This window comes from Pseudidiomarina gelatinasegens (genome assembly GCF_004025325.1).
Classification (GTDB): Bacteria; Pseudomonadota; Gammaproteobacteria; order Enterobacterales; family Alteromonadaceae; genus Pseudidiomarina; species Pseudidiomarina gelatinasegens.
In genome coordinates, this window is sequence record NZ_RSFE01000005.1 from 172,594 (window position 1) to 228,869 (window position 56,276).

Consider the following 56,276-nt stretch of genomic DNA (forward strand, 5'->3'; position numbering starts at 1 on the left):
GCCTGGCTGCCGTCTTCCATAACACCGTCCCAACTGAATTGTTGCGGACCGCTGCCAACGGCACCGAGATCCATACGCCGCACTAACATGCCGCTGGTGTTATAGATGTTTACTTTGACGCTTTCAGCTGGTGCGCTAAGCTCCATGCCAAATGGCGTGGCGTCGCCTACACCTTCATTGCCCACCAGAATGCGCTCGCCAGGCACTAAAACTGCGCGCCCAATAAGCGCTGAAGCTTGCATGCTTTTTGCCGCTTCCATTTGCCCATTGATGGTTTGCATGGTGTCGTTCAATGACTCAATGCCGCTAACGGTATTGATTTGTGCCAGCTGCGACGTCATTTCGTTGTTTTCCATTGGGTTCAATGGATCTTGATTGCGCAACTGCGTGACCAACAAAGTCATAAAGTTGTCACGCATTTCTTGGCTACCCGAAGCTATTTTTTGATTGGCGCCGGTTTGGTTGGTTTGGTTCAATACTGCGGTATCAATTGTATTCATCTGTTACCCCTTAGCCTTTGCCTATGCTGAGCGTACGCATAAGCAAGTCTTTGCTGGTGTTCATCACTTCCACGTTGGCTTGATATGAACGTGACGCTGAAATCATATTTACCATCTCAGCTACAGGGTCAACGTTAGGCATGGTGATGTAACCTTGTTCGTCAGCAAGCGGGTGCCCCGGAGAATACTCACGTCGTGCCGGTGCGTCAGACTCAACCACTTGTTGCACCTTAACGCCGCCCACACCATTGGCTTGCATTTGCTGTTCAAAAATAACTTGCTTGGCTTTATACGGCTGGCCGTCTGGCCCAGCCACGCTATTCGCATTCGCCATATTGCTGGCCGCCACATTCATACGCTGCGACTGTGCGCTTAGGGCTGAACCTGAAATGTCTAAAATTGAAAAGTTAGCCATCAGCTAGCTCCTATTATTGTTCTGGCTGCATGGCTTTACGTAAGCCAGTTATTTTGTCATCCAAAAATTGAATGTCTGCTTGATAACGCAACGAGTTATTCAAAAACTGCGTGCGCTCCATGTCCATATCGACCGTATTCCCGTCTAAGCGGTTTTGTGCGGGCGTTCGGTATTGCATATCCACTGCATTGGCTGAGCTATTGAGCTGCATATGCCCGGCATGTGTTGCTGCTAATTTCACTGCACCACCTTGATGCGCGGTGGCACGTTTTAATTCGGCTGCGAAATCAAAGTCGCGCGCCTTGTAATTAGGCGTATCGGCGTTGGCAATATTACCCGCCAGCGTTTCTTGCCGTTGCTGGCGCAATGCTAATGCCTGCTGTTGAAACTGCAGCGCACTACTTAATTTGTCGATCATGGTGCAGACCCTCCTGTTCACGTTGCAGAGTACGCGCACTTCTGTAAATACAAAGCGACGAAAAAGCGTGTTTTTTAGCCCCAATTCTGGCGATAGGATTTTGCTATGGTGGTTATAATTCAACCAATGGTTTGAGGGGGTTAGCGGGTGCTAAACATAACAGCAAGCAAATACAGCAGGCTTTTTCTAAGTGCAGCCATCGCCTTGATAGGGGGCGTTGCGTCAGGTTCTGCTGCGGCTCAATCAAATTGGCAACAGACACTGAATGCCTTTGTTGTGCAACAGCTACCGGCCACCACCACCGCTCATACAATAAAGGTTTTAACACCAGCTGCTGCATTGGCAGATCTCGATGCGTGCACACAGGTTACCGCGCAATTTAACCGGCCCCCGCAACGCGTTGCGGGCCGCATGATGGTGCGCTTGCACTGCGCCTCAACTGGCGCCGACCACTATGTTCAAATTGATGTTTCTGCAACCGGCAAATACCTGGTCGCAGCCCACGAATTATCCGCGCAACACCTGCTGACCCGCAGCGACGTTGTGACAACAACGGGTGATTTGCAAGATCTGCCGCGTCACGCGTTGTTGGCCACCCCTGAGAATATTGGCCGTGTACAAGGCTCTCAGTTACGTCGTGGTTTAAACGCCGGTGCGGTGTTGCAAGATAATTTATTGGCCAAACCCACGTTAGTTAACTACGGGGATACCTTGGTAATTGAAGTACACGGCGAAGGGTTTCAAATAAACCGCACCGGTGATGCCATGGATAGTGGAGCGATTGGTGATATAATTCGGGTAAGATTAAATAATAGACAATTGCTACGGGTGGAAATTATTGCGGCAGGTCGCGCAAAGCCGGTGCAGTAAGTGTTAAATTTATACAAATAAACTTAAAGATTTTTCTGTTGGTGCCGATAAATCAATTAGCACAGTCATAGAATGCGAGGAATTTCCCGTGAAAATTAACGGTTATCAACCACCTAGCAGCGTCACCCAGTCGGATTCAAGTCGTTCGCAAGCGACCCAGAAATCAGACGGCGCAAAAGCAGGTGCAGCAAATCAAGCAGACGTGGTGACCCATTTAAGTCAGCTGCCTCAAGATGCCAGTCAGGATATAAACAGCGCGCGGGTTGAAGAGCTTCGTGAAGCGATTCGTGATGGTAAATTGAACATGAATACTGACAACATTGCAGAGGCTTTACTGAAAAGTTTAACCGACGGTTTATAAGGGCCTATGAGTTTACTCCAACACTTGACCGAACAAACTGAACGCTTAAGCGAACTGCATACGTTGCTTGATCAAGAGCAACGGCTGCTGGGCGATGGTCAAATTGATGGTGACAAACTGCAGCAGCTCGCGGTTAAAAAACAACAATTACAAACACACATCGAAGCCAGTGAAACAAAGCGTCGTGCTGCTCAAGTTAAACTGGGTTTCGACGATACCGCAGCAGGCGCTCGCGCTGCGGCAAAACAAGCTGACTGTGAAACGGTCTGGCTAGAACTGTTAGAGCGCACCCAGCGCGTGGCGCAGCTCAATACGCTAAATGGCGAACTGATTCAGCATCGCCTGCACCACAATCAACAGATGCTTAATATTTTACGTGATGCTGCAGGCGGCACCGCCATTTACGGCGCCGATGGTACTCAGGTAAAAACTCCGCAACGGATAAACTCAAAAGCCTAAGCTGTTATTTATACAGTCCGTCAAGCACAGCCGCTAAGCGCTGCGCGCCTTGCTGTATACGCTGCTCTAATACAGGCCCCCATTGTGCTGTATAATCTTCACCAAGCTCTTGATTCTCACGATACTGCGAATAAATTCGACGCGTAATAGCGGCCGACTCATTGGCCCAACTTAAAGTTTGTGCCGGCGTTACTGCAAGTGGCGACAGCGATATCGCTCCGCGCACCAACTGTTCCGCCTGCTGCACACCACTGTCACCGCCGCGTTGCACCAGCATGTCGGTATCCCACAATCGGTGCAAATTGGTCGGCTGGTCAAAATACTTCACAGACGCTCGATTACCGCCAAGGTCGTCAGCAAAGCTAACATGCAAGGGTTGATGTAAGTCGCCGATAAAATGCGCTAAAAAGGCCAATGCCATCCAATCAGTTGAGTTGTGCTTTAACACGTCGTAATGATGCTGAATCGCGCTCAGTATGCAGCCACCTTGCACGGGGCAATCTTCAGCAGTGACTTTGGCGCGCTCATGCGGGAAATTCACGTAATGGTGCGGTTTGGCCCAGTCCCATTTGTCGTCACTTTTAATGTGGTCGGCCCAACTGCACAGCGCACCAAAACTATCGTAGTCCGGATGCTGCGCGACCATCGCATCAATTTTCTTCTGTGTGGCTGGCGCCGCGAGTTGATATGCAGCTTCACAAAAAGCTGCGTGCCCGGTTCCGCCATATGCCTTTGTCGTAGTAGGCCAAAGCGTCGTTGTTAAACCAGTTAATACCACCACCAGCCCTAGCAAAAATGATTTCATATACGTCCCTAACCAATAAGTTTTACTCAAATATCACTTCAAGTAATTGACCTTCTTTGCTGTCTGTTAACACCAAAATGCGGCCCGATGGGCCAACATAGACGGCACGCAAACGTTGATTCAGGCCCTGCAAATAATCGCCTTCTAATTCCCACTTACCCGCTGTCATTTGAAACCGTTGTAAACGTTTTCCAGCTAAGTGCGCAACCAGAAGATCGCCCTCATATAACGCCAATCCGGCAGGGGCTAACGATGGCGTCCATTGGTACAGCGGCGCTTTCACCCCTGGCAAATCAACAAACGGCGAAACTTTTGCCCCCGTGTAATCAATACCATAGGTCGCAATCGGCCATCCGTAATTGGCTCCTTTCTCAATGCGATTTAGTTCGTCACCACCGCGCGGGCCGTGCTCATGCTGCCAAATGGCGTCGCGGTCTTTATCATAAATCAATCCTTGCACATTGCGATGCCCATAACTAAAAATTTGCGGAGCTTTGGTATGCGTATACGGGTTATCTTCTGGTGTAGCGCCAGAACGCGTGATGCGCACAATCTTACCCAGGTGGGAATCTAACAGCTGTGCCTGCTCGCGATACACAAAGCCATCGCCCAGTGCGACCAACAAGGTGCCGTCACCAAGCCATGTCATGCGAGCACCATAATGGGCTGCACCGTCTTTTTTCGGTAACGCAGTAAAAATGTTTTGCGTCTCAATCACACTATATGGTTGCTGCAATGACAGCTTTCCACGAATCACACAGGTGTTATTCGCGTGTTTAGTGCCGCACGAATAACTGATAACCAACGCCCGTGAGCGCGAAAAATCAGGACTCAACAACACTTCAAACAATCCAGCTTGCGCTTCAGCGTACAAATCTGGAATGCTCAATGTCACCGCTTGCTTGGTGCCATTTTCGGCAACATGAACAAGCTTGCCACCGCGCTCTGTCACTAAATATCCACCTTCCGGCAGTTCGGCCACCGACCAAGGGAAATTAAGTTTCTCGGCAATGACGCGTGTTTCGGCGCTATACGCAACAGCACAGACGCCATACAGAGCTATACACAGTAAAAACTTTAGCGCCCGTTTCATTGCATCAACTCCTCAGCAAGCTCCCGCGGCTGAGGGTGCCACAGGCGATCAAAAATCCAGCCGGCAAACGCGCCAGTAATACTCATTAAAGCGAAGCCAAGCGGGCTGCGATTCGCAGCGATTAGTGTTGGCATTGGCGCCAAACTGTCCACAATTAAAAATGCTATCGCCAGCGCCACACCGCCGCCGACAATAAACAGCCACCGCTCTAGGCTTGGTAATTTTTTAGCAATCAGTGCTGCGACTATAAATGCTACGAATAAGGTCGGGGTGAGTATGAGCGCAAACAGCGGCCCAAAATGCAGTAAATCGTGAAGAATGGTATTCATGCGGGTTGGCATATCAATGACAACCGATAAAGCAGTTAGCTCACTTAAATTAAACTGGGTTTGAATTACGGTGCCGACCAGAGCGGCACCAATAATTGCTATCAAAAACGCGATCAATACGCGAGCCATAGGCTGCCTCCGAAATTAGAAGCGTACCTCAAGCCACTCGTCTTGAACGGTAAAGGTAACGCTTTGTATAGGTCCATTACCTTCAACATTAACCAAATTTTGCTGACTGCGCCAAATATCTTGCAAAGCGTTGTTACGAATTCGCAGCCCGGCCAACCCTTCAACAATTGGTGTTTCTTGGTAGACCCAAAAATTGGTTCCATCAATTTCATAGCCAACCTCTTTAAGAGGTAACGGCTCTTCATTCAAACTTTCCAGCTGAAAATGCTTCTGCACATATGCGCTGAACTGCGAACGCGAGCTTTCGAGTTGATGAATATCTGCCTTTTTGTCGAACAGCTGTTTTACAGCGTGCTCTGCATCATGCAGAAAAAAGCGATGCGCCACTTCAATATTACCGGTGCGCTCGTTGAACAACACCGTTGTACTGGCGGTACGAAGTTGGTGAGCGCTAGCTGCGCTCACCCCCACAATTAGCAGTAATGCAATGAACAGCTGTCGCATTTTTACTGCTCCTGCTTATCTTCTTCGTTGTCATCGTCAGATTTCAACTTGGTTTTTGCATCTTGCATCAAGTCACGTGACACATGGTCGTGCGTACGCTGCCATTTAAACGCTTCAATGCGCGACGGCATGATACGACGCGGATAGAAGTTGTTTTCAATATCAACATCCGCTGTTTCCCAATTCGGGTCAACCGCAAATTCAGAGACTTCTTTATCCGTAACAATCAATTTGCTAACCGACTTGGCATTACGACGCCAAATTTCCGCTGGGATATGCAAATCTTCTTGCGTGCCATCGGTGTACGTTACTTGCAACAAGATAGGCATCACTAAACCGCCAATGTTGTTGAAATCAAGTACGTAATAATTCTTGTCTTCGGCAATAGCACGATCAAACACGCGACGTTCCCACGGCTCAAGTTTATCAAGGAAGCTTTGGTACGCATTGCGTTGTTTATTCGTTACCGTGAAACGATCATTTTCATCATGGTAATCGCGAATCTCTGGGTTCATCTCAACCCAAGTTTTACGACCTTCGGCTTCATTACGCTGCACAAAGTAAGACGTTGGCTTGTCCGCTTCTTCTTGACGGCGACGTTCCCAGTCAATATCTGGGTCTTTGGTATCAAGGCGTAACTTATAAACACGGTCTAAGCTGATATCAACGTGATCAGTTGAATAGAACCAGCCCCGCCAGAACCAATCGAGATCAACGCCTGAAGCTTCTTCCATAGTACGGAAGAAGTCCGCTGGGGTTGGGCGTTTAAAGGCCCAACGCTGTGCGTACTCTTTGAAGGCGAAGTCAAACAACTCACGCCCTAGAATCACTTCACGCAGAATATTCAACGCTGCCGCTGGTTTGGTATAAGCATTTGGGCCTAAGTTCAGCACGCTATCTGACTGTGTCATGATAGGTACTTGGTTGGTCGATTTCATGTAATCAACAATTGAACGCGGCTCAACACCCCATGGAATACTCGGGTCCCATTCACGTCCGGCAACACCGTCTAAAAAGCTATTTAAGCCCTCATCCATCCAGGTCCACTGACGCTCATCTGAATTGACAACCATTGGGAAATAAATATGCCCAATTTCATGAATAACTACGCCTATCAAAAAGCGTTTTTCAGACAACGAATACGTGCGGCTGCCGTCATCTTGCAAAATAGTACGCGGCCCATTAAACGTAATCATTGGGTATTCCATGCCGCCCACGGGACCATTAACGGACTGTGAAGTAGGGTATGGATAGTCAAATGAGAAGCGCGAATAAACTTCCATGGTATGAATAACCGACTCGGTCGAATATTTTTCCCACAACTCGCCGCCTTCTTTCGGATAAAACGACATAGCCATAACTAATGGCTGCACGTCACCACCTTGCTGATAGCCTTGTGCGTCCCATATGAATTTACGTGACGAAGCCCACGCAAAATCACGAACATTTTCGGCTTCAAACTTCCACACTTTACGTTTGTCAGTGCCTTCTTTCTCGTTCTCTAACGCTTCTTCTGGCGTGACTACGAACACTGGCTTGTCTGATTTTTTCGATTTTTCGAGGCGCTCACGTTGCGTCGGCGTCAGCACTGAACGTTCATTGGTTAATACACCCGTGGACGAAACAATGTGATCGGCAGGAACGTCGATTTCAACGCTAAAATTACCAAATTCTTGAGTAAATTCACCGCGGCCCAAAAACTCTTTATTGGTCCAAGCTTCATAATCTGTAAACGCAGCAACTCGCGGGTACCACTGAGCGAGCAAGAAGATATCGTTGCCGCCTTCGCGGGCATCATCGGCAAAATGCTCATAACCTGAACGCGCACCAACGGCATCTTCTTCAACAATATTGAATCCGAAATCAATGGCAAGTTCAGTTTTCTGACCAGGTTTAAGTGGCGTTGGTAAATCAACACGCATGTTGGTTCCAACCACCACGAACTCAAGCCCACGGCCACGGCCATCGGCAACCTTATCAATGCTAAAACCAAGTTCGTTATCCGCCATAAACTGATCACGGCGCAGTTGGTTTAAGCTGATTCGTGCTGGCTTATCAACACCACCTAAGCTTTGATCCGGCTTGCTATTGAACGTAGCTGTTCGTTCAGCAATGGAGTCTGAACGGAAAATATTTTGGTCCAACTGAATCCATATATACTTCAGTGTATACGGTGAGTTGTTGTGATATTGAATGGTTTCTTCTGCGTCAATACGGCGCTTTTCTTCGTCTAACCTTACTTTAATATTGTAGTCAGCTTGCTGCTGCCAGTATTGCTCGCCTGGCTCGCCGGCCGCACTACGGTATACGTTGGCCGTTGGCAATACTTCGTCTAACTGACGAAACTTATCAACAAAGCTTCCTTTAGTTTGCGAAACAACGGAAGCGTCTACTGCTGAAATATTAAACGTGGCTATCATCCCTGCGGTAAGCCAAAACATCGTTTTTTTCATAATTTTTATCTCTTTATATGTGCGCACATCGCGTTACTTTAACAATTTCTAAACCACGCGACCATTACACTGAACGCGAAAAATAACCATTGGTCGCTTTCAGCCCCCTATAAGTGACTTGTAAAAGATACAATATTAATGCCAGAATCGATTTGTTAAGGCTTTGAAGCTGTGATTTGACAGGGAGAATAAATCTTTTGCGAAAAAGCGCGTATCTTCTTATTTTTTTCCTATGGCTTGGGGCATTCCATGCCTCTGTAATTCTTGCCTACTCCGAGTTGATCAGCTTGTGGTATATGCCTGCTGGCGTATCCATGGCGGCTTTTCTAGTTTTCGGTAAGCGCGCTTTTATTCCTATTTTCCTCGCGATTTGGGTCGAATCTTTTAATTTTTCAGCGTTTTTTGCACATGGTTTTGACCCAACCCTGTTAGCGACATCTGTCCTGTTTTCATTAGCTCACTCTGTACCCTATGGCATTGGCGGATTAACCACGCGCCATTGGTTAAGCCACTTTGTGCAAAAAAACATCCCAACAAAAATTGTTGGTTTGCTGGTTATTTATGCCGTATCTGCCGCTCTTGCAGCTTTTTGTGGCCTTTTGGTGTGGGAATTAGCAACAGAAAATTACACCAACATCCTTGAAGATGGTTGGTTCGCTTGGTGGCTTGGCGACTTGATTGGCATTATGGTGCTGGCGCCGTTTTTGTGTTTGTTTTTACCTAAATTAAGCACCTATAAAGTGCCTTGGATAGACGTGTTCTATGACCACGATCGAGGCATGCGCCGTTCCAAGAAACAATTTATAGGTAAATTAATCCTTGCGGTACTTACTATTATTGGCATTTTTATGCTCGATAGGGCCGTCGATCATCCGGGCGTTGCTTACTTCGTGTTTTTTGTGAGTATTCCGCAAGTATGGATCGTCTTTACCGAACGCACAGCTTACGCTTCCACAAGCCTACTCGTCATTACGGCACTGATTGCCTTTGGCGTGGGCGTTTTCGATGTAGCCGATCAAGCAATAACATACCAGTTTGCGCTTTACATCACCGCGGCTACTTCATATTTTGCAGTCGCTGTTCCGGCGCTGGTTCAGCAAAATAGTACGCTCAAAGAACTCGCCATGCTCGATACGCTGACGCAACTGCCTACCCGCTGGTTATTCAAAACATTAGTGGAGCACGTCGTTAAATCATCGCGCCCGAATCAGAGTCACTGCATTGCTCTTTACAATATCGATAATTTCTCGCGCATCAATAATGACTGCGGCTACAGTGTTGGTGACCAAGTACTTCGTGAATCATCAAAAATCATGCAAAACGAAATGCGCGATAGTGAAATTCTCTGTCGCTGCGAACACGACAACTTTGTTATATTTATGCCCAATTTAGACTTAGATAGCGCCATTCAACGCGCTGACGAGCTTCGCCATCAACTACCCGTATTACAATTTGATGATTTAATTTTGCCAATTCGTGGCAGCTTTGGCGTGGTACACGTACAATTTGGTGAGTCTTTTGAACAAACCCTGGAACGCGCGAACCGCGCCATGCAAAATGCTAAGCACCAAGGCCGCAATAAAGTTGTTGCTATAAGCTAAGAGAATTCATCATGCAAACTATCGACATTCTGGTTGCTACCACGTCTGGCAACACCGAATATATGGCTGACCAGCTCGCTAACGAACTGCAACAAGCAGGTTTTACCACGACAATGCATTACGAGCCCGACTATTCCGATTTAATGGAATCACTAACCGATAATTCTATCTGGTTGTGCTGCGTTGCAAGCCATGGTGCAGGCGAATATGCTGACTCAATGCTAGATTTTGCCGAAGAATTACACACCCATAAACCGAACTTATCGACCTTAAAATATGGTGTTATAGCAGTCGGTGATAGTTGTTACGACACCTTTTGTTCTGCAGGTCGTGATTGCGATGCAATGTTAGCTATTTTGGGTGCAAAACGCCTGATCACACACCTTGAAATTGACATGTCGCAAGATGATCCGGACGAAAAATCATCAACATGGTTACAATCTTTCATTAAATCATTGTGAATAAAGATTGAATAAGTAGCGATCTAACCTGTACATACCCACTTAATAAATCTGTGCATAACTACACCTGTGTATAAGTGCCCTAGTTATCCACCGTTTGATCACCGGAAGGATCATGCTCTGATCACATCTTTACAGATCGTTGTGATCCACGCTCAATCTAACCTGCGCTTGGTTATCCACAGAAATGTCAAAGCTAATAAGAATAGTAATAAAAGATCAAAAGAAAGATCTTAATTAAATGATTAGATCCTTAAAGAACTCAAGACTAGAATTTAACCGTTTTGATCTGAGCCAATTCAGGTTAAAATATCCGGCTACGTTTTACATTCACACAGAATTTGAATTCTAGGATACGCACTGTATGCCAAACACCAATTCTTACCACCAGCATTACGACGTGATCGTTATCGGTGGTGGACACGCAGGCACCGAAGCAGCCCTTGCCGCAGCGCGCATGGGTTGTAATACCCTATTGCTTACACACAATATCGACACACTAGGGCAAATGTCGTGTAACCCTGCAATTGGTGGGATTGGTAAAGGCCATTTGGTTAAAGAAATTGACGCCTTAGGCGGAGCAATGGCTATAGCTGCCGATAAAGCCGGCATTCAATTTCGTACACTGAATTCATCAAAAGGCCCAGCTGTTCGAGCAACACGGGCTCAAGCTGATCGCGCACTTTACAAAGCAGCGATTCGCCATACGTTAGAAAATCAGCCCAATTTAAGTTTGTTTCAACAAGCCTGTGACGACTTAATTGTTGAACATGATCGCGTTGTTGGTGTTGTCACCCAAATGGGCCTTAAATTCTCTGCTAAAACGGTCGTGTTAACCGTTGGTACATTTCTTGGTGGGCAGATACACATAGGCCTTAATAATTATCAAGGTGGTCGAGCAGGCGATCCTCCAGCTAACAATTTAGCGAAACGGCTGCGTGAATTGCCGTTACGCGTTGATCGTTTGAAAACCGGAACACCTCCGCGCATTGATGCGAAAACTGTCGACTTCAGTGTCATGCAAGAACAACCCGGTGATCAACCAACACCTATTTTTTCGTTTATGGGATCACAAGCCGATCACCCGCAACAAATTTCGTGTTTCATTACCCATACCAATGAAAAAACCCACGAAATTATTCATGGTGGTTTAGATCGTTCACCCATGTACTCTGGGGTGATTGAAGGTATTGGCCCACGTTACTGCCCGTCAATTGAAGACAAAGTAATGCGCTTCAGTGACAAAAATTCACATCAGATTTTTGTTGAACCGGAAGGGCTTAACACCAACGAACTTTATCCAAATGGTATTTCAACGAGCTTACCGTTTGACGTACAAGTAGAATTGGTTCGTTCCATAAAAGGCTTTGAAAACGCACACATTACACGGCCAGGTTATGCCATCGAGTATGACTATTTTGACCCGCGTGATTTAAAACAAACCTTGGAAACAAAATACATTCACGGGTTATTCTTTGCGGGCCAAATTAACGGTACCACTGGTTACGAAGAGGCTGGTGCGCAAGGTTTAGTTGCAGGTTTGAATGCTGCACGTCAGGTTCAAGACAAAGAAGGTTGGGCACCACGTCGTGATCAATCCTATATGGGTGTTTTGATTGATGACTTAAGCACTTTGGGCACCAAAGAACCTTACCGAATGTTCACATCGCGTGCCGAATACCGTCTTTTACTGCGTGAAGATAATGCCGACATGCGTTTAACCGAAAAAGGCCGTGAACTTGGTTTGGTTGATGATGCGCGTTGGGCTGCATTTAATATAAAAATGGAAGCTATAGCGCAAGAGCAACAGCGTCTTCGCAGCACTTGGATTCATAAAGATCACCCAGCTGTTGCGCAAGTTAACGAAATTGTTAAAACGCCAATTACTCGTGAAGTGAACGGTGAAGAGTTATTACGCCGCCCAGAAATTACTTATGCCAACCTGATGACCATCGAAAGTATAGGGCCTGGCTTAACAGATAAAATTGCGGCCGAGCAAGTTGAAATTCAAACAAAATATGCGGGCTATATTTCACGTCAACAAGACGAAATAGCTAAGCAACAACGTCATGAAAATACCAAATTGCCGCTAGACTTTAACTATGCGAGCATAAAAGGCTTGTCAAACGAGGTGGTGGCGAAGTTAAATCAACATCAACCCGAAACAGTCGGCAAAGCGTCGCGTATTTCTGGTATTACCCCAGCTGCGATTTCGATGTTGTTGGTTCATTTAAAAAAACAAGGACTACTGCGTAAAAGCGCTTAACTCATGCTGGCAAAATTACAAAAATTACTCGCACAGACCACGCTTTCGTTAAGTGACGATCAGCAACAAAAATTAGTGGTTTTAGTTGAACAACTGCATAAATGGAACAAAGCGTACAATTTAACGTCGGTGCGTGATCCACAGTTAATGTTAAGTCGCCATATCATGGATAGCCTTGTGGTATTACCGCATTTGCAGGGCCAACGTTTTATTGATGTGGGCACCGGGCCTGGTTTACCGGGCCTACCGCTAGCCATTGCTGCGCCAGATAAAGAATTTGTATTATTGGATAGTTTGGGTAAACGTATCCGTTTTATTCGTCAAATTTGCCATGAGTTGAAGCTTAAGAATGTAACAGCTGTGCAAAGTCGTGTAGAAGACTATCAACCTGACTTAAAATTTGATGGTGTGATAAGTAGAGCCTTTGCTTCGCTTAATGATATGCTGACTTGGTGTCAGCATTTACCGAATAGTCAGGGTAAGTTTTATGCGCTTAAAGGCGTTTATCCTGAAGCTGAACTGGCTGATTTATCAGCGCAGTTTAGTGCTGAAGAAATAATTCGATTACAGGTTCCCGAGGCCGATGGCGAGCGTCATTTGGTGATTATAACAACGAGAGGTTAGTCCTGTGGGCAGAATCATTGCGGTTGCAAACCAAAAAGGCGGCGTGGGTAAAACCACCACGGCGGTGAATTTAGCTGCATCCATGGCTGCCACGCGCCGAAAGGTATTATTAATCGATTTAGACCCGCAAGGTAACGCGACCATGGGCAGCGGCGTTGATAAATACGACGTTGAAAATACTGCTTATGAGCTATTGGTTGAGCAAAAACCGATTGAAGAAGTCATTATTCGCGAAACCAGCGGTAAATATCATCTTGTTGCTGCAAACGGTGATACCACCGCCGCAGATATAAAGCTGATGGAAGAATTCGCACGGGAGCAACGTCTGGCAACAGCATTGAAGCCAGTTGTTGACCAGTACGACTTTATTTTCATTGACTGCCCGCCTTCGCTGAGCATGTTAACGGTTAACGCGATGGCCGCGGCAGACTCCGTATTGGTACCCATGCAATGTGAATATTTTGCATTGGAAGGGCTTACCGCACTTATGGACACCATTGAACGGCTTGCAGAAGCAGTAAACCCGCGCTTGGCAATCGAAGGCATACTGCGAACCATGTATGATCCGCGCAATCGCTTGGCTAATGATGTTTCCGAACAATTAAAAAATCATTTTGGCGAAAAAGTATATCGTACGGTAATACCACGTAACGTGCGCTTAGCTGAAGCGCCTAGCTTTGGTTCGCCAGCCATGTATTATGATAAGTCATCTTCTGGCGCAAAAGCTTATCTAGCTCTTGCTGGTGAATTAATCCGCCGTGCTGAACAACTAAAAAAAGCCGAAGCAGCGGCTGAAGCTTAAGGAAAAAACGCTTTATGTCTGCCAAAAAACGAGGACTTGGACGCGGTTTAGACGCGTTACTAACAACGAGCAAAACAGCTCGCGATAAAGAACAGCATGACGACATACCAGCCGTTGACTACACCAAGGGTGAGCTGCAAAAGCTCCCGATTGAATGGTTGCAGCCGGGTAAATATCAACCTCGTAAAGACATGACAGCGGAAGCTTTAGAAGATTTAGCCGCGTCAATTAAAGCCCAGGGCATTATTCAACCTATTGTTGTGCGCGAAGTTGCTCACGAAAAATACGAAATTATTGCCGGTGAACGCCGTTGGCGCGCATCGCAAATGGCTCGTTTAAGCGAAGTTCCTTGTTTGATAAAGCAAGTTCCCGATGAAGCGGCCGTGGCCATAGCCTTAATCGAGAACATACAGCGCGAAGACCTAAACGCAATGGAAGAAGCAACAGCCCTGCAGCGTTTACTCACTGAGTTTCAATTAACCCATCAAGAAGTAGCTGATGCAGTTGGTAAATCACGTGCAACAGTCACTAACTTACTGCGTTTGAATAATTTACAGCAAGAAACCAAAACCTTGTTGGAGCGCGGTGATATTGAGCTTGGTCACGCCAAATTGTTGCTCGCCCTAGAAGGGGAACCTCAGGCAGACATTGCGCGTCAAATCGCAGCCAAAGGCATGACCGTTCGTGAAGCCGAAAAACTTGTTCGTTTAGCCTTAGAACCTTCCAAAGAAAAACCTGAAAAACCGCAGCCTGATGCCGATATTCAGCGGCTTGAAACCCGTTTGAGCGAACGTCTTGGCGCGGCCGTTGCAATCAACCACGGTCGCAAAGGAAAAGGTAAAGTTGTCATCAATTACAGCAGTTTAGACGAGCTGGATGGCATTCTTACCCACTTCCAGTTAGAACAGGACAGCTAACCATCCCAATTTGTTTGCAATTAAACGCCAAATCTTTATACTATCGCGGGCTTTTAACCGAGGTTTTTAGCCTGTGAATAAGACTCTAACAGCAAATGGAAAACAACTCGCAGCGAAGTTAATTCGCGCGCAAGCAGGCGCCATATTTTTATTGGCATGCGTGTTTTCCTTGGTACAACCCATTGCTGGATATACATATTTTTGGGGTGTTGTTGGCGGCGGAATGGCCGTGATGATTCCAACGGCACTTTTCGCGTGGCGCGCCTTTGCACAAGGTGGAGCCCGTGCGGCGAAAGAAATCGTCAGTAACTTTTTTGCTGGTGAAGCTCTGAAAATAAGCTTCGCTGTGGCCTTGCTCATTGGCCTGTTGGTGTTCACAACGCTCCCGCATAGCGCGGTTGTTAGCGGTTACATCACAGCCTTATTTGTGCAATGGCTAGCACCAATTTTATTTTTAAAATCAACTTAAAATTGTGGGAAACAACATGGCTGCAGAAGAGTTAACGCTCCAAGGTCATATCCAGCACCACTTAACCAACGCCAAGATGTGCTCTACCGAAAATGGTATCGCCTTCAATAAAGCGTGTAGTGAAGCAGGGTTCTGGACATGGCACATTGACACACTGGCTTGGTCGATCGGACTTGGCATCCTGTTTTTAATGATCTTCCGCTCCGCGGCGAAAAAAGCAGACACCGGTGTACCGGGTAAATTCCAATGCTTTATCGAAATGATCATCGAGCTCGTTGCAAGCAACGTGCGCGACACCTTCCATGGAAAAAGCAAACTTATTGCTCCACTGGCGCTAACCATCTTCGTTTGGGTATTCCTGATGAACTTGATGGACTTAGTACCGGTTGACTTCTTACCTGCGTTCGCAGGCTGGGCAGGCGCAACCTTCTTCGGTATGGATTCACACGATGTGTACATGAAGATAGTGCCAACCACAGACGTAAACATGACCGCTGCATTAGCACTGGGCGTGTTCTTACTGATGATTGGTTACTCAATTCGTATTAAAGGTGTGGTTGGATTCATCAAAGAATTAACCCTGCACCCATTTAGCGCGAACAACAAGCTGGTTCAGGTTCTACTGATACCGTTTAACTTGTTACTCGAAACCATCGCCTTAGTTGCGAAGCCATTTTCACTGGCGCTGCGTTTGTTCGGTAACTTGTACGCCGGTGAAATGATTTTCATCCTAATTGGTGCAATCGGCTTGATGCAGTTACCACTGCACTTTGTGTGGGCGGTATTCCACATACTGGTTATTGTGCTGCAAGCGTTCGTATTCATGATGCTGACCATTGTTTACTTAAGCATGGCCAGCTCAGAAAGCCATTAATTTTTGTTTTAGTTTGTTTTTTAATTTTTACTTTTTAACTCTTAACATTTATTGGAGAAAACAATGGAACTAGCATTAGGTCTTAAATATATCGCTGTAGCTTTATTGATCGGTTTCGGTGCAATCGGTACTGGTCTTGGCTTCGGTAACATGGGTGGTAAATTCTTGGAAGCGTGTGCACGTCAGCCAGAATTAGCACCTTCACTGCAAGTTAAAATGTTCATCCTGGCAGGTCTGATCGATGCGGTAGCAATGATCGGTGTTGGTATCGCCATGTTCTTATTGTTCGCTGCTTAATAAGTCATTCAACTTTCGAACAATAGAACTTATAGGAGGGGGGTTAATGAATTTAAACATGACCCTGATCGGAGAATTAATCGCGTTCATCGTCTTCGTACTATTTTGTATGAAGTTCGTATGGCCTCCGCTTAATAATGCGATTGAAGCTCGTCAGAAGAAAATTGCTGATGGTCTTGCAGCCGGCGAACGTGCCGAAAAAGATCTCGAGCTTGCTCAGGCAAAGATTGCTGACGAACTTAAAGATGCGAAAGCGCAAGCCGCTGAAATCATTGCCCAAGCGAAGAAACGCGCTGAGCAAACGGTTGAAGAAGGCAAACAACGTGGCGAAACCGAGCGCGAAGCAGTTATTTCTGCCGGTCACGCTGAAGTTGAAGCTGAACGTAATCGCCTACGCGAAGAATTGCGCAAGCAAGTAGCTGTATTAGCTGTTGCTGGTGCAAGCAAAATCATCGAGCGTGAAATTGATAAAGACGCTCACAGTGACATTGTTGAAAAACTCGTCGCTGAACTCTAACCAAAGGGGTTTGTGCAAATGTCAGAATTGACTACGGTTGCTCGCCCCTATGCAAAAGCAGCATTTGATTTTGCAGTAGAGAACGGCGCTATCGAAAAATGGCACGAAATGTTGGCATTCGCGACCGCGGTTGCGAATGATGCAACAATGGCTACGTTTTTGAGCAGCGCCGAAACGCTAGACAAGAAAGTTGAAGTTTTCATCAACGTTTGTGGCGAACAATTGGACGAAAAAGTTCAGAATTTTGTTCGTCTGATGGCTGAAAATGGCCGTTTGAAAGCTTTATCTGCTGTGGTAGCGCTGTTCGCTGAACTGCGCGCCGACTACGACAAAGAAATTGCTGTTGATGTTACTTCAGCAGTGAAATTGACGAAGAAACAGCAAGACAATCTAGCGAAAACGTTAGAACAACGTTTTTCACGCAAAGTTAAGCTGAATTGCACTGTCGATGCAGCGATTGTTAGCGGCTTATATATAAAAGCTGGTGACACGGTAATCGACGGCACGGTGCGCGGTAAGTTAGATCGACTTGCACACGCACTGCAATCCTAATTGGGGACTTGAGCATGCAACTGAATTCAAATGAAATCGCAGAGCTGATCAAAAAACGAATTGAACAGTTCGAAGTGGTCAGTGAAGCTCGTAATGAAGGTACTATCGTTTCTGTAATCGACGGTATCATTCGTATCCATGGCCTTGCTGATTGTATGCAAGGTGAAATGGTTGAACTTCCTGGCAATCGTTATGCAATCGCCTTGAACCTTGAGCGCGACACCGTTGGTGCCGTTGTAATGGGTCCATACGCTGATTTGCAAGAAGGCGTAAAAGTTAAGTCTACTGGCCGTATCTTAGAAGTTCCGGTTGGTCGTGCCTTGTTAGGCCGCGTGGTAAACACCTTGGGTGAGCCAATTGACGGTAAAGGTCCGATTGATGCAGACGGCTTTGAGCCAGTTGAAAAAATCGCACCAGGTGTTATTGAGCGTCAATCAGTCGACCAACCTGTTCAAACAGGTTACAAGTCAATTGATGCCATGATTCCAGTTGGTCGTGGTCAGCGTGAGCTGATCATCGGTGACCGTCAAACCGGTAAAACCGCTTTGGCAGTTGACGCCATCATCAACCAGAAAAACTCTGGTATTAAGTGTGTGTATGTAGCGATTGGTCAGAAAGCTTCGACTATCTCATCTGTAGTACGCAAACTTGAAGAGCATGGCGCACTGGAAAACACCATTGTTGTTGCAGCATCAGCTTCTGAATCTGCAGCACTACAATACTTGGCAGCCTATTCAGGTTGTACCATGGGTGAATACTTCCGTGACCGCGGTGAAGACGCGTTGATCGTATATGATGACTTGTCGAAGCAAGCAGTTGCTTATCGTCAAATCTCATTGTTGTTGCGTCGTCCACCAGGTCGTGAAGCTTACCCAGGTGACGTTTTCTACCTTCACTCCCGTTTGCTTGAGCGTGCAGCACGTGTAAATGCTGACTACGTTGAGAAATTCACGAACGGTGAAGTAAAAGGTAAAACTGGTTCATTAACAGCGTTGCCAATTATCGAAACCCAAGCGGGTGACGTATCAGCGTTCGTACCAACCAACGTGATTTCAATCACCGACGGTCAGATATTCTTAGAAACTGACTTGTTCAACGCCGGTATCCGCCCTGCTGTAAACGCAGGTGTGTCGGTATCGCGTGTAGGTGGTGCAGCACAAACCAAGATCATTAAGAAACTTGGTGGTGGTATCCGTTTGGCATTGGCACAGTATCGTGAATTAGCAGCATTCGCTCAGTTCGCTTCTGACTTAGACGAAGCAACACGCGCGCAGCTAGAACACGGACAACGTGTTACCGAACTGATGAAACAGAACCAATATATGCCTATGAGCGTGGCCGATATGGCCGTATCTATCTTCTCTGCAGAAAAGGGTTACCTGAAAGATGTAGAGCAAGAGAAAATCCTCGACTTCGAAGGTGCATTAATTGCATACATGCGTAGCGAGCACGCTGAACTGATGGCGGATATTGACAAAACTGGCAACTATAACGACGACATCGACGCTAAGCTGCATGAAGGCCTGAAAACCTTCAAGAAAACGCAGTCTTGGTAAGCGGAGCGTGGCTGCACAATGTGTGGCCACAAGTCGTTGAGTTAACAGGAGAATATCATGGCCGGCGGTAAAGAGATAAAAACCAAGATCGGGAGTATTAATAATACTCAGAAGATCACCAGTGCAATGGAGATGGTTGCTGCGTCCAAAATGAAAAAGGCGCAGGAACGTATGGCTTCAAGCCGTCCGTATGCGGACAGCATTCGCAAGGTGATCGGCCATGTTGCCCATGCCAACTTAGAATATCAGCATCCGTATCTTGAAGAGCGGGTACTGAAGCGAGTTGGCTACATTGTAATTTCAACTGACCGTGGTTTGTGCGGCGGCTTGAACACCAACGAATTTAAAGCGGTGGTTAAGCATGCTCAAGCAAATAAAGATAACGGTGTAGACGTTGATTTTGCAGCAATAGGCAGCAAGGCTACGGGTTTCTTTAAACGCTTTGGAGGCCGTTTACTGGCGCAAAAATCAGGCATTGGTGATAAACCAAGCGTGAATGATGTGCTCGGGACTGTACAGGTTATGTTGGATGCCTTTGATGAAGGTAAACTCGACCGCTTGTATGTGGTGTACAACAAATTTGTGAACACCATGCGGCAGGAGCCAACGATAGCGCAATTGCTACCGTTGCCAAAAGCTGAGTCTCGTGATGAAGTTCAATCAGGCAGCTGGGACTATCTGTATGAACCGAATCCACAGCCAATTTTAGAACTGCTGATTCGTCGCTATGTTGAAGCGACGGTATATCAGGGCGTAGTGGACAACATCGCTAGTGAACAGGCAGCGCGGATGGTGGCAATGAAAGCCGCTACCGACAACGCCGAAGACCTCATCGATCAACTGCAATTGGTGTACAACAAAGCACGCCAAGCAGCGATTACGCAGGAAATTTCGGAAATTGTATCGGGCGCCGAAGCTGTTTAAGGCGAAGCTTGCAAGAATTTTAGAGTTAGAGGAAATGTCATGAGTCAAGGTAAGGTCGTGCAAATAATTGGCGCGGTTGTGGATATAGAATTTCCACAAACCAGCGTGCCAAAGGTATACGACGCGCTGCAGGTGACCGACGGTGACCTCAAGGGTCTGACCCTGGAAGTTCAGCAGCAGTTAGGCGGTGGTATTGTGCGTGGTATCGCACTAGGTACTACCGACGGTCTGCGTCGTGGAATTATGGTAGAAAACACCGGTGAGCCAATCATGGTACCCGTGGGTAAACAAACCCTGGGTCGTATCATGAACGTATTGGGTGAGCCAATTGATGAAGCGGGCGCCATTGGTGAAGACGAGCGTATGTCTATTCACCGTGCTGCACCTTCGTACGAAGAACAGTCAAACGCTACTGAACTGTTAGAGACCGGCATCAAGGTAATCGACTTGATTTGTCCGTTCGCTAAGGGTGGTAAAGTTGGTCTGTTCGGTGGTGCGGGTGTAGGTAAAACCGTAAACATGATGGAGCTTATCCGTAACATCGCAATCGAGCACAGCGGCTACTCAGTATTCGCCGGTGTTGGTGAGCGTACACGTGAAGGTAATGACTTCTATCATGAAATGAAAGATTCAAACGTACTCGACAAAGTTGCACTGGTTTATGGCCAGATGAACGAGCCTCCTGGTAACCGTTTGCGCGTAGCGTTAACCGGTTTGACCATGGCAGAGAAGTTCCGTGACGAAGGTCGTGACGTATTGTTCTTCGTAGATAACATCTACCGTTACACCCTAGCCGGTACCGAAGTATCAGCATTGTTGGGTCGTATGCCATCTGCAGTAGGTTATCAGCCTACACTTGCAGAAGAGATGGGTGTACTGCAAGAGCGTATTACTTCAACCAAAACTGGCTCAATCACGTCAATCCAAGCGGTATACGTACCTGCGGATGACTTGACTGACCCGTCACCAGCAACCACGTTCGCTCACTTAGACGCGACCGTTGTATTGTCACGTGACATCGCGTCATTGGGTATCTACCCTGCGGTTGACCCATTGGATTCAACATCACGTCAGTTGGACCCACAGGTTATCGGCAAAGAGCATTATGATACTGCGCGTGGCGTACAGTCAGTATTGCAACGTTACAAAGAGCTGAAAGACATCATCGCAATCTTGGGTATGGACGAATTGTCTGAAGAAGACAAAATGACCGTATCACGTGCGCGTAAAATTCAGCGTTTCCTGTCACAGCCATTCTTCGTCGCCGAAGTATTCACTGGCTCACCAGGTAAATACGTATCGTTGAAAGATACTATCGCTGGCTTTAAAGGCATCTTAAGCGGTGACTACGACGACCTACCAGAACAAGCGTTCTACATGGTTGGTAGCATCGAAGAAGCAGCTGAAAAAGCTAAAAAAATGTAATAAACCGGGAGGTTTAAATGGCAGCTAAAACTGTACAGCTTGACGTGGTCAGCGCCGAAGAACGCTTGTTCTCTGGTGCGGTTGAGACCTTGCAAGTGACCGGTAGCGAAGGTGAGCTGGGTATTTTCCCAGGTCACGCCCCGTTATTAACGACGTTGAAGCCTGGTATGGTTCGCATCGTGAAAGATGGCGGCGCTGAAGAAATCATCTACGTTGCTGGTGGTGTGCTAGAAGTGCAGCCGCATAACGTCTCGGTCCTTGCAGATACAGCGGTTCGTGGTGATGAGCTGGATGAACAAAAAGCTCTGGAAGCTAAGAAACATGCTGAAGATGCAATTGCAGATCAAAGTTCTGACTTAAGCTACGCAGAAGCGGCAGCAGAACTGGCTCGAGCGATGGCTCAGCTGCAGATTATTCGCAAAATACGCAAATAATCAGCACGCCAGCATTAAGAAATCGAAAAGACCCGTAAATCTCGGTTTGCGGGTCTTTTTTTCGCCTGTTAATTTGTTGTAAACAGCTTTAAAATACTCCATTCACTTTTAACCAGAAACGGAAGGATTCATGTCTCTGAGTGTAGTAGTTCTTGCTGCAGGTAAAGGTACGCGTATGCGATCGGCGTTGCCGAAAGTGCTGCATCCTGTTGCTCACAAGCCAATGGTTCAGCACGTAATCGACACTGCGCGCGCGCTGTCGCCTGATCAGGTGCACGTTATCTATGGCCATGGTGCAGAGGCGCTACTTGAGCGCTTGGCTGACCAAGCACTTAACTTTGTTGAGCAAGCGCAGCAGTTGGGTACCGGACATGCCGTACAGCAAGTGATACCGCATTTAGCAGACCATGAAACCGTATTGATCTTGTATGGCGATGTGCCATTAACCCGCGTTGAAACCCTGCAGAGCCTGCTCAAGGCCGCTGAACAAACTGATTTAGCGTTGCTGACAGTAACCTTGCCTGATCCAACAGGCTACGGACGCATTGTGCGCGACCCAAGTGGTGCAGTAACGGGCATTGTTGAGCAAAAAGACGCGAATACAAAGCAATTGGAAATTACCGAAGTAAACACCGGCATGATGGCCGTGAATGGCGCTGCATTAAAGCGGTGGCTAGCCAAGTTGTCGAACAATAACGCGCAAGGCGAATATTATTTAACAGATATTGTCGCCATGGCAGCCCAAGAAGGTGTACAAATAGCCACGGCGCAGCCGCAAGCGATTAGCGAAGTTGAAGGCGCGAATAACCGCGTTCAACTGGCCGGCTTAGAGCGTGCGTACCAAGCGCGGCAAGCCGAAAAATTGATGCTTGATGGTGCAACCTTAATGGACCCGGCGCGCGTGGACGTGCGTGGTGAAGTGATTATCGCCAACGACGTAGTGGTTGATGTAAATGTAATATTTGAAGGCCGCGTGGAACTTGGTGAAGGCGTTGTTATCGAAAGTAACTGCGTATTGCGTAACTGCAAAATTGGCGCCGGCTCGCGGGTTAAAGCGAACTCGGTTATTGAAGAAGCTGTATTGGCTGAGAATTGCGCGGTTGGCCCGTTTGCAAGGTTACGCCCGGGTGCCGATTTAGCCGAAGGTGCACAAGTGGGTAACTTCGTTGAAATCAAGAAAACGCGCATGGGTAAAGGCTCAAAAGCCAGCCATTTAACCTATTTAGGCGACGCCCAAATTGGCGCTGGGGTTAACGTGGGTGCAGGTACAATTACCTGTAATTACGACGGCGTGAATAAATTTGTGACTGAAATTGATGACGGTGCATTTATTGGTTCAAACAGCTCTTTGGTTGCGCCAGTTCGCATTGGTAAAAATGCAACCGTGGGCGCCGGTTCAACGGTCACCAAGAACGTTGAAGACGAAGAACTCGCAGTTGCACGCGGCAAACAACGGAATATTAGTACCTGGCAACGGCCAGTGAAAAAGGATAAATAATATGTGTGGAATAGTTGGCGCAACGTCAGAGCGTCGTATTAGCGAAATTCTCATCGAAGGCCTGAAGCGCCTTGAATACCGCGGTTATGACTCAGCGGGCTTAGCTGTGCTTACTGATGCAGGCGTGATTGAAAGTGTGCGCCGCACCGGCAAAGTGCAAGCCTTAAAAGATGCAGTTGGTGAGCACCCACTATCAGGTACAACCGGTATAGCACATACACGCTGGGCAACCCACGGCGGCGTGACAGAAGCCAATGCGCACCCACATATTTCGGAAGACTGCATTGCGGTTGTTCACAACGGCATTATCGAGAACCACGAAAAACTGCGCGAGCATCTTAAAGGGCTTGGTTACACCTTCAGTTCGGACACCGACACTGAAGTGATTTGCCATTTGGTGCACCATGAACGCAAAACCCATGACGACTTATTTGAAGCCGTGCAAGCTGCTGTGCGCCAATTAGAAGGTGCCTACGGCACGGTGGTAATGGACTGCCGTGAACCAGGCCGCCTCGTTGTTGCGCGCTCAGGCAGCCCGCTGGTTATTGGCTTGGGTATTGGCGAAAACTTTGTTGCCTCTGACCAATTGGCGTTGTTACCGGTTACCCGCAAGTTCATGTACCTCGAAGAAGGCGACATGGCCGACATTAACCGTACCGACGTAAAAATCTATGACGCCAAGGGCCAACGCGTAGAGCGTGATGTGCACGAGTCAGACGGTAATTACGATGCGGGTGGCAAAGGTGAGTACCGCCACTTCATGTTGAAAGAAATTCATGAACAACCAAGCGCCGTGCGTAATGCACTTGAAGGCCGGATTGTTGATGGCCATGTGGCGGATGACGTGTTTGGTAATGGCTCGCTTGATTTACTCAAAGACATTGAACATGTGCAAATTGTTGCCTGCGGTACGTCGTATCACGCCGGTATGGTTGCACGCTATTGGCTTGAGTCTATGGCTGGTGTTTCGTGTAACGTTGAGATTGCTTCGGAATTCCGTTATCGCCAATCGCACGTGCACCCGAATAGTCTGTTGGTGACCATTTCGCAGTCAGGGGAAACCGCTGACACCCTCGCCGCCCTAAGGTTGTCAAAAGAGCTGGGTTACAAAGGCAGCTTAACCATTTGTAACGTCAGCACATCATCCATGGTACGTGAGTCAGACTTGGCTTATATGACCCGTGCGGGCACTGAAATTGGCGTGGCATCCACAAAAGCATTTACCACTCAGCTGGTTGGCTTGCTCATGTTAACATTAGCCATTGGTCAATTCCGTGGCATGTCAGCAGCGCAACAAGAGTCAGTGATTAAGTCACTGAAAACTCTGCCAGCCAAACTGGAAGAAGCTTTGCTGTTAAGTGATGCCATTGAAGCCTTAGCACCAGAATTCGCGGATAAATTCCATAGCTTATTCTTAGGTCGCGGCACTCAGTATCCGATAGCAATGGAAGGCGCGCTGAAGCTGAAAGAAATTTCGTATATTCACGCCGAAGCCTATGCTGCGGGCGAACTGAAACATGGCCCGTTGGCACTGATTGACGCCGATATGCCGGTTATCGTTGTTGCCCCGAACGATGAGCTGTTAGAAAAGCTCAAATCCAACGTTGAAGAAGTACGCGCACGTGGCGGCATTATGTACGTATTTGCTGATAAAGACGCGCACTTCAAAGGTGATGACAGCATGCGTGTCATTAACGTCACCCATTGTGACGAATTGATTGCGCCAATTGTGTACACCATTCCGTTGCAGCTTCTCTCCTACTTCGTCGCCATTATCAAAGGCACCGACGTGGATCAGCCGCGCAACTTGGCGAAATCGGTTACTGTTGAATAAAGATAAAAGGGCTCTTCGGAGCCCTTTTAGGTTGTAATTATGGCAAAACCTCGCAAAAAACCGCCGTTACGCACTGTGCAAGTGAGTTGCAGCAAATGCCGCGCTGCACTCTATAAGTATCGAAAAGGTGGTAAAGGCGCGTTGGTAAAATGCTTTGTGGAACGCATTGTGGAAGACCATACCCAAGAAGTAGGCGTGTGCCCTGAATGCGGTCAGCAGTTTGCTCGTGAAACCATGATACGCGGTGCGCCCGCCTATAAAATGATAGGCGGGAAAGTTTTAATGAAATAAGTCGGCATGGATAAAGCTGTCGCTAAAAGCCAAACAGCAATGGGAATAGTGCCACCACGATCACTGCCCACATGACATACACGGGAATAAACCCCGTTTGCCAACGCTCCAATGCAGCAAAGCCACAGCGGTTGCGCACAAAATTAACGTAATGCCAGGCATAACCACTTAAGCTAACCAATAAAATCAGGTTCTCGCCCAGCGCAGCAACGCGGTTGGGGGTAATACCCAGTTCGAAAATGCGCCCGGAAATAGCCCCCAACGCTAACAAATCAACACATAAGGCGGTGCCTACCAGTACTAGTTGCAGGTAATCAAATAAGCTCGGCACTTTGCCGGGGTCACGCGAAGACACGGCATACAGCACTAAACCTAGAACCAACACCAGCATTAAGTCGAGCCCAATGAGCACGTCGCGCTGCACATCAAAGCCTCGCCCTGTAACAAGCATGGCCACTAAAAACGCAATCAGTAACAGGGTAAATAGCGGCGTAAAAATGCGCGCCAATACGGGTGCCATATTCTCAATTGCGCCCTGCTTGGCTTCAACCAGCCAGCCCACAATCACAACGGCCCCCATAGCGCCGCAAGGTATAATCCATTGCTGAGCAAACCACGCGAGGTCGAGGCCAATGAATGAGAACATACCGACGGTAAAAGCGGTTAAAATGCCACCGCCGAGCGCAATGAGCACAAAATAAATGGCGTACTCACCGGAAAAACGAATAAAGTCCATACGGCGCGCGTCGGTGCGCCACCAAGTGCCGGTGTACATAACGCCAACTAAAAACCACAGTGCCATAGGTAAATGCATAACCGCTAAGGTGCTGGTTGCCGACTCTGCCTGCCATGGCAGTGCATTCATAATAACAAACGCCCCAGCGGAAACGCCGGTTACAGTTAGCCATCCGGCGGTGCCAAGCTGGCGTTTTACAACCCAGTAGGCAGCTAAAAATGGCAAGCAAAACAGGCTAATGGTGCGGGCAAAAAACCATTCGTGGGTTTCCGGGGTGACACCAAAGAATGTGGGGATTTGAAAAGCCAGGGCGGCGGCAAGCGCCAACCAGAAGGCCGAAATAAAGTCGCCCACCCAGCCCTTATTGTCAGTGGCGAAGACTAAATTTTGCCACAGCCGACCTGAGTGTACTTCAGCATATTGACTGGAAACTGCCTGCAGGTTGCCAATGCGTTTGATGGCTATCATAAAGGCTTCGTCGGTGTGTAAACCGGTTTGCATCAGCGCGTCAATTTGATCACGTAAATGGCTTTCCAGCTCATCGGCATCATCCGCATGAATTGCAGCGTGTCGTAATACATAAGCGCGCCACTGCTCTATATTTTGTTCAATGTCGAAAGTTGTGTCAGACTGGTTGATAGCCATCATTGCTGCTCCGTTTCAGGTCGCGCCAGATTTGATTTAAAGCGTCGTTAATGACGTGCCATTGTTGCTGTTGTTCACGCAACACTTTTAAGCCTTCTTCAGTAATCGCGTAATATTTGCGTTTGCGACCGGAATCACCAACGCGCCACCGCGATGTTAAATACTGCTGGTGCTCTAACCGGTGCAGTAGTGGGTACATCATGCCGTCAGTCCAGTTCAGGGCGCCTTTAGATAGCGCTTCAACCCGCTTCACAATTTCATACCCGTAGGTTTCACCTTCAGCTATCACGCCCAACACAAGGGGTGTTGAAGAAGCTGCCATTAAGTCTTTTGAGAGCTGCACACGCGAATTCCTATACCTAGAATCATTAGGTATATAATTTATACCTAGTGCTGTTAGGTATGCAAGCGAATTTTTTTCGGTATGCTTGTCACTAAGCTGTTTAAAAAAAAGGATATAACGTGATTAAGAATATTGCTGAGTGGGTGCTGCGCATCATGCTGGGATTAATTGTTGCGCTGATCATTTTGTCACCTGGCCTCGGTATAGGCTATTTAGGCGCATGGTTAATCGACTGGCTAATTGTTGACATCAATTTTGACAGCTGGATAACGCACACGGTAATTGTCTTTGTTGCGCTGGTCGTTTTTGTTATGTTGCTGAACACCAAAGAAGGTGGTGAGATGTTGTGGACGTCAGTTACTGGTAAACGATAAGTTACCTGCTATGTTTAATAACAACTTGTTTCACAAGAAAAAAGGATAGCAACATGAACTTTCTATGGTTTTTACTGGTAGGTCTTATTGCAGGCTGGTTAGCAGGTTCACTGGTTAAAGGTGGCGGTTTTGGCTTATTAGGCAATATTGTTATCGGTGTAATTGGCGCCTTAATTGGTGGTTTCTTGTTTAACTTACTTGGGGTTTCAAGTGGCGGCGGTCTTATTTGGAGTATTGTTGTCGCAACTATAGGTGCCGTGGTGCTTTTAGTTTTGGTGCGAGCCATCAAAAAAGCTTAGATGGTAAGCCGCACGGTGCGATACCGTGCGGCTGTCATCCAAATTATTTAGCTGTATCGTTCTCTTCAATTTTATCCTGCGTTCTTAATTCAAAATCACTCGCATCATGCCGTTCGTACAACTGCTTGTTCAGGTCGCCCCAAGTTTTATTCACAATACGGCCGCGCTGTACCGCCGGGCGTTTGGCAATTTGTTCCGCCCAGCGCAGTACATTTTTATAGGTGTGCGCCTCGATAAATTCGGCAGCCTCGTACACTTGATTCGTGACCAACGCGCCGTACCAAGGCCAAATCGCGATGTCGGCAATGGTATACTTATCGCCCGCAATGTAGTCATGCTCGGCCAGCTGCCGATCAAGCACGTCCAATTGGCGCTTAATTTCCATGGTGTAGCGGTTGATAGGGTATTCGAATTTCTCAGGTGCATAGGCATAAAAATGACCGAAACCACCGCCTAGCAGTGGCGCGCTGCCCATTTGCCAGAATAGCCAGTTCAAGGTTTCTGTGCGCTCTGCTGGGCTCTTCGGTATAAAGGCGCCAAATTTGTCGGCAAGATAAAGCAGAATTGCGCCCGACTCAAACACGCGTGTGCTTGGCTCAGTGCTGGTATCGAGTAACGCCGGAATTTTAGAATTTGGATTGACTGCTATAAAGCCACTGCTGAACTGATCGCCATCCAAAATGTTGATCAAGTGCGCGTCATATTCGGCGTCTTGATGCCCTTGCTCAAGTAGCTCCTCGAGCAGCACGGTAACTTTTACGCCATTGGGCGTAGCCAATGAATACAGCTGCAACGGATGCTTGCCAACGGGCAGCTTTTTGTCATGGGTTGCACCGGCGATGGGCCGGTTAATTGAGGCAAATTTGCCGCCACTTTCTTGATCCCACTGCCAAACTTTAGGGGGCGTATACGAATCCGACATCAGGTACTCCTTCATTGAAATGGCTGAACATTCATGGGACCAGTGTAACTGATTACGCATAAAAAAGCGGCGCTAGTTAGCGCCGCTACATAGGGGGCATTGCTCAGTTATTGCTGTACTTCAATATCATTTTCTACAGACTTAACACCTTCAACGCCGCTTGTTAGCTGTGCCGCTAAATCAGCTTCTTCGCTGGTTGTCACCACGCCGCTGAGTACAACGTTGCCATTAATGGTTTCAACATTGATAGCACTGGCGCTGACCTGATCCGCCTCAAACAAGGCTGTTTTGACGCGCGCAGTAATTGCGCTGTCGCTTAGAAAGTCACCAGTACGTTCCGCAGTATCACGGGTAAAATCTGCAGCATCACTTGCCGCCTGTTTCGTCGCTTCGGTCGCCTGCTCTAACGACGACTGAGCCTTTTCACGTGTGTCCTCTTGTTCTTGTTGCGAACAAGCTGCGAGCGCTACAGTTGCAAATGATGCAAGAACTAACGTTGTGATTGTTTTCATGTAAAACCTCCTGTTTTATAAGTTGTTGCAACTAAACATAGTAAAGTGGCAAAAAATATCGAGGTGGTTTACAAAGCTTTTGCGCTTTACACTAACGCCGTTGAACCCGTTTACAAAAAAGGAAAAGCAACATGCGTACATTAGGGAATGTTTTGTGGTTTATTTTGGGCGGTGCAATTATGGGGTTAGGCTGGTGGTTAGCCGGTGTTCTCGCGTTTATTACCATTGTAGGCATTCCTTGGGGGCGTTCGTGCTTTGTGATTGGCTTGTTCTCATTTTTCCCATTTGGTCAAGAAGCCATTAGCCGCGAGGAGCTCACCCAAAAGGGCGATCTGGGCACCGGCGGATTTGGTTGCTTGGGCAATGTACTGTGGTTTATTTTCCTCGGTTGGTGGCTTGCTCTTGGCCACTTAGTGTCAGCCATTGCGTTATTTATAACGATTATCGGCATTCCATTCGGCATTCAGCATCTAAAACTTGCAGGTGTGGCGTTATCGCCTGTTGGTAAAACCATCGTCAGTAAAGAAGTTGCAGCAGCCGCGCGTATGCACAATGCGACCACGACGGTGTCTAAACTTAGAGAAAAATAGTAGGCGAAACCAATTAATCCGGTCAGTTCTTGCTACACTAAAACAACGATTAAAAGTTGAGGAAATTTCAATGAAATGGATGATTTATGGTGCGAACGGTTACACCGGAACCTTGGTGGCGCAACATGCAAAACAACAAGGCTTGCAACCGGTTCTTGCGGGACGTAATAGCGAGGCAATCCATAAACTTGCGGGGCAGCTTGAATTACCCTCATGCATTGTTGATTTAAATGACTCAACCGCGTTACAACGCGCGCTAGCAGACGTCGATATTGTTGTGCATTGCGCGGGGCCCTTCGAAGTTACCGCTGCGCCAATGATAGAAGCCTGCTTGGCAAGCAAAACGCATTATGTGGACATCACTGGTGAATTGAGTGTGTTTGAGTATGCGCATGCCAATCATGAACGCGCACAGCAAGCTGGGGTGGTGCTCTGCCCTGGTGTTGGTTTTGACGTGATTCCAACCGATTGTGTTGCGGCCAAACTGAAGCAAGCATTGCCCGATGCAACTGAACTGACGTTAGGGTTTGATTCAGCCTCGCGCATGAGCCGCGGCACGGCAAAAACCAGTGTGCGTCGTCTTGGCGAAGGTGGCGCAGTGCGGCGTGACGGTAAAATCACACCAGTGCCATTGGCTTACCACACGCGCACTATAGATTTTGGTAATGGTGAAAAATTTGCCATGACGATTCCTTGGGGTGATGTATCTACGGCCTATTACACCACCGGCATTCCCAATATTGAGGTGTTCATTCCAGCCTCGCCGAATTTAGTCAAAAAGCTAAAACGATTGAATTGGTTTCGTTGGTTGCTGCGTTTTGAAACGGTTAAGAAATTCCTTGAGAAGAAAGTTGAGCAGCAACCGGCTGGGCCGAATGAAAAACAATTGGAGCAGGCTATTACCTATGTTTGGGGTGAAGCCAAAAATGCTCAAGGCGTTACCGAGACGCTGCGAATTACAGTGATGAACGGTTACAAGCTAACTAGCCATGGCGCGGTTGATGTGGCGCAGTATATTTTGACGCATAGTCCAGCAGGTGGCTTCTACACACCAGCGACGCTTTGTGGTGCTGATTTGGTGGAGAAGTATTATGTGGTGGCGTAGCTTTGCCCTAGTGCTTGTTATTGCGGTTTTTCCGCACGTTGCTGGCGCGCAAGATACCAGCAAAGAACAATCGCAAGCGGAACTTGATGCTGAAGCTTTTAAAAAATCCGACCTTGTGGGGCGTTTTTGGGACTTAAGCCAAGATCAAAAGCGCGGCATTTTTGATTTGCGAACTTTTCAACCCAATTTTATCTTGCCCGCGCACTACAGTTCAGACACCAACGAACAGCCGATGTCGCCGTCTCGAGGGCCGGGGACGCCGTTAGAAAGCTACCAACCCACCGAAGTAAAACTGCAGCTTTCATTGCGCACCAAAATATTTGAAAACCTTATGTTTGGCGGCGATGTCTGGGTAGCCTATTCACAAACCTCACTTTGGCAAGCGTGGAACTCTGACGACTCGTCACCGTTTCGTAGCACCGATTATAGACCGGAAGTGTTTTACATTTTGCCATGGCAAGACGAGTGGGATTTTATTCCTGGCGATGCCCGAATACGGTTTGCGAAGGCGGGTTTTGCCCATGAGTCAAACGGCCAACGTAAGCCAGATTCACGCAGTTGGAATTATGTGTATTTTGGCGGTGCGGTTGAATGGGGGCCGGTGGTATGGGAGTCGACCTGGAAACAGCGCGTTAATGAAACTGGTGATAATGACGACAACCCAGATTTAATTCGTTTTCGCGGTAATTTCGAGAACACCTTGTCGTGGCGGAATTCATTGAGTACCTATAGCCTCACGCGTATCACACGTGAACTGTCTTGGAGCAGAGGCTCATGGCGGCTTGATTTTACCCACCCATTGAACTCAGAAAAACCAGACGGCTTGCGTTTTTATATCCAAATTTTTTCCGGCTATGGTGAAACCTTATTGGATTACAATCATCGCCAAAACCGAATCGGAATTGGATTTTTGTTATTAAATATTTAAGCGCTCTGCGTTGTCGATATGGCCAAAAATATGACTGATAATTACTTATTAAAGCTTTACCACAAAACACTTGGTTATCCGTTTGGGCGTGCGCTATTTTCGCGCATGTTTGCGGCAAAAGCGCCTTATTTTAAGTCGATAAAGCCAACCATTACCGAGCTGCAACCTAATTATTGTGAACTGACCTTCAAGAAGCGAAAAGCAGTGCAGAATCATATTGGTACGGTGCATGCTATCGCGTTATGTAATGGTCTTGAAATGGCGATGGGTGCGCTCGCTGAAGCGTCCATACCAAAGCACCTGCGCTGGATACCAAAAGGCATGACGGTGAACTATACGGCCAAGGCTGATAGCGATATTCGTATTGTCGCAAGCACTGATCCACAGGCCTGGAAACTTGGGGACTTGCCAGTAATAGTGCAAGGTTTTCGTCGTGATGGCACGCTTGTTATTGACGGTGTGATTACCATTTATATTTCTGAAAAGCCGCCCAGAAAATCCGCTTAGCTCAGTTGTTTGAGTGCATGTTCAATGGCGAAAACATGTTCATCATGCTCGCCAAGTTCACGCAAAGCATCGGCCAGTTTCAATAAGTACTCATCATTGGGTCCGCTTGGGCCTGCGGATGCGGCAATATGTGCAGCTATATCGGTTTCATGTGCTTGCCCTAAGAACGCTTCGTTGTCAGGGCCAGCTACATAAACTAAGCCTTCTACTGAGCCTGAACCGTCAAGCCATTCAAATTCGGTAAAAAAGCGCAAATAACCATTTTTTTCGCGGTGGTCAAGGTGCGCAAATACGTCGGGTGTCACCTCATAAGCCATGCCAGCGCATACAGCATCAGGGTCTGCTATCAATGTTGCGACTCGGCCGGGCTGCTCGGGTGTGCCACGATGATCATGGGAGCCTTGCCAGAAACGACGCACCCAACCATGAATTCGTGCTGGTCGACGTTGTATAAATGGGAAATCCGCTTTATAAATCAGAGAGCCATAGCCGAATAACCAGACCGAATCGAGATGGTCTAGGGGTTGGCTTTGTTGATTTAAGGCAATTGTATTGTGTGACATAGCGGAAGCTATTTTAGCAAATTATCCGGGTAGAAAAAGGAAAGAATAAATGCGCGCATTAGAACTGAAAGTACCACCGGTGATTGTGGTTGCAGCGACAGCCGGCTTGATGGCCTTAACAGCACGGTTAATGCCAATGGAGCCGTGGCACTTTACCGATGCTAAATCATTAGCTGTTGCATTAGTGGCCATCGGCGCATTGATTGCCGTAGCCGGTATTGTTGCGTTTCGACAAGCAAAAACAACGGCTAATCCCATGAACCCAAATGCCAGTTCAGCGCTGGTTTCGCATGGCATTTACCGATTCACGCGCAACCCAATGTATCTGGGGTTTTTGCTGGCACTTGCTGGGTGGGGTGTGCAAATCGGTAACCTACCCGCCTTGGCGTGGTTAGTTGTCTATGTTTTGTATATAAACCGCTACCAAATCATTCCTGAAGAGCGCATATTAGAAACTAAATTTGGTCAAGCCTTTCTCGACTACCGGAAACATGTGCGGCGCTGGTTTTAAGTGAACTTTGCTGCTATATGTTTAACTTCGTTCATTATTTTGAGGTAATTGCTTGCGGAATTTTCTGGGCGTAGCCTTCCTTGCAGCCGCCGCTTGTGTAGTCGCTTGGCAGACAGCGATGGCGCAACAATCTCCCTTGCGCGTTGGGGTTTATGAAAACCCACCCAAAATTTTATTAAAAAATGACCAACTTTCTGGAATATTCGGCGAGTTGCTTATGGAGATTGCGCAACAAGAGGGCTGGCAAGTCGAGCCTGTACCTTGCGCATGGAATGAGTGCTTGCAGCTGCTGCAGCAAGGTGAAATAGATTTAATGCCAGACGTTGCCATAAATCAGCAGCGCGATGAACGTTTTATCTTTCACGAAACCCCAATTCTACATTCGTGGTCGCAACTATACGGCCAGCGGAGCTTGAAAGTTTCCACCCTGCTTGATCTTGATAATATTCGCATCGCCGTGCTGGAAGACTCCATACAGCAAAATTACTTAACAGATATCGCCGAAAACTTTGGTCTCGATGTAACCTTGGTTCCAGTTGCTTCGTTTGAAGCCGGTTTTCAGGCTGTTGTGAATGATATGGCCGATGCCGTGGCCGCCAACCATCTCTATGGCGATCAGCGTGCCCGTCAGCTCAATTTAGAGGCAACGCCGGTGATGTTTCAGCCGGCTAGGTTGTTTGTTGTGGCCACCAATAACAGCATGAAACCAGTATTGAATACCATCGATACCTACATCAATGCATGGAAGCAAGACCCCAATTCACCGCTGTTTAATACGCTGAAGCGCTGGCGCGCAATGGAAGAGGAATCACCATTATTCCCTCTGGCCTTGGTTGTTGGGCTGGTCTCAACCTTATTGCTGGTGTTGGGGCTGCTGTTGTGGCTGCGCCGGCGCGTGAAACAGCGCACGCTAGAACTGGTTCACAGTGAATTAAAGCTGAACACTATCTTAGATTCCGTTGAAGCTTATATTTTTATAAAAGACAAAGACCTAAAATACCAGTACGCCAATAAAATGGTTTGCGATAATTTAGGTACTACCACAGCAGACATCATCGGACAGAGTGACACGGCATTTTTTGATGAAGAAACCTGCGCGCATCTACGCGAAAATGATATGCGTGTTATTGAACAAGGTTTGCGGGTTTCTGACGAAGAAGACAATGTCACCACTGATGGCTCGGTACGCCACTTCTTATCAGTAAAAATCCCGTTGCGTGATGCGAACGATAACGTCTACGCGCTATGTGGTATTTCGACCGATATCACCGAGCACATTACGATCAAAGAGTCGTTAAATCAGTTGGAATATTACGACAGCATCACTGGCTTGGCGAATCGTAAATTGCTGTTAAAAAACTTAGAGCATGCGTTAGCGAGTGCCAATCGTACCAAGTACGACGGCGCATTATTAACCATTGATTTAACCCATTTTACTATTATTAACGAAACCTTAGGGCACTCTGCGGGTGACAAGGTATTGCAGCAAGTGGCACAGCGAATTCGTGCACGCATTGACGATACGGATACGGCAGCGCGACTGGGCTCTGATGATTTCTTGGTTATTTTGGAAGACATCAGTCAGAACACCGATCAGGCCGTACTGGATGTTCGCAATTGGGCGCGTGAATTGCTGGACTCGTTGGCTGAACCTTATGAGCTGGGTGATATAACGCATACCACAAGCGCTAGCATTGGGGTCACGATGTTTTCGGACAGCCAAGATGACGTTGCGGGGCTGCTGAAAAATGCCGACTTAGCCATTTCTGAAGCAAAAGCGCAAGGTGGCGGGTCGATACGATTCTTCAACCCAGCAATGCAAGAAACCATTAACCGTCGCATGTTGATTGAATCGGCGCTGCGCCGCGCGGTTAAGCATCAAGAGCTGGAGGTTTATTTACAGCCACAGGTAAACCAACACCACGAAGTGGTTGCAGGCGAACTGCTCTTACGTTGGACAGACCCGGATCTTGGCTCAATTTCTCCGGCAGAATTTATTCCAATAGCTGAAGCGAGCGGGCTAATCATTCCGCTTGGCGCTTGGGTGATTGAACAAGCCTGTCGAACCCTGCGTGACTGGCAAACCATAGATGCACTGAAGCATATTCCTTTAGCTGTGAACATTAGCCCACGGCAATTCCGCCACGGCGGGTTTGTCACGCAAGTTGAGCATTGCCTGCGTGAAGCAAAACTCCCGGCGGGGATGTTGGAACTTGAAATCACTGAGGGCATGTTAATTGACAATGTCGACGTGACGGTGAAGCGCATGTATAAGCTGGGCGATCTCGGCGTGCGTTTCTCACTGGATGATTTCGGTACAGGCTATGCGTCTTTAGCTTATTTGAAGCAACTCCCGCTCTACCAGCTAAAAATTGATCAGTCGTTTGTGCGCGATATGCTCACTGATGTGAACGATGACGTGATTACGCAAACAATTTTAGGTTTGGGCAGGAACTTAAATCTGTCCGTGATTGCTGAAGGTGTTGAAACGGTTAAGCAACGCGACCATTTGCAGGCAATGGGGTGTACCAAGTTTCAAGGCTTTCTATTTGGCAAGCCCGCTCCCATTGCAGAGTGGCAGGCTCGCCTGTTAGAAAGTGCCGTGCTGAGCGTTGATTAGCGAATGGGCGGCACCAGCAGTTGAATTTTTTCAGGCACTACCCGCATTAATTGAATGCGAAGTGGATGCCAAAATACTGACAATAATAACAACCCGAAGCCAATAACCAGGCCAATAATTGCCGCACCTAAATTGACCACACCGAAGCTGGTTAGTAGTGCACCAAACACATAGATAACGTAGGACAAGGCCGAAACCATCAGCGCACGCCGATCAAGAACCAGCGACATGGCGCTGAGTACCAAGTAGAGCAGCAGGGTAATCAGAGCTTGGGTCAGGCTCACATCAAAATCGCTATCCGCTAAAGTCACAAAAATAGGGTGTACTAACAGCGGTGCGGCCAATAAATGCAACCAGAACGCCACATCAGACTGTCGGGTTTGCCGTTGCCGATCGTGACTGTCCCAACGTAGTGCCAATAAAAATACCAACACCCCGCAACCAAACAAGGTCACTTTCAATAGAGTATCGGAAAAGGCAAACACCATGGATAACGCCGATACCAAAATGCCAATAAACGCGGCCAGCCCTGCTGCTAACGTTAGTGGTACTTTAAAACGGTACCAGTGCGCAACAGCGACCAGCGTGGTTACGAAAAATGCCAGCAATGAGGTGCTACCGGGGCTCTCCAGAGTCATAAAGTTATGCGTTATTGCGAAAAACACGCCGCCCAAGCAAAAGCCTAATAAGACAATAGACGGCAGCGCCATGCGGCGTCTTAAAGTGAAATATTCAGCCATGCCCCAAGCCGCTGCCGCAACCAACAAGCCGCCGAGCCACGGGGCGAGCGTATTACCCAGGGTGCCAAGTGCAACGAGCGCGAGCACCGCCGCAATCACGACAAAAATATCATTGAAGCCACTAATAAGTCGAAAGTGTTCTTCGTCTTGAATGGTCATGTGACGTTGCTTTTGCACGTAATCACGGAAAGCTTGCGCCTGCTCTTCAGGCAAAACCCCTTCTTGCACGGCGGAAGTTAAATCGTCATCGGTATACATATACGAGTTCCTTACGTGAAGTCCTAATACTAAGCGCGTGTTCAAAAAGTAAACTGTGATTGATACTGGCACGAAAACAATTTACTTTCGACAGATAAGCGTAACAAACTGTTGCTTAACTTGTTTTCGCATGAGGACAACGATGTCACACCACCATCATCACCACCATGACCTTGCCTCTGAACGCATGGGTTGGGCCTTCTTTCTAAATTTAGGCTTTACCGTTATCGAGTTTATCGGCGGTATGTTAACCAATAGCACGGCCATAATGGCAGATGCTATTCATGATCTCGGTGACAGCTTGTCGATTGGCTTAGCCTGGATACTCAATAAACTCGGCAACAAGTCGGCTACCCATCAACTCACCTACGGTTACCGGCGTTTGAGCCTTGTTGGTGCATTACTCAACGCTGTTGTCTTAGTCGGTGGCTCAATTTGGGTGTTGAGCATGGCAATACCGCGCCTACTTGACCCGGTTATGCCGCATACTGAGGGAATGCTCGGGTTGGCCGTGCTTGGGGTGCTGGTAAATGGCTTTGCAGCTTATAAGCTCAGCAAAGGCAAGTCATTGAACGAGCGGGTACTCAATTGGCACCTGATTGAAGATGTCTTAGGCTGGGTGGCCGTGTTAGTGGTGGCTTTAATTTTGATGGTGGTCGACTGGCCAATTCTTGACCCCTTGCTATCGGTGGCGTTCACGCTCTTTATTCTGATTAATGTAGTACGAACATTGCGCGAAACCCTCAAAATATTTTTGCAGGGTAACCCTGATCATGGCATGTACCATCGCATAGCAGAAAGCCTACAGGCACAACCGGAAGTGGCCGATGTTCACCACCTGCACTTATGGTCGCTTGATGGTGAGCATCACGTGTGTACAGCGCATATTGTGCTAGCTCAAGAGCTAACCAGTGCGCAACAGCGCGAGTTAAAACAGCGTATTGCTGAACAGCTGGCGCCATTTGAGCTTGCCCACACCACCATTGAATTTGAGCTGCCGGAAGAGCCCTGCCGTGATACTTAGTTACATCCAGCGCTGGCGGTTGTTGGCAATGGTGGCGGTCCATTCGCGTTGCAGATTAAACGCGATTTCAGCAGGTTGGTATTTGATAACCTGCGCGCCGGCAGCGGTATAAACAATAACATCCGCGTAGCCAAGTAAACGTAACCATGGCGACTGATACACATCAATTTGCTGCGTTTTATACAGCGGATACCAACTTTCAATACGGCCAAACACGCCGCGCTTAATGCCAAGCCAGCCTTCTGTCATGACATAGCCATAGTTTTGCCAACGTGCCACCGTGTAAGCTTGTAGAAGCACCCAAACCAGAGCGCCAATAACCAGGCCAAGCAGCGGTGGTTGCCATTTGAAGTACCCGACAACAGCGACCGCTGGCGCAACTAAGGCCACCCAGAACGACGGGTTCAATAGTGCAATTGAGCTTATTCGTTGCCAAGGCACAGTGCTTCTATCAGGTAACTGTAGCCAATGGCAGAGCTCATCCACGCCTGCTTGCGTCAATACCGGGAGAACAAAGGCACCGGCAGAACCTTGCTGTTGTGCATGGGCGGAAGGTTGCAGCTGACTGACGCGGGCACTAAAGCGGCCAAGCAGGCGGGCCCGCAGGTTTTGCTTTATGCGTACACGTTGTAATTTATGGTAACGAAAACTTACGGTGCGAATACTTAGCAACCCCGACCGAGCCTGATAACGCTGATTAGCAATGGTGAACTGCAAATTATAGTAACTGGCAATGGTCACACCAATAGCGAAGGTAAATAGCACCACCAGTGCAGTGACCACTAGCCCGACATTTAACCACAAGCTTTGCTCAATAAATTTCACGTTGGCTTCCAACCAAGGAACAAGCTGCTCTTCCAGCACATCAGTCTGTGATAACGGATAGATCAGCACCGCCAGCAAAACGAAAATTTTATTGTCCATAATGCCCGCGCGAACAATTTCACGCAGCGAATAGTTGCGCTGTAAATCTATGTGCTGTGCACTTTCATCAACCGAACCAGTGTTGGATTCCGAGTCAGTTGAATGGTTTGTGTTTGCCGCTTGTGCCAACATGCGTTGACGCAAATCTTGGGCAAGCGCTATTGGTAAGCCCGGGATCTCAACTTCCTTACCGGCTGAGCCAGCACTGTCAACGCGTAAAATGGTTAGATTAAACGGCCGGAAATACCAAGTCTGATCCAACTCAGCCTGTTGAATACGCTCATATTTCAAAGTGAGGCTCTTTTTGCCGAACACACCAGTGCGCAGGTGCACTGCGTCATCGGTAAGCGCATACAGGAAAAAATGATGATTCAAAATGGCGCTGATCACAATAAAGACTAAGTAACCGCCGCCTACCGCGTAAGGTAGCCAGTCGTTATCGGTTACAAAAATTACGGCAAGTACCGGAATAAAGTTGGTAATGTTACGTACAAACTGCCGTATTTCTTTTGCAACGAAAAAGCCCAGTGTTAATAGCGAAGTGCGTTGCCAAGTTAACTCAGTCATCGTTCGAGTCACTCACCGGCTCGGCAGCAATAGTATTCACCAGCTCTGCTTTCATGGTTTCCGCAGTCGCCAGTTTTAGCCCGGGTATACTTAAGTCCGCACCGCCACTGCCCGCAGTATACAAGGTCAGGTGTGCAAGCCCCAGTAAGCGCTCAATAAACCCTTGGCGCACCTCAACATGTTGAATACGATTCAGCGGCACAGCGCGGGTTAACCGCCATAAGGCACCGCGGCGCAAATGCATGGACACATCGGTGCTTGCATACGCGGTAAATTGAAATCGACGCGATGACCAGAATAAGCCGAAAAATAAGGTTAAAACCGCCCAAGGAATTCCCAGCCATAGTGGGTTAGGTAGCCAGTCAGTTGATGGGCTGAATAGATACAAGCCAATCGCAATGAGTGCCAAAATACTCATATCGATAAGCACGATTAACTGTAAATAAGTTTTGTAAGCGGGCTCAACAGGCTTCCACGCAATTGTCATGTGATCGTTTCCTTACTTGAAAAGGTATGTTTTAGCACCCATGTATCTTTTATGTAACTCTAACACGAAGTAAAAAGATAGGAGCAAGCTCATGAAAATTTTAATGGTTTTAACCTCGCACGAGCAGCTCGGTGACAGTGGCCATAAGACTGGCTTTTGGGCCGAAGAATTCGCCGCACCGTACTACGCGTTCAAAGATGCAGGTGCCGAAGTGGTGTTAGCGAGCCCTAAAGGTGGCCAGCCGCCAATTGATCCAAACAGTGAACAATCCGATGCACAAACGACAGCAACGGTGCGCTTATTTGAAGACCCGGAGACAATGGAAAAGCTTGCGACAACCCTCAAATTGAGCGAAGTTACAGCCGATAAATTTGATGCGGTTTTCTATCCAGGTGGGCATGGCCCGTTATGGGATTTAAGCGAAGACCCGCTATCCATTGGTCTCATTCAACAGTTTTGGGAGCAAGAAAAACCGGTTGCAGCGGTATGCCATGCACCGGCGGTTTTAGTGAATGTGAAAACCCCAGCGGGTAAACCGCTCGTTGCAGGCCGTAAGGTAAGTGGCTTCACTAATAGTGAAGAAGCAGCGGTAGGTTTAACGGACGTTGTTCCATTCTTACTTGAAGACAAACTGCAAGAACTCGGTGGTGTGTATCAGAAAGTTGATGACTGGAAACCATTAGCCGTGGTGGATGGCAATTTAATTACTGGCCAAAACCCCGCAAGTTCAGAAGCGGTTGCTGGCGAGTTGCTAAAACGCTTAAAAGCGCTTCACGTGAATTAAGCGTCGCATTGTCGGCAATGCATACGTTCGACACAAAAAAGCCAACCCTCGGGTTGGCTTTTTTGCTGCTGCGTGTTGATTAAAACGCGTTTATTCAGTCATTTCCTGCAAGCGAGCACGTAGCTCTTCGTCTTGCTGAACACGCTGAACAATGGTGTTGTACTCTTGCGGTGAAAGACCAGAGTCATTCACAGCTGCTACCATTTCTTCTTGCGCTTTACGCTGAATTTCTTGTGCTTGCTCAGCGTCTTCAGCGCTTTGGAACTGCTCTGAATATTTATTGCTGATTTCCTGCACATTGCTCATAGCAGTAACAAATTGCTCCAGCATGGTGTCAGTCAATTCAATCGACTCCTGTTGCTGCATCATTTGCTGCTGTTGTGACTGGCCTTCTTGTGGTGCTGCCATTGCTGCAGAACTAGAAAATAAAGCCGCGATTGCTAAAGCTGTCATTGTTTTACGCATAGATATATCTCCTATTTTGAGTTCGATTATAACTTTGCAAGAGGTGTGCCAACTTTCAGAGCGCAGCTAACAAGCTGTAATTAAAGGAAAAATGAAGCAGCCTCGATCCAGGCCACTGATTTGTGTATAATTTCGATACACACCTTGCAGGAATCAACCGTGACAAAAAGATACAGCCTATGGTTAACCAAGGGGTCTGGCCTACAGCGAACGCTGACCTTTTACATTATGCTGCCATTATTGGCGTTGTCTGGTATCGCAATCGGTATCGGGCTTGAACGCGCCGCAGAATTCCAGAATCAACGGTTGCGCGATGACCTTGAATTGGTTGGGCGCGCCATACACGTGCCCGTCAGTGATGCGCTGATTCGACGTGACATTACAGCGGTTCAGGCCAGCTTAGATTCGGTATTTAAAATTGGCCGCGTCTACGGTGCCTCGGTTTATGATACCGAGGGCGCACTTGTTGCATCTGCAGGGGTTACCGAGCGCGATTTATCTGAAAGTCTGTTGGCTGAGCAAGTTATCCTTACCGGCGAAACCCAAGACAGCTATCGGCAAGTGGCGGGGCGCGATGTATTTTCTCAGTTTGTGCCTATTCAAGATCGGGGTGGCCAAATTATTGGGTTCATGCAGTTAAACCGCCGCGCTCAAGATTTTGATAACTCATTTACGCAACTGTCCCAAATTGCGTGGGGCACCTGGTTGGTGCTGGCGCTGGCGACAGTAGCCATCTTAGTGTTTGGCCATTACCGTGGGGTGGGCCGCTATGTGGAACTCAAACTGGAACAACAGCGCCGTGAACAGGAAAAGATGGTGGCTATTGGCCAGGTTTCGAGTGGCGTTGCGCATGAGCTGGGTGCACCGCTTACGGTTATTGATGGGCGCGCCAAGCAGTTGCTAAAGCGTCATGACGACCCCGAATCACAACGCCAATTGCAAGCCATTCGCGGCCAAGTTCAGCGCTTAACGAAAATGGTCAAACAATTGCTAGCATTTAGCCGTACGCCGGTTTCAGCGAAGCAACCTGTGATGATTTCCGTCTTGCTGGATCAAGCATGTAACAGTATCTCGTTTGAACAGTCGCAAGACGGGCCCCAAGTCACGTTAACGCATCCTTCCTCAGAGATTTCCATTGAAGCTGATGCGCAGCGGCTGGAGCTTGCCTTAGTGAATATATTGCGTAATGCGCTGCAAGCTGCAGAACACAATGTTGAGGTGGCCGTAAAGACCGCGCCCGACCAAATTTCCATTCATGTGCGCGACGACGGCACAGGGTTACCTGACAGTGTTGCGCAAGAAGATTTAACCAAACCATTTACCACCACCAAGAAAACTGGCGAAGGCACGGGGCTTGGCTTGGCTCTTGTCAGTTACATTATGGCGGACCACCAAGGTTCGCTGTCCCTGAAAAACTGGCACACCGACCAACAAACCGTCGGTGGCTGCGAGGTGGTTTTAACGTTGCCGCGCAAGCAACAAGCGAACAGGAGCTAAACCATGAATACCAAAAGCGTTCGCATTGCGGTAATTGAAGATGACCCAGGGTTACGTGAGTTGCTGCAAGAAGAATTGGAAAGTGTCGGTTATGACGTCGCAGCATTTACGGACGTTGAATCATTCCAGAACCAACAGGCTACCTTCGAAGCACAGCTGGTGGTTAGCGATATTCGCCTGCCGGGTATAAGTGGGCTTGAGTTGCTGGCGCAATTGCAAGCTCAGGAGAAGGCGCCACCACTGATTCTCATCACCGCCTTTGGCACCGTGGACCAAGCGGTAGAAGCCTTAAAACAAGGTGCTGATGACTTCTTGACCAAGCCGTTAGATCTTGAGCACTTGCTGGTTAGTGTTGAGCGTGTACTAACATTTCATCAGTTACGTGATGAAGTTGAGCACTATCGCCAGTCGCAGCAGCGCACCGCGGAAGGGCCAGCGGGAATTATCGGAAAAAGCCGGGTGATGCAAAAGCTGTACGATGAAATTGAACGCGTGGCGCCGGTTGAAGGGGCAGTGTTAATTTTAGGTGAAAGCGGCACCGGTAAAGAGCTTGTTGCGCAAGCCCTGCACCAACAAAGTCAACGCGCAGCAGGACCATTTCTAGCGGTTAACTGTGCCGGTATACCGGCAGAATTATTAGAGAGTGAATTTTTCGGTCACGCTGCCGGAGCCTTTACCGGCGCTCAGAAAGCACGTGCAGGTCTGCTCAAAGAAGCCAACGGTGGAACCCTGTTGCTGGATGAAATTGGTGAAATGCCACTGGCCTTGCAAGCGAAGCTGCTACGCGTTTTGCAAGAAGGAAAAATGCGGCCAGTTGGTAGCGATCAGGAAGTGCAGATTGACGTGCGTATTCTCGCCGCGACCCATCAAAACTTAGAGCAAAAGGTCGCTGATAAAAGTTTCCGTGAAGACTTATTTTATCGGCTGGAAACTTTTGCCATTAAAGTGCCGCCTTTGCGGCACCGCGGCGATGACGTGGCACTGTTGGCAGAGCACTTTATTCAGCAGGTGAGCGAGCAACAAAATAAACGGATAAAAGGCTTAGCCGCGGCAGCGCAGGAATTGTTTTATTCCTACAATTTCCCCGGCAACGTGCGGGAATTACAAAACTCTATTGAGCGCGCAGTCACCTTTTGTGACGGTGACTGGATAGATGCGGAGCACCTACCGGCACGAATGCGCCTTGAGCAGGTGTCAGAAATTGCGACCCATGCCACCGAGCAATGGCCATCCATGGATGCGTTGCAGGCTGATTATGTGCGCAAGGTGCTGGCCCATACGGAAGGAAATAAACAACGAGCCGCGCGCATCTTGGGTATTACGCGCCGCACCTTGTACCGTTGGCTTACCAACGACGATTAAATTGCACACCGGCTTGCAGTTCGCGCCCGGTACCAGGCTCAAACGCCCGCCCGCTGCCTTGGTTCACCACCACCGAACCGACATAGGCTTTGTCGGTAACGTTGTGCAGGTTCACCCACGGCGACACTTGCCATTGCGCAATGCTGTAGGTAGCGCGCCAATTGAGGTGCCACAAGGTATGGCTGGGAGCGATAACGGTGTTGGCGTCATTCGCCGCAACATCACCACGGTATTCTGTAATCACGCTCAATCGTTGCTCTGGCCGATAGTCCCAGTTTAACTGACTATACAATTGACGCTCTGCAACGCCGGGTAAGCGTTCACCGCTGGCGTAGTTTGCTTCAAGCAAGGTCGCAGCCGTGCGCCAATTCCAGTTGTCACTGATGAACCAGCTTGCTTCAAGCTCAATACCACTGCGTTCGGTAAGGCCGGCGTTGGTGTACGTGGTGCGCCCGTCAATGCTTTGGTCAACCACAATCTCATCGGTGGTATCAATTCGAAACGCGGTTAACTGCGCTTGCAGTGAATCACCCTGCCACTTTACCCCAGCTTCCAATTGCTGATTGTAAGCAGCGCCAAGCTCTGTGTTTAAACCGGTTTCGGTGTTGCTGTAGGCCAATTCAGTTAGGGTTGCGGTTTCAAAACCATTACCGCGGGCTATAAACACCTGCCAATGGTCATTAACCTGATAATTTAACCCGAGGCTCCAACTCCATGCATGCTGGCGCTGTGCGCCACTGTCATCCGGGTTGTTTGGTACCACAAAGTAATCATCCACACCAAAATCAACGTCGCTGTATCGCAACCCAGCAAGTACCGTTAAGTCGTCCACCGGGCGCCAATCCGTCAAGCTGTAGATGGCCTGCTGGGTTACTTCGCCAAGCTCGTTGCGGCGCAGCTCACCGCGTTCGCCAAAGTTATTCTCATACCCAAACCTGCGGTCATCTTGCTCTGCATGATGCACGCCAACCGTTGTGGTTAACGGCTGAGAGAATTCCCAGTTGTAATCGTAGCTGGCATCAACACCAACGAAGCTACGGCGTAAATCAATCACCGCACCCGAGCCGCGAATATCCCCACCAGGAAATGGCAAATATTGTTCAATATCGCGCCAGCCTTTCCAGCTGTTGATATGCCAGCCGTCTTGACTGCGCAGCGACACCGACATTTGTTGATGATGAATGGCTTTGCGCGTATTAAAGCGCGTGGCGCCACCGAACGTTTGTGTTGGGTCCGCACGCCAGTCATCGGGGCTCAGCGAGCCGGGATCTTGTAAATGTGGGGCGTTGTTGTCGTCCAGACGCACAATCATTTCTACGCTATCGCTTAAGTCTTGATACCAGCGCAGCGCCAGTTGGTCGCGCTCTGCGCTATTGTGATCGCGCGGACCGTCGGTGCGTAAACGTGTACCCACAACACGTATGGCGGTTGAATCATCTACCCAATCACCCTGCAACAGTTGGCGTTGTGTGGCATTGCTGCCAGCCATGGCATCAACACGCAGTTGCGTGGTATCTGGCCGACGACTGAACCATTGCACCATACCGCCGGCGCTATTGCCGTATATCGTTGCCAGCGGGCCACGAATCACCTGAACGTTCTCTGGTTCATCCAGCAAGATACTTGAGGTTTGGGCCTGGCCGTCGGGCATGCTCAAAGGAATCCCATCAAGTTGTAAAACAATGCCACGTACACCAAACGCAGAACGCGCGCCGAAACCTCGTAAGGTAATACGTGTGTCTTGCGCATAGTTCGCGCGCGAATCGGCTTGTACACCAGCGAGCCCTTTGAGTAACTCGGCCGCATCAATACGTAGCCCCGCCGGCTGCTCAGAAACGTCCGCGTTACTGATAGACGCAGGCGTTTCTTGGGCGGTGCGAGGCTTACTTTGATTCACTACAATGACTTCATCAACAGCAACGCTGGCCGAAGCCAGCGTTGATAAAAGCAGTAAGTGACTACTTACAAACATAGTTTATTCCGCAGGTTTAATTTGAATAAGCTGACCAGCGCGGTCATCGGTAATCAGATAGATGTAGCCATCAGGACCCTGTTCAATATCACGAATCCGTTGTTCGACAGCCTGTTCAAATAAAGTTTCTTCATGCATCACGCGGTCACCCTCAAGATCAAGCCGCGCAACTTGCGAGCCTTTGAGTGCCGCTACCAGTAAGTCGCCCTGCCAAGCTGGGAATTTATCGCCGGTATAGAAAATCATGTTTGAAGTAGCAATTGAAGGCACCCAATAGTAATGCGGTTGAATGGTGCCTTCGACATGAGTTTTGTCACTGATAATGCTGCCATCGTAGTCCACCCCATAGGTGGCAATTGGCCAGCCGTAGTTTTTGCCGGCTTCAGGAATATTGATTTCATCACCGCCTTTAGGGCCATGCTCAACGGTCCACAGTTTACCTGTGGTTGGGTGAATTGCGGCACCTTGCACATTGCGGTGCCCGTATGACCAAATCTCTGGCAGTGCGTCATCTTTGCCAACGAAGGGGTTGTCACTTGGTACGCTGCCGTCAGGCTTAATTCGCACCACTTTACCGTGGTGGTTGTCCAGTGTCTGGGCATCGTCCATGGCTGAATACCTGTCGCCCAGCGTAATAAACAAATGACCGTCTGGTGCAAACACTAAGCGCGAGCCGAAGTGTGCGCCACTTTTATACTTGGGGGCGCCTCGGAAAATCACTTTTCCGTTGGTTAACCCTGTATCGGTAAGCGTTGCGCGCATTACCGCAGTGCTGTTGCCTTCGCCGCCCTGAGGGTCGGCTTCAGAATAGCTGATGTAAACGTAGTTGTTATCGGCAAAGTTTGGGTCAACCGCCACATCGAGCAATCCGCCTTGGCTTTTATTTACCACACTAGGTACGCCGGTTAGTGGTACACTGATTGAGCCGTCGAGTTTCACACGACGCAAAGCACCAGATTTCTCCGTGACTAATAACTCGCCCGAAGGTAAGAACGACATTCCCCATGGCTTATCTAATTTGTTGGTCAGGCTAGTAATAGATACCTTGTGACGCTCAGTTGAAACGGTTTCAGCCGCAGCTGATGAGGCATTTAATGCCAGCGCTGCAGTAATACTTACCGCAAGTAGAGTACGTAACATAAGGTTCTCCTTTAGTTGCTAATACACCAATCTGTACTAGTGTAAATATAGTTTAAATAGGAATTTGGATTGCTTTTTTTTCGCTACACTCAATGTATTACAAGAAATTAACACCTTCTCAAGGAGTATTTAATGGTAGATTTCAAACGTAACACAATGAAAGCCGCTGCAATGATTCTGGTTACCATGCACCTTAGTGCGTGCGGAACCATCCTGTATCCAGAGCGCAAGGGGCAAACAAGCGGAAGAATCGATGCTGGCGTTGCTGCGCTAAATGGCATTGGCTTACTATTCTTTTTAGTACCCGGCGTTATAGCTTTTGCTGTCGACTTTTCTAACGGTACCATTTATTTGCCGAATTCGGCAGCTACCGGTGACGATTCCGACTTGCGCGTTGTGCAAGCGGGTAAGAACCTGACCCCTGATCAATTGCAGGCGCTAATTTCTGCTGAACTGGGTCAAGAAGTTGACCTTTCTGAAGCACAAGTTCGCGCTGAGAAAGCACCTGATCAAGCCAGTATCGGTCCGCGTCTTAGCGAGCTGCGTACAGCACCTTAAACCACGTTTTATTTTTGCTCCGGCCGCTACTCAAGTAGCGGCTCGGGCAGAAGTTGTGCGACAACCTCGGCAAAGCGCCGGAATGTCTGACGGCGGTTCGTTGTAGGCCGATAGACCAAACCAATGTCGCGTGACGCTTCCTTCCCTGTCGGCTTTAATGCCACCAAATCAGTCCCGTTTAAAATACCCCGATCAATTGCCATTTGTGGCAAGAAGGTAGCGCCTAAACCGGCGTCGGCCATTTGCACTAAGCTGTGTAAGCTGGTTGCTGTAAATGGATTAATTTTACTGGAATCGGCCAGTTCACATGCCGCTACGGCGTGGCCGGTTAAGCAATGTTCTTTTTCCAGTAAGAAAATGGAGTTGTCGGGTAGCTTGTTGTACTGCACCGGCTCTTCGAGTTTTTCCGCCAAGGTTTTATGCATCACCAGCTTGAACGGGTCACGGCCTAATACGTAGCTTTGATTGCCCTGAATGTCGATTGGCAGCGCCAGCACCAACACATCGAGCTCACCATTGCGCAATAAATGCAGCAAATTGGTGGTTGTGTCTTCACGAATATTCAACTGTAAGTTTGGATAGTCACGCTGCAGCTTTTTACTTAAATCACCTAACAGAAACGGTGCAATGGTTGGAATGCAGCCAATTCTCAGCGGTCCTTCCATTGTTTTGCCTTGGCTTTGTGCAAAATACAGCAGCTCTTCGGTTGAGGTTAGGATGCGCCGCGCCTGCTCGACAACTTCTTCGCCCATACCGGTAAATAAAAACGATTTGTGGTCACGCTCTATCAGCTGACACCCCAACTGCTCTTCCAAATTTTGAATACCACTGCTTAAGGTCGACTGGCTGACGTTACAGGCAGTTGCAGCGCGATTGAAGTTTTGATGCTGATGCAATGCTAATAAGTAGCTGAGATTTTTTAAGCTAGGTAGTTTGCTCATGAGGTGCCTCACCGTGGCTGACGAAATAAATAACGAAATCGTTTAATTAGTATTTTCGATTATGATAATCCGTTTTATTCGTTTTAACAAATTTAATCCAGCGCCTACTATAGTCCCCGAGCTGAGACGCAATGTCTCAACACCTTTACGTTTGGTTTGTCCAACAAGGAGACACACATATGTTAACAGTAGGCGATAAGTTACCAGAATTTGAAGTGGTTGGTGTAAAGCCTGGCTTCAACCTGCCAGAAGAAGATGGCAAAAGCGCGTTTGAAACCATCAACAACGACAGCTTCGAAGGCAAATGGAAAATCATTTACTTTTACCCGAAAGATTTCACCTTCGTATGCCCAACTGAAATTGTTGAGTTTGCGAAATTGAACGAAGAATTCGCTGACCGTGACGCAGTGGTCATGGGCGGTAGCACTGACAACGAATTTGTGAAATTGGCATGGCGCCGTGAGCACCCTGACCTGAAAAGCTTGAACCAGTGGTCATTCGCTGACAACGGTGTGAAGTCTTTGGTTGACGGTTTAGGCGTACGTGACCAAGTGGAAAACGTTGCCCTGCGTGCAACCTTCGTTGTTGACCCACACGGTGTTATTCAACACGTGTCAGTAAACAACTTAAATGTAGGCCGTAACCCAACTGAAGTACTGCGTATTTTAGACGGTTTGCAAACTGATGAATTGTGTCCATGTAACCGCGCAGTAGGCGGTGACACCCTGTAATTAGGCATCGCACCCCCACAGTTAGGTGATGTCTATAGGTGCCGCGCAAGCGGCACCGTTTTTAAGCGGAGGAATTTAAATGAGCATTGCAGATTACAAACAAGGTTTGGGCGACCACGGTAAAGATACCAAACTCAACTTGTCGAACATTTTCGGCAATGTCGATACTTCGGGTATGACCGCGACCCAATTTTATGGCACGGCCCTGTCTTTAGCTTACTCAATTGGCGACCAAGAGCTGATTGACGCAGTAAAAGTAGAAGCTGAAGGCAAAATAGAAGATAACGTGGATGGCGCAGCAAAACTTGCGGCAACCCTAATGGCGATGAACAACATTTATTATCGCTTCTTACATTTGTGCACCGACAAGCAGTTTTCGAAATTGCCAGCAGGTTTGCGCATGAACGGTATGGCCAACCCTGGCGTTGAAAAAGCTGACTTTGAGTTGTACTCGTTAGCCGTTTCAGCCTTAGCTGGCTGTGGCATGTGCATTGACTCGCACGTTGGTGTATTGCTGAAGCACGACGTTTCAGCTCAAGTGATTCAAAACTCGATTAAAATGGCAGCTGTCATGAATGCTGCAGCAACAGCTAAGCGTATCGCTTAATTTTAATCGCCTGATGTCACTTTTTTGTCATACATGCGCTTTATAGTGTTTGAAACTTCCCTGAGATCTGGTTGTTCTCTTTTAGCCCGGCACCCCGCCGGGCTTTTTTTTGCGTAAAACAGAAAGCGTGATTCGTGTTTCGTTCGCTGCGCTGTTGGTGCGCTTTGCTGTTCGAAAAAACCGCATCCAACCTCTATACTAAACTGAGCGACAACGAACAGTGAGTCTGCGAACGTACGAATAGCGCAGCGGACGAATCACGAATAGCGAAGCGGACGGTTTTATGAATATCAACGGAGAACGACTAAAGCAAAACTTACTCGAACTCGCAAAAATTGGTTACAACGAACAAGACCGCGGTATGTACCGCATTGGCTTTACCGATGCCGATATGGAAGGGCGTCGCTGGCTGCAAGACAAAGCAAAAAGTGCCGGTTTGGAAACCTTTATGGATGGCGCTGGGAATATATTTTTTGGCCGGGGCGACAGAAGCAAGCCGGTTATTTTAATGGGTTCCCACATAGACACAGTGCCCGCCGGCGGCATCTTTGATGGCGCACTTGGCGTAATGGCTGCGCTCGAAGTTATTGAAACGCTGCAAGAACACCAATCGGAAATCGATACACCCATTTGGGGTGTTGCCACGGCCGAAGAAGAAGGGCGTTTTGGCGGAATGCTAGGCTCACAAGCCATAGCGGGCTGCTTAAATCCTGACTGGTTACTATCGGCCCATGACGCCGATAACGTTTACTTGAAAGATGCGATGGCCGGGCAAGGGCTTGATGTCATGCAAGCATTAGACGCAGCATGGCGGCCGGAACAACTCAAAGGGTTCGTTGAATTGCATATTGAGCAAGGCCCGGTGTTATTTCAAAGCGACGTGCAAATTGGCGTGGTTGATGGCATATCCGGTGTATTCAAATGGATTGTGCATTTAAAAGGTAAAGCAGACCACGCCGGAACCGCACCCATGGATATGCGCAGCGACGCATTTATGGGCCTAGCCGATTTCGCTCACGAAATTGAACGGATCATTGCGGAAAACGGCACCGACAAAACCCGCATTACAGTGGGTAAAGTTGAACTCAAACCGGGGCACCCGCACACCGTGCCGGGCGAGGCAGTATTTACTATTGTCGGGCGCGACATGGACGAAGGTGTGATGAAAGAGTTAGCCAACGCCTGTCGTAAGACGCTATCCGCAATTGCGCGCGGACATCGCTTGATGTTTGAGTACGAGCAAGTGAGCTGGTTAGAGCCCAAGCCCTGCTCAGCGCAACTCACCGATATTATTGAGCAGCAAGTAAAGCAGCGCGGATACAGCTATACGCGTATGCCCAGCGGCGCAGGCCACGACGCTCAGTTTCTGACAGAAATCACCCATGCTGGGCTCATTTTTATTCCATCGATAAACGGCGTAAGTCATGCACCGGATGAATGGTCGCATTGGCATGATGTTGAGGCCGGCACAAATGTACTCTTAGATACAGTTGTGGCAATGACAAAAACATCATTTTAAGGCTCAAGTAATCCATTTTTAGCGGCAAAATGAATGAGCTCAACTGTGGATGCAACTTTCAATTTTTTAAAGATATTACTGCGGTGGTTTTCCACGGTTTTTGCTGAAAGTGATAGCAACTGAGCAATTTGTTTATTACTTCGTCCGGCGACAACCAAATAGAAAATTTCGCGTTCGCGCCGCGTTAAATTTTCCATCGGGTTTATCGACGACACTACTGGCCCCGACCCTTGCTGTGGGTTAGCGGGGAAATACGACTTACCAGAAGCGACGTCTTGTATGATTTGAATGAGCAGTTCCGAAGGCGCGTCTTTTTGAATGTAAGCTCGCGCGCCAGCCAGCTTTACTGCGTCAACATATTCTGGCTCACTATGCATGCTCAGTATAATCACCTTGGTTTGAGGTCGGTGGTGAAGAAGTTTCTCGAGCGCCGCAAAACCGTTCATTTTGGGCATCGAAATATCCATTAAAATGATATCAGCTGGGAATTTTAATGCTGTCTCAACAAGTTCAGCACCGTCACCACACTCATACGTAATAGAAAATAATCCAGTAGCTTTTAAGGTGGTTGCTATGGCTTGTCTTACCATGGTGTGATCATCGGCAAGAATGAGAGAGATCATAGGTCGCCAAACTCTGAAAGTTGTTGATAAGGCAGAAGTAGAGTTACTTCGCACCCGCAGTTGGGTTTTGAGTGTATATCTAATGAGGCTCCACAGGCTAAGGCTCTGTCTTTTAAACTTTGCAACCCGATACCGAATTCGATTGATTGCACATTAAACCCGATGCCATCGTCCTTAATTTTCAGTACGATGCCTTGCGAAGTCTCCGATATTGTCAAATCGATCTCACTTGCTTGAGCGTGTTTCACGCTATTTACGAACGTTTCTTGCGCAATTCTAAAGAGTAATAAGTTGACAGCATTAGGTAGTGTTATGGATAAATCGTAATGAATAGCAAGCTGAATGTTGGCCGGTTCTAAAAGCTGTCGATTGAGCCAAGTAAGTGCCCGCTCCAAACCAAGATCAAAGAGAATGGTCGGGTGCATAATGCGAGAAAGGTTTCTGGTACTTTCAATGAGGTGCAAGAGCCCTTCTTGTATCTGTTCCAGTTGCGGATTTTGCAGTGCATCAATCTGCGCCCGTAAGGCGATGAGCTGCTGACCGATATCGTCATGTAGCTCGCGCGCAAAATAAGCTCTTTCTTGCTCTTGTTGTACCCACAATCGTTTCGCTAGACCAAGCATAGCGTGGTGTTCGTAATCGAGTTGCTGTTGAAGTAAACGCTGCTGGTCTTGAACTTGAGCAAGTAATCCCTCTAATTCATCGACCGCTAGCGAATGCTCTATAGGCTTGTTGCTGTTTTTCATTCATGTTTTCGATTAGCCGCTCATAGGCAGCGCGTTGTTGTTCTTCAAATGCGACATCATCAAGGTATGAATATAACTCAAAGTTACGCCAAAAACTCGCGTGTTGCTGCAATGCAGCTTGCAGCACCTGTTTAGAGTTGTCAAAGCTTTGTGCGGCGAGATATGGCAAGTAAGAAGCAAACACGCGTTCGTTACTAATTGTTTCGAGCCTTTGCCACACCGACGCTGATTCTGGGAAGTTGCCTCTGAATACTAACTCGCTTAACAGCTTTATTTCGACTAAGCGAGAGGGTTTTTGCTGGATAACGCGTTCTGCGAATGCGGCGAAATCGGCTTGTGAATTATTTTTCTGACCGAGCAAGAGTAACCAGTCAAAAATCAATTTTTGCTCTTGATTAAACTCATTTTGGAGAGCTCCAAGATTTGTTGAATGTTGTTCAAACAAATCAGTTTGGTGCAGAAATATTGCCATTTCAGCCCGCCAGAGCAAGCTTTCGATAGCACCGCGCGGGTCATTGATTGATTGTGCTATTTGCTCCGCTTGCTCGCCGGAATCATCAGCTACGGCCATACGGCCCTGCAAAAAATTTAAACGGCTAATCTGAAGCTGTGCGGATAGGTTGGCTTCGGTGCTTTTGTCGTCGCTGCGCAACAATTCGGCCAATAGTTGCTCTGCTTGGTTAAACTGGCCTTGGGCAATCAATAATTGCACCAAATTAAGTTGAATACTGTGCAGCGTTGCTTGCTCATTGAGGTTTTCTACCGTTTGCAGGGCTTGGCGCCAATACACCTCGGCTAAGCTGAAATCACCAATTAGGAAGTGAATGAAAGCGACATTGTTAATGCTTTGGCTTTGAACATAGTCGTCACCCTCACGCAAACGAATGTCTAATGCACGTTTATAATGGCGCAATGCACTTTGATAGTCGCCTTGCTCTTCAAATAATAGGCCGCGTTCGTTCTCGATGTGAGCGACCGCTAGTGCGTCATCAATCTCATCTGCGAGTCGTGTCGCTTCACGAAGCGACTGATCAGCTTCTTGAGTCTGCCCGGTGATTGCTAAAACAGTGGCTAAATTACTGAGTGTTGTTATGCGTTCGCGAGGGGCACGCTCTTGGGTTCGATATTCTAGCGCTTGCTGAAAATATTGGGCCGCAGTGTCAAACTTTGCTAAGCGTAAATAAGCGACACCAAAAGCATTTAAAATCAGTCCTTGACCGTTTAAATCTTCACGCTGCCGAAATTGAATAAGACTCTGGGTTAACTCTTCATTAATGGCCGACTCGGTTTCACCCTGAATGATCTTTAAGCGCGCCAGTTCAAACCACCACATGGGCTGGTTACGATCATAAGATAGAGCGCGACGATAGTACTCACGAGCAACAGTAAGATCATTTAATGCAGCTGCCACATTCGCTCGTTGGGCAAGTACATCGGCGCGATGTGGAAACTGTTTCAAAAGCTGATCAAGTAAAGCGGCGGCGGGTTCAAACTGTTCATTGATAATTGCTAACTCAATTCGTGCTTGCAGTTTTAATACCGCCGGAGCTTTGGGCGACTCTATAACTTCGCGTAGTTTTAACGTAAGCGCATTGACGTCATCTCCGGCTCGAGCTGCCGCTAAATCTTGAACGACCTTGTAGCTGATGAAAGCCGTCGAAGGCATCTCAGAATTTTGGTTGGGTAAGACATTGTTTAACGCTCCTGAAATAGCGGTGACTAACTTTTCGGGTGCCACATTTTCGGTATCAAATGTTTTTGAAAATATGACTTGCTCCGAGGGATGTGCTGTTAGTAGCGCATGTAATTGCAATTTACCGCCTAAAGTTCGCGACGTTAAAATTAATAAATACTGGGCTTGTGTCAGCTGCGCTAATCGCGCGCGTTCAGATGCCGACTCAAACGGCTGTATCCCCATATTTTTAATTAGTTGGCTTACAGTTTGCGGTTCTATGGAGTAAATGTTTGGTTCAGCTTGTAAGAGCAGATGGGTTAACTCAGCTAAAGCAGGTTCACCTTCTACCATGGCTATAGCAATAGTGGTTACCGAAGTTTCCGTAGGTAAATCTGTGTTCTCTTGTGGCATCACAAATATCAAAATGGACAGGGTAAATACAATCACAGCGGCCAGCGCCAGCCACATTCTACCTTTTGATGCGGTGGACTTTAGAAGATCTTGGCATTGCGCTAGTGACGGGCGTTGATTTGGGGTGTCAGCTTGCAGTTTAACGGCCAGTTTTTGTAACGCTCGTTTGGTCACAGAAGCGCTTTTCCAGCTGCTGGGTTCACTTGCTTCTAGGATTAAAGCTAACGTTTTGCCAAGCGCATAGCGGTCACTTGCAGTCGTTGCTTGTTGTGACGTCGCAAGTTCAGGCGCAACGAAACCGGTGGACCCAAATTGACTGCTGCTATTATCAAGTGTTCGACCAATACCAAAATCGATAATAGATAAGTTGCCATCATCATCAATTAATAAGTTGTCTGGTTTTAAATCGCCATGAATAACACCGCTTTCATGACAACTCTGTAATGCACCTAACAACTGCTCAAACCATTTTATAACGTCAGGGGCTGCTGGGCTGTCGTCGAGCGCTTGACTTAGAACCTTTCCGTTAACGAGCGCCATCGTGAAAAACGTCGCTTGCGGTGTTGCGTAAAATTCGTGAATACGAACGACATTGGCGTGATGGATTTGACGCGCAAGAAGCACTTCATTCCGTAGCTGTTCAACTTCACTAGCATCAGCTTCTTGAGCCAGAACTTTCAATGCACATTGGGTTTCAAGCACCTCGTCGTAGGCTTCAAATACCCGCGCTTGACCGCCATGGCCAAGTAAACGAACAATACGAAAGCGCTCCGCTAAAAGCTGCCCAGGCTTGAGCAGTGATTGCGCCGTCAATTTTGTGGTCGTGTGATTCGATAACAAGTTATCGTGTTCGTCGGGATCAGCCATCGTGAGAAGTATCTCGTTACAGAAGCTTAGAGATTAAGTTATCAC

Annotated in this window: 60 protein-coding genes (1 of these 60 running past the window's edge); 37 read left to right on the plus strand and 23 right to left on the minus strand. The window is 47.9% G+C overall.

Annotation, left to right across the window (positions count from 1 at the left end; genetic code table 11):
- The 3 genes in view from EGC76_RS08325 to flgB are tightly spaced (at most 13 nt apart) and all read right to left on the minus strand, a layout consistent with a single transcriptional unit that may run on beyond the window.
- Nucleotides 1-500 carry the 5' portion of a flagellar hook assembly protein FlgD gene (locus EGC76_RS08325; protein WP_128352526.1) on the minus strand. The gene continues 181 nt to the left of window position 1, outside the view, so the window shows 500 of its 681 coding nt (coding positions 1-500); its start codon is at nt 498-500; its stop codon lies beyond the left edge, outside the window.
- 10 nt (nt 501-510) lie between these two features.
- Nucleotides 511-915 (minus strand): flagellar basal body rod protein FlgC, encoded by a 405-nt coding sequence (flgC, locus tag EGC76_RS08330; RefSeq protein WP_128352527.1) that lies wholly within the window; start codon nt 913-915, stop codon nt 511-513.
- 13 nt (nt 916-928) lie between these two features.
- Nucleotides 929-1,333: a flagellar basal body rod protein FlgB gene (gene flgB, locus EGC76_RS08335; RefSeq protein ID WP_128352528.1), complete on the minus strand. Its 405-nt coding sequence runs from the start codon at nt 1,331-1,333 to the stop codon at nt 929-931.
- 147 nt (nt 1,334-1,480) lie between these two features.
- Here flgB and flgA point away from each other — a divergent pair, with 147 nt between their 5' ends.
- The 3 genes from flgA to EGC76_RS08350 all read left to right on the plus strand — a co-directional run bounded on the left by flgA (nt 1,481) and on the right by EGC76_RS08350 (nt 3,023).
- Nucleotides 1,481-2,203 carry a flagellar basal body P-ring formation chaperone FlgA gene (gene flgA / locus EGC76_RS08340; RefSeq protein WP_128352529.1) on the plus strand — a complete coding sequence of 241 codons (723 nt, stop codon included), beginning with the start codon at nt 1,481-1,483 and terminating at the stop codon, nt 2,201-2,203.
- An 88-nt stretch (nt 2,204-2,291) separates the two neighbouring features.
- Nucleotides 2,292-2,564, plus strand: a complete 273-nt coding sequence (gene flgM, locus EGC76_RS08345) for a flagellar biosynthesis anti-sigma factor FlgM (protein WP_128352530.1) — start codon at nt 2,292-2,294, stop codon at nt 2,562-2,564.
- A gap of 6 nt (nt 2,565-2,570) precedes the next feature.
- Complete coding sequence (locus tag EGC76_RS08350; RefSeq protein WP_128352531.1) at nt 2,571-3,023, plus strand: flagella synthesis protein FlgN; 453 nt, start codon at nt 2,571-2,573, stop codon at nt 3,021-3,023.
- Between the two features lie 4 nt (nt 3,024-3,027).
- Here the strand turns inward: EGC76_RS08350 and EGC76_RS08355 are convergent, their stop codons facing one another.
- The 5 genes from EGC76_RS08355 to EGC76_RS08375 are packed head-to-tail and all read right to left on the minus strand — an operon-like array spanning nt 3,028 to nt 8,336.
- A complete protein-coding gene (locus EGC76_RS08355) occupies nt 3,028-3,828 on the minus strand; it encodes a S1/P1 nuclease (protein ID WP_128352532.1) in 801 nt (266 codons plus the stop codon).
- Between the two features lie 22 nt (nt 3,829-3,850).
- On the minus strand, nt 3,851-4,921 hold the full coding sequence (locus EGC76_RS08360; RefSeq protein ID WP_128352533.1) for a PQQ-dependent sugar dehydrogenase: 1,071 nt from the start codon (nt 4,919-4,921) through the stop codon (nt 3,851-3,853).
- Nucleotides 4,918-5,379, minus strand: a complete 462-nt coding sequence (locus EGC76_RS08365) for a hypothetical protein (protein WP_128352534.1) — start codon at nt 5,377-5,379, stop codon at nt 4,918-4,920. The genes EGC76_RS08360 and EGC76_RS08365 overlap by 4 nt, the downstream gene beginning before the upstream one ends.
- Before the next feature lie 15 nt (nt 5,380-5,394).
- A complete protein-coding gene (locus EGC76_RS08370; protein WP_128352535.1) occupies nt 5,395-5,883 on the minus strand; it encodes a DUF6702 family protein in 489 nt (162 codons plus the stop codon).
- Between the two features lie 2 nt (nt 5,884-5,885).
- On the minus strand, nt 5,886-8,336 hold the full coding sequence (locus EGC76_RS08375; protein WP_128352536.1) for a M1 family metallopeptidase: 2,451 nt from the start codon (nt 8,334-8,336) through the stop codon (nt 5,886-5,888).
- A gap of 197 nt (nt 8,337-8,533) precedes the next feature.
- Between EGC76_RS08375 and EGC76_RS08380 the strand changes: the two genes are divergently transcribed.
- From EGC76_RS08380 to EGC76_RS08465, 18 genes are all read left to right on the plus strand, one after another.
- Nucleotides 8,534-9,937 carry a sensor domain-containing diguanylate cyclase gene (locus EGC76_RS08380; RefSeq protein WP_164876823.1) on the plus strand — a complete coding sequence of 468 codons (1,404 nt, stop codon included), beginning with the start codon at nt 8,534-8,536 and terminating at the stop codon, nt 9,935-9,937.
- An 11-nt stretch (nt 9,938-9,948) separates the two neighbouring features.
- Complete coding sequence (locus tag EGC76_RS08385; protein WP_128352538.1) at nt 9,949-10,398, plus strand: flavodoxin domain-containing protein; 450 nt, start codon at nt 9,949-9,951, stop codon at nt 10,396-10,398.
- A gap of 364 nt (nt 10,399-10,762) precedes the next feature.
- A complete protein-coding gene (gene mnmG, locus EGC76_RS08390; protein WP_128352539.1) occupies nt 10,763-12,664 on the plus strand; it encodes a tRNA uridine-5-carboxymethylaminomethyl(34) synthesis enzyme MnmG in 1,902 nt (633 codons plus the stop codon).
- Between the two features lie 3 nt (nt 12,665-12,667).
- On the plus strand, nt 12,668-13,288 hold the full coding sequence (gene rsmG, locus EGC76_RS08395) for a 16S rRNA (guanine(527)-N(7))-methyltransferase RsmG (RefSeq protein ID WP_128352540.1): 621 nt from the start codon (nt 12,668-12,670) through the stop codon (nt 13,286-13,288).
- 4 nt (nt 13,289-13,292) lie between these two features.
- Nucleotides 13,293-14,090, plus strand: coding sequence for a ParA family protein (locus EGC76_RS08400; protein ID WP_128352541.1), 798 nt, complete (start codon nt 13,293-13,295; stop codon nt 14,088-14,090).
- 14 nt (nt 14,091-14,104) lie between these two features.
- Entirely contained in the window at nt 14,105-15,007 is a 903-nt protein-coding gene (locus tag EGC76_RS08405; RefSeq protein ID WP_128352542.1) for a ParB/RepB/Spo0J family partition protein, read from the plus strand.
- A 73-nt stretch (nt 15,008-15,080) separates the two neighbouring features.
- The gene (locus tag EGC76_RS08410; RefSeq protein ID WP_128352543.1) at nt 15,081-15,476 is read left to right on the plus strand and encodes an ATP synthase subunit I; all 396 of its coding nucleotides are present in this window, start codon (nt 15,081-15,083) and stop codon (nt 15,474-15,476) included.
- A 16-nt stretch (nt 15,477-15,492) separates the two neighbouring features.
- Nucleotides 15,493-16,350 carry a F0F1 ATP synthase subunit A gene (gene atpB, locus EGC76_RS08415; RefSeq protein WP_128352544.1) on the plus strand — a complete coding sequence of 286 codons (858 nt, stop codon included), beginning with the start codon at nt 15,493-15,495 and terminating at the stop codon, nt 16,348-16,350.
- Between the two features lie 63 nt (nt 16,351-16,413).
- Nucleotides 16,414-16,647 (plus strand): F0F1 ATP synthase subunit C, encoded by a 234-nt coding sequence (atpE, locus tag EGC76_RS08420; protein ID WP_055439916.1) that lies wholly within the window; start codon nt 16,414-16,416, stop codon nt 16,645-16,647.
- 46 nt (nt 16,648-16,693) lie between these two features.
- Nucleotides 16,694-17,164 (plus strand): F0F1 ATP synthase subunit B, encoded by a 471-nt coding sequence (gene atpF / locus EGC76_RS08425; RefSeq protein ID WP_128352545.1) that lies wholly within the window; start codon nt 16,694-16,696, stop codon nt 17,162-17,164.
- Nucleotides 17,165-17,182: 18 nt separating this feature from the next.
- The gene (gene atpH, locus EGC76_RS08430) at nt 17,183-17,716 is read left to right on the plus strand and encodes a F0F1 ATP synthase subunit delta (RefSeq protein WP_128352546.1); all 534 of its coding nucleotides are present in this window, start codon (nt 17,183-17,185) and stop codon (nt 17,714-17,716) included.
- Between the two features lie 14 nt (nt 17,717-17,730).
- Nucleotides 17,731-19,272, plus strand: a complete 1,542-nt coding sequence (gene atpA / locus EGC76_RS08435) for a F0F1 ATP synthase subunit alpha (protein WP_128352547.1) — start codon at nt 17,731-17,733, stop codon at nt 19,270-19,272.
- A 57-nt stretch (nt 19,273-19,329) separates the two neighbouring features.
- Nucleotides 19,330-20,196, plus strand: coding sequence for a F0F1 ATP synthase subunit gamma (atpG, locus tag EGC76_RS08440; RefSeq protein WP_128352548.1), 867 nt, complete (start codon nt 19,330-19,332; stop codon nt 20,194-20,196).
- 39 nt (nt 20,197-20,235) lie between these two features.
- The gene (gene atpD / locus EGC76_RS08445) at nt 20,236-21,621 is read left to right on the plus strand and encodes a F0F1 ATP synthase subunit beta (protein WP_128352549.1); all 1,386 of its coding nucleotides are present in this window, start codon (nt 20,236-20,238) and stop codon (nt 21,619-21,621) included.
- Between the two features lie 17 nt (nt 21,622-21,638).
- The gene (locus tag EGC76_RS08450) at nt 21,639-22,055 is read left to right on the plus strand and encodes a F0F1 ATP synthase subunit epsilon (RefSeq protein WP_128352550.1); all 417 of its coding nucleotides are present in this window, start codon (nt 21,639-21,641) and stop codon (nt 22,053-22,055) included.
- A gap of 130 nt (nt 22,056-22,185) precedes the next feature.
- The gene (gene glmU / locus EGC76_RS08455; RefSeq protein ID WP_128352551.1) at nt 22,186-23,553 is read left to right on the plus strand and encodes a bifunctional UDP-N-acetylglucosamine diphosphorylase/glucosamine-1-phosphate N-acetyltransferase GlmU; all 1,368 of its coding nucleotides are present in this window, start codon (nt 22,186-22,188) and stop codon (nt 23,551-23,553) included.
- A gap of 1 nt (nt 23,554) precedes the next feature.
- Entirely contained in the window at nt 23,555-25,387 is a 1,833-nt protein-coding gene (glmS, locus tag EGC76_RS08460) for a glutamine--fructose-6-phosphate transaminase (isomerizing) (protein WP_128352552.1), read from the plus strand.
- Nucleotides 25,388-25,426: 39 nt separating this feature from the next.
- Nucleotides 25,427-25,678: a hypothetical protein gene (locus EGC76_RS08465; protein WP_128352553.1), complete on the plus strand. Its 252-nt coding sequence runs from the start codon at nt 25,427-25,429 to the stop codon at nt 25,676-25,678.
- A gap of 22 nt (nt 25,679-25,700) precedes the next feature.
- On the opposite strand, the gene EGC76_RS08470 is transcribed toward EGC76_RS08465, so the two are convergent.
- Nucleotides 25,701-27,062, minus strand: coding sequence for a permease prefix domain 1-containing protein (locus EGC76_RS08470; RefSeq protein ID WP_220445673.1), 1,362 nt, complete (start codon nt 27,060-27,062; stop codon nt 25,701-25,703).
- Nucleotides 27,040-27,402 (minus strand): PadR family transcriptional regulator, encoded by a 363-nt coding sequence (locus EGC76_RS08475; RefSeq protein ID WP_128352554.1) that lies wholly within the window; start codon nt 27,400-27,402, stop codon nt 27,040-27,042. The genes EGC76_RS08470 and EGC76_RS08475 overlap by 23 nt, the downstream gene beginning before the upstream one ends.
- A gap of 119 nt (nt 27,403-27,521) precedes the next feature.
- Between EGC76_RS08475 and EGC76_RS08480 the strand changes: the two genes are divergently transcribed.
- A complete protein-coding gene (locus tag EGC76_RS08480; protein ID WP_128352555.1) occupies nt 27,522-27,776 on the plus strand; it encodes a hypothetical protein in 255 nt (84 codons plus the stop codon).
- Nucleotides 27,777-27,829: 53 nt separating this feature from the next.
- Complete coding sequence (locus tag EGC76_RS08485; RefSeq protein ID WP_128352556.1) at nt 27,830-28,075, plus strand: GlsB/YeaQ/YmgE family stress response membrane protein; 246 nt, start codon at nt 27,830-27,832, stop codon at nt 28,073-28,075.
- A gap of 43 nt (nt 28,076-28,118) precedes the next feature.
- Here EGC76_RS08485 and yghU read toward each other — a convergent pair whose 3' ends face one another.
- Both yghU and EGC76_RS08495 read right to left on the minus strand, forming a co-directional pair.
- Entirely contained in the window at nt 28,119-28,997 is an 879-nt protein-coding gene (yghU, locus tag EGC76_RS08490) for a glutathione-dependent disulfide-bond oxidoreductase (RefSeq protein ID WP_128352557.1), read from the minus strand.
- Between the two features lie 107 nt (nt 28,998-29,104).
- The gene (locus EGC76_RS08495; RefSeq protein ID WP_128352558.1) at nt 29,105-29,509 is read right to left on the minus strand and encodes a BON domain-containing protein; all 405 of its coding nucleotides are present in this window, start codon (nt 29,507-29,509) and stop codon (nt 29,105-29,107) included.
- Between the two features lie 131 nt (nt 29,510-29,640).
- Between EGC76_RS08495 and EGC76_RS08500 the strand changes: the two genes are divergently transcribed.
- From EGC76_RS08500 to EGC76_RS08515, 4 genes are all read left to right on the plus strand, one after another.
- Nucleotides 29,641-30,099 carry a YccF domain-containing protein gene (locus EGC76_RS08500; protein ID WP_128352559.1) on the plus strand — a complete coding sequence of 153 codons (459 nt, stop codon included), beginning with the start codon at nt 29,641-29,643 and terminating at the stop codon, nt 30,097-30,099.
- 70 nt (nt 30,100-30,169) lie between these two features.
- Nucleotides 30,170-31,204: a saccharopine dehydrogenase family protein gene (locus EGC76_RS08505; protein WP_220445674.1), complete on the plus strand. Its 1,035-nt coding sequence runs from the start codon at nt 30,170-30,172 to the stop codon at nt 31,202-31,204.
- Nucleotides 31,191-32,132: a phospholipase A gene (locus EGC76_RS08510; RefSeq protein WP_128352560.1), complete on the plus strand. Its 942-nt coding sequence runs from the start codon at nt 31,191-31,193 to the stop codon at nt 32,130-32,132. The genes EGC76_RS08505 and EGC76_RS08510 overlap by 14 nt, the downstream gene beginning before the upstream one ends.
- 30 nt (nt 32,133-32,162) lie before the next feature.
- Nucleotides 32,163-32,639 (plus strand): hotdog fold domain-containing protein, encoded by a 477-nt coding sequence (locus tag EGC76_RS08515; protein WP_128352561.1) that lies wholly within the window; start codon nt 32,163-32,165, stop codon nt 32,637-32,639.
- Here the strand turns inward: EGC76_RS08515 and EGC76_RS08520 are convergent.
- Nucleotides 32,636-33,202 (minus strand): gamma-glutamylcyclotransferase, encoded by a 567-nt coding sequence (locus tag EGC76_RS08520; protein WP_128352562.1) that lies wholly within the window; start codon nt 33,200-33,202, stop codon nt 32,636-32,638. The two genes, EGC76_RS08515 and EGC76_RS08520, sit on opposite strands and share 4 nt — an antisense overlap.
- Before the next feature lie 49 nt (nt 33,203-33,251).
- On the opposite strand from EGC76_RS08520, the gene EGC76_RS08525 reads away from it, so the two are divergent.
- Nucleotides 33,252-33,713 (plus strand): methyltransferase family protein, encoded by a 462-nt coding sequence (locus tag EGC76_RS08525; RefSeq protein ID WP_128352563.1) that lies wholly within the window; start codon nt 33,252-33,254, stop codon nt 33,711-33,713.
- Between the two features lie 52 nt (nt 33,714-33,765).
- Nucleotides 33,766-36,333, plus strand: a complete 2,568-nt coding sequence (locus EGC76_RS08530) for an EAL domain-containing protein (protein WP_128352564.1) — start codon at nt 33,766-33,768, stop codon at nt 36,331-36,333.
- On the opposite strand, the gene EGC76_RS08535 is transcribed toward EGC76_RS08530, so the two are convergent.
- On the minus strand, nt 36,330-37,331 hold the full coding sequence (locus EGC76_RS08535; RefSeq protein WP_128352565.1) for a DUF2339 domain-containing protein: 1,002 nt from the start codon (nt 37,329-37,331) through the stop codon (nt 36,330-36,332). The two genes, EGC76_RS08530 and EGC76_RS08535, sit on opposite strands and share 4 nt — an antisense overlap.
- 142 nt (nt 37,332-37,473) lie before the next feature.
- Between EGC76_RS08535 and EGC76_RS08540 the strand changes: the two genes are divergently transcribed.
- Nucleotides 37,474-38,355, plus strand: a complete 882-nt coding sequence (locus tag EGC76_RS08540; RefSeq protein WP_128352566.1) for a cation diffusion facilitator family transporter — start codon at nt 37,474-37,476, stop codon at nt 38,353-38,355.
- Here EGC76_RS08540 and EGC76_RS08545 read toward each other — a convergent pair whose 3' ends face one another.
- Together EGC76_RS08545 and EGC76_RS08550 are read right to left on the minus strand one after the other, a co-directional pair.
- Complete coding sequence (locus EGC76_RS08545) at nt 38,356-39,846, minus strand: PH domain-containing protein (protein WP_128352567.1); 1,491 nt, start codon at nt 39,844-39,846, stop codon at nt 38,356-38,358.
- Nucleotides 39,839-40,333 (minus strand): PH domain-containing protein, encoded by a 495-nt coding sequence (locus EGC76_RS08550; RefSeq protein ID WP_128352568.1) that lies wholly within the window; start codon nt 40,331-40,333, stop codon nt 39,839-39,841. The genes EGC76_RS08545 and EGC76_RS08550 overlap by 8 nt, the downstream gene beginning before the upstream one ends.
- 91 nt (nt 40,334-40,424) lie before the next feature.
- Here EGC76_RS08550 and EGC76_RS08555 point away from each other — a divergent pair, with 91 nt between their 5' ends.
- Nucleotides 40,425-41,117 (plus strand): type 1 glutamine amidotransferase domain-containing protein, encoded by a 693-nt coding sequence (locus EGC76_RS08555; RefSeq protein WP_128352569.1) that lies wholly within the window; start codon nt 40,425-40,427, stop codon nt 41,115-41,117.
- Between the two features lie 90 nt (nt 41,118-41,207).
- Here EGC76_RS08555 and EGC76_RS08560 read toward each other — a convergent pair whose 3' ends face one another.
- Nucleotides 41,208-41,582, minus strand: coding sequence for a DUF4168 domain-containing protein (locus EGC76_RS08560; RefSeq protein ID WP_128352570.1), 375 nt, complete (start codon nt 41,580-41,582; stop codon nt 41,208-41,210).
- 159 nt (nt 41,583-41,741) lie between these two features.
- Between EGC76_RS08560 and EGC76_RS08565 the strand changes: the two genes are divergently transcribed.
- Nucleotides 41,742-43,079 (plus strand): sensor histidine kinase, encoded by a 1,338-nt coding sequence (locus tag EGC76_RS08565; protein WP_246013937.1) that lies wholly within the window; start codon nt 41,742-41,744, stop codon nt 43,077-43,079.
- Between the two features lie 3 nt (nt 43,080-43,082).
- Nucleotides 43,083-44,441 (plus strand): sigma-54-dependent transcriptional regulator, encoded by a 1,359-nt coding sequence (locus tag EGC76_RS08570; RefSeq protein ID WP_128352571.1) that lies wholly within the window; start codon nt 43,083-43,085, stop codon nt 44,439-44,441.
- Here the strand turns inward: EGC76_RS08570 and EGC76_RS08575 are convergent.
- Together EGC76_RS08575 and EGC76_RS08580 are read right to left on the minus strand one after the other, a co-directional pair.
- Nucleotides 44,425-46,413, minus strand: a complete 1,989-nt coding sequence (locus EGC76_RS08575; protein WP_128352572.1) for a TonB-dependent receptor family protein — start codon at nt 46,411-46,413, stop codon at nt 44,425-44,427. The genes EGC76_RS08570 and EGC76_RS08575 overlap by 17 nt on opposite strands.
- A gap of 3 nt (nt 46,414-46,416) precedes the next feature.
- Nucleotides 46,417-47,553: a PQQ-dependent sugar dehydrogenase gene (locus EGC76_RS08580; protein ID WP_128352573.1), complete on the minus strand. Its 1,137-nt coding sequence runs from the start codon at nt 47,551-47,553 to the stop codon at nt 46,417-46,419.
- A gap of 132 nt (nt 47,554-47,685) precedes the next feature.
- Between EGC76_RS08580 and EGC76_RS08585 the strand changes: the two genes are divergently transcribed.
- Complete coding sequence (locus EGC76_RS08585) at nt 47,686-48,111, plus strand: hypothetical protein (protein WP_128352574.1); 426 nt, start codon at nt 47,686-47,688, stop codon at nt 48,109-48,111.
- 26 nt (nt 48,112-48,137) lie between these two features.
- Here the strand turns inward: EGC76_RS08585 and EGC76_RS08590 are convergent, their stop codons facing one another.
- Entirely contained in the window at nt 48,138-49,052 is a 915-nt protein-coding gene (locus tag EGC76_RS08590) for a hydrogen peroxide-inducible genes activator (RefSeq protein WP_128352575.1), read from the minus strand.
- Between the two features lie 179 nt (nt 49,053-49,231).
- On the opposite strand from EGC76_RS08590, the gene EGC76_RS08595 reads away from it, so the two are divergent.
- The 3 genes from EGC76_RS08595 (at nt 49,232) to EGC76_RS08605 (ending at nt 51,909) form a co-directional block, all read left to right on the plus strand.
- Nucleotides 49,232-49,783: a peroxiredoxin gene (locus EGC76_RS08595; protein WP_128352576.1), complete on the plus strand. Its 552-nt coding sequence runs from the start codon at nt 49,232-49,234 to the stop codon at nt 49,781-49,783.
- A gap of 79 nt (nt 49,784-49,862) precedes the next feature.
- Nucleotides 49,863-50,390, plus strand: a complete 528-nt coding sequence (locus EGC76_RS08600; protein WP_128352577.1) for a carboxymuconolactone decarboxylase family protein — start codon at nt 49,863-49,865, stop codon at nt 50,388-50,390.
- Between the two features lie 283 nt (nt 50,391-50,673).
- Nucleotides 50,674-51,909 carry a Zn-dependent hydrolase gene (locus tag EGC76_RS08605; protein ID WP_128352578.1) on the plus strand — a complete coding sequence of 412 codons (1,236 nt, stop codon included), beginning with the start codon at nt 50,674-50,676 and terminating at the stop codon, nt 51,907-51,909.
- Here the strand turns inward: EGC76_RS08605 and EGC76_RS08610 are convergent.
- The 3 genes from EGC76_RS08610 to EGC76_RS08620 are packed head-to-tail and all read right to left on the minus strand — an operon-like array spanning nt 51,906 to nt 56,231.
- Entirely contained in the window at nt 51,906-52,532 is a 627-nt protein-coding gene (locus tag EGC76_RS08610) for a response regulator (protein ID WP_128352579.1), read from the minus strand. The genes EGC76_RS08605 and EGC76_RS08610 overlap by 4 nt on opposite strands.
- Nucleotides 52,529-53,278 carry a sensor histidine kinase gene (locus EGC76_RS08615; RefSeq protein WP_128352580.1) on the minus strand — a complete coding sequence of 250 codons (750 nt, stop codon included), beginning with the start codon at nt 53,276-53,278 and terminating at the stop codon, nt 52,529-52,531. Before EGC76_RS08615 ends, EGC76_RS08610 begins: the two co-directional genes overlap by 4 nt.
- Nucleotides 53,232-56,231 (minus strand): protein kinase domain-containing protein, encoded by a 3,000-nt coding sequence (locus EGC76_RS08620; protein WP_128352581.1) that lies wholly within the window; start codon nt 56,229-56,231, stop codon nt 53,232-53,234. The genes EGC76_RS08615 and EGC76_RS08620 overlap by 47 nt, the downstream gene beginning before the upstream one ends.
- Nucleotides 56,232-56,276: the final 45 nt, after the last annotated feature.

What these genes read in the sequence shown, in the direction of transcription:
- flgC (WP_128352527.1), bottom strand. Translation starts at nt 915, where the DNA reads ATGGCTAACTTTTCAATTTTAGACATTTCAGGTTCAGCCCTAAGCGCA.
- flgB (WP_128352528.1), bottom strand. Translation starts at nt 1,333, where the DNA reads ATGATCGACAAATTAAGTAGTGCGCTGCAGTTTCAACAGCAGGCATTA.
- EGC76_RS08350 (WP_128352531.1), top strand. Translation starts at nt 2,571, where the DNA reads ATGAGTTTACTCCAACACTTGACCGAACAAACTGAACGCTTAAGCGAA.
- EGC76_RS08355 (WP_128352532.1), bottom strand. Translation starts at nt 3,828, where the DNA reads ATGAAATCATTTTTGCTAGGGCTGGTGGTGGTATTAACTGGTTTAACA.
- EGC76_RS08360 (WP_128352533.1), bottom strand. Translation starts at nt 4,921, where the DNA reads ATGAAACGGGCGCTAAAGTTTTTACTGTGTATAGCTCTGTATGGCGTC.
- EGC76_RS08365 (WP_128352534.1), bottom strand. Translation starts at nt 5,379, where the DNA reads ATGGCTCGCGTATTGATCGCGTTTTTGATAGCAATTATTGGTGCCGCT.
- EGC76_RS08370 (WP_128352535.1), bottom strand. Translation starts at nt 5,883, where the DNA reads ATGCGACAGCTGTTCATTGCATTACTGCTAATTGTGGGGGTGAGCGCA.
- EGC76_RS08375 (WP_128352536.1), bottom strand. Translation starts at nt 8,336, where the DNA reads ATGAAAAAAACGATGTTTTGGCTTACCGCAGGGATGATAGCCACGTTT.
- EGC76_RS08385 (WP_128352538.1), top strand. Translation starts at nt 9,949, where the DNA reads ATGCAAACTATCGACATTCTGGTTGCTACCACGTCTGGCAACACCGAA.
- mnmG (WP_128352539.1), top strand. Translation starts at nt 10,763, where the DNA reads ATGCCAAACACCAATTCTTACCACCAGCATTACGACGTGATCGTTATC.
- rsmG (WP_128352540.1), top strand. Translation starts at nt 12,668, where the DNA reads ATGCTGGCAAAATTACAAAAATTACTCGCACAGACCACGCTTTCGTTA.
- EGC76_RS08405 (WP_128352542.1), top strand. Translation starts at nt 14,105, where the DNA reads ATGTCTGCCAAAAAACGAGGACTTGGACGCGGTTTAGACGCGTTACTA.
- atpB (WP_128352544.1), top strand. Translation starts at nt 15,493, where the DNA reads ATGGCTGCAGAAGAGTTAACGCTCCAAGGTCATATCCAGCACCACTTA.
- atpE (WP_055439916.1), top strand. Translation starts at nt 16,414, where the DNA reads ATGGAACTAGCATTAGGTCTTAAATATATCGCTGTAGCTTTATTGATC.
- atpF (WP_128352545.1), top strand. Translation starts at nt 16,694, where the DNA reads ATGAATTTAAACATGACCCTGATCGGAGAATTAATCGCGTTCATCGTC.
- atpH (WP_128352546.1), top strand. Translation starts at nt 17,183, where the DNA reads ATGTCAGAATTGACTACGGTTGCTCGCCCCTATGCAAAAGCAGCATTT.
- atpA (WP_128352547.1), top strand. Translation starts at nt 17,731, where the DNA reads ATGCAACTGAATTCAAATGAAATCGCAGAGCTGATCAAAAAACGAATT.
- atpG (WP_128352548.1), top strand. Translation starts at nt 19,330, where the DNA reads ATGGCCGGCGGTAAAGAGATAAAAACCAAGATCGGGAGTATTAATAAT.
- atpD (WP_128352549.1), top strand. Translation starts at nt 20,236, where the DNA reads ATGAGTCAAGGTAAGGTCGTGCAAATAATTGGCGCGGTTGTGGATATA.
- EGC76_RS08450 (WP_128352550.1), top strand. Translation starts at nt 21,639, where the DNA reads ATGGCAGCTAAAACTGTACAGCTTGACGTGGTCAGCGCCGAAGAACGC.
- glmU (WP_128352551.1), top strand. Translation starts at nt 22,186, where the DNA reads ATGTCTCTGAGTGTAGTAGTTCTTGCTGCAGGTAAAGGTACGCGTATG.
- glmS (WP_128352552.1), top strand. Translation starts at nt 23,555, where the DNA reads ATGTGTGGAATAGTTGGCGCAACGTCAGAGCGTCGTATTAGCGAAATT.
- EGC76_RS08465 (WP_128352553.1), top strand. Translation starts at nt 25,427, where the DNA reads ATGGCAAAACCTCGCAAAAAACCGCCGTTACGCACTGTGCAAGTGAGT.
- EGC76_RS08470 (WP_220445673.1), bottom strand. Translation starts at nt 27,062, where the DNA reads ATGATGGCTATCAACCAGTCTGACACAACTTTCGACATTGAACAAAAT.
- EGC76_RS08485 (WP_128352556.1), top strand. Translation starts at nt 27,830, where the DNA reads ATGAACTTTCTATGGTTTTTACTGGTAGGTCTTATTGCAGGCTGGTTA.
- yghU (WP_128352557.1), bottom strand. Translation starts at nt 28,997, where the DNA reads ATGTCGGATTCGTATACGCCCCCTAAAGTTTGGCAGTGGGATCAAGAA.
- EGC76_RS08495 (WP_128352558.1), bottom strand. Translation starts at nt 29,509, where the DNA reads ATGAAAACAATCACAACGTTAGTTCTTGCATCATTTGCAACTGTAGCG.
- EGC76_RS08500 (WP_128352559.1), top strand. Translation starts at nt 29,641, where the DNA reads ATGCGTACATTAGGGAATGTTTTGTGGTTTATTTTGGGCGGTGCAATT.
- EGC76_RS08505 (WP_220445674.1), top strand. Translation starts at nt 30,170, where the DNA reads ATGAAATGGATGATTTATGGTGCGAACGGTTACACCGGAACCTTGGTG.
- EGC76_RS08510 (WP_128352560.1), top strand. Translation starts at nt 31,191, where the DNA reads ATGTGGTGGCGTAGCTTTGCCCTAGTGCTTGTTATTGCGGTTTTTCCG.
- EGC76_RS08515 (WP_128352561.1), top strand. Translation starts at nt 32,163, where the DNA reads ATGACTGATAATTACTTATTAAAGCTTTACCACAAAACACTTGGTTAT.
- EGC76_RS08520 (WP_128352562.1), bottom strand. Translation starts at nt 33,202, where the DNA reads ATGTCACACAATACAATTGCCTTAAATCAACAAAGCCAACCCCTAGAC.
- EGC76_RS08525 (WP_128352563.1), top strand. Translation starts at nt 33,252, where the DNA reads ATGCGCGCATTAGAACTGAAAGTACCACCGGTGATTGTGGTTGCAGCG.
- EGC76_RS08535 (WP_128352565.1), bottom strand. Translation starts at nt 37,331, where the DNA reads ATGTATACCGATGACGATTTAACTTCCGCCGTGCAAGAAGGGGTTTTG.
- EGC76_RS08540 (WP_128352566.1), top strand. Translation starts at nt 37,474, where the DNA reads ATGTCACACCACCATCATCACCACCATGACCTTGCCTCTGAACGCATG.
- EGC76_RS08545 (WP_128352567.1), bottom strand. Translation starts at nt 39,846, where the DNA reads ATGACTGAGTTAACTTGGCAACGCACTTCGCTATTAACACTGGGCTTT.
- EGC76_RS08550 (WP_128352568.1), bottom strand. Translation starts at nt 40,333, where the DNA reads ATGACAATTGCGTGGAAGCCTGTTGAGCCCGCTTACAAAACTTATTTA.
- EGC76_RS08555 (WP_128352569.1), top strand. Translation starts at nt 40,425, where the DNA reads ATGAAAATTTTAATGGTTTTAACCTCGCACGAGCAGCTCGGTGACAGT.
- EGC76_RS08560 (WP_128352570.1), bottom strand. Translation starts at nt 41,582, where the DNA reads ATGCGTAAAACAATGACAGCTTTAGCAATCGCGGCTTTATTTTCTAGT.
- EGC76_RS08570 (WP_128352571.1), top strand. Translation starts at nt 43,083, where the DNA reads ATGAATACCAAAAGCGTTCGCATTGCGGTAATTGAAGATGACCCAGGG.
- EGC76_RS08575 (WP_128352572.1), bottom strand. Translation starts at nt 46,413, where the DNA reads ATGTTTGTAAGTAGTCACTTACTGCTTTTATCAACGCTGGCTTCGGCC.
- EGC76_RS08580 (WP_128352573.1), bottom strand. Translation starts at nt 47,553, where the DNA reads ATGTTACGTACTCTACTTGCGGTAAGTATTACTGCAGCGCTGGCATTA.
- EGC76_RS08585 (WP_128352574.1), top strand. Translation starts at nt 47,686, where the DNA reads ATGGTAGATTTCAAACGTAACACAATGAAAGCCGCTGCAATGATTCTG.
- EGC76_RS08590 (WP_128352575.1), bottom strand. Translation starts at nt 49,052, where the DNA reads ATGAGCAAACTACCTAGCTTAAAAAATCTCAGCTACTTATTAGCATTG.
- EGC76_RS08595 (WP_128352576.1), top strand. Translation starts at nt 49,232, where the DNA reads ATGTTAACAGTAGGCGATAAGTTACCAGAATTTGAAGTGGTTGGTGTA.
- EGC76_RS08600 (WP_128352577.1), top strand. Translation starts at nt 49,863, where the DNA reads ATGAGCATTGCAGATTACAAACAAGGTTTGGGCGACCACGGTAAAGAT.
- EGC76_RS08605 (WP_128352578.1), top strand. Translation starts at nt 50,674, where the DNA reads ATGAATATCAACGGAGAACGACTAAAGCAAAACTTACTCGAACTCGCA.
- EGC76_RS08610 (WP_128352579.1), bottom strand. Translation starts at nt 52,532, where the DNA reads ATGATCTCTCTCATTCTTGCCGATGATCACACCATGGTAAGACAAGCC.
- EGC76_RS08615 (WP_128352580.1), bottom strand. Translation starts at nt 53,278, where the DNA reads ATGAAAAACAGCAACAAGCCTATAGAGCATTCGCTAGCGGTCGATGAA.
- EGC76_RS08620 (WP_128352581.1), bottom strand. Translation starts at nt 56,231, where the DNA reads ATGGCTGATCCCGACGAACACGATAACTTGTTATCGAATCACACGACC.